Source organism: Dysgonomonas hofstadii (genome assembly GCF_014196915.1).
Lineage (GTDB): Bacteria > Bacteroidota > Bacteroidia > Bacteroidales > Dysgonomonadaceae > Dysgonomonas > Dysgonomonas hofstadii.
This window is the reverse complement of sequence record NZ_JACIEP010000023.1, coordinates 1-50,927: the sequence shown is the minus strand read 5'-3', so window position 1 is coordinate 50,927 and position 50,927 is coordinate 1. Positions and strand designations below refer to the sequence as shown.

Here is a 50,927-nt window from a genome sequence, read left to right as displayed (position 1 = left end):
TAACTATTCCAAGAAATTATGGCTTAGAAAAACCTAATATTAAACCTTGAAAATTTTGCCCTACTGTCAGATCTAGTCTAAACTTTTACACCTTAACTATACTATTTGATTAATAGCGATTTCTATTATATCCACCATTTCCGCCCCGGTTGTTATATCCGCCGCTGCTTCTTTCGGTTTTTGGGCGTGCTATGCTTACGCCAATAGTCTTTCCTTCAAAATTGGTGTCGTGTAATCCCGATATGGCATTTTGCCCTTCGGTATCATTTGGCATTTCTACAAAACCGAATCCGCGAGACCTTCCGCTTTCCCTGTCTGTGATAATCTTTGCAGATTCAACTTCACCATACGCTGCAAATAATTCCTGTAAACTCTCGCTTGTTGTGCTAAAGTTTAGATTTGATACATAAATGTTCATTCTTTTTCTTAAATTAATTATTATTGATTACTGGCCGTCCTTATTGGCAAGAGTAATCCTTACGGCATTCATGCCTTTTTGACCACGTTCCAATTCGAATGTCACCATATTTCCTTCTGTAATGGAAGCCGGAGCACTGCTCACATGGAAAAAATATTTATCCGTACTTCCTGTATGTTTAATAAAACCATATCCCTTATCGGGGTTAAAGTATTCTACACGCCCATTCAATATAGGATCTTCCAGATCTTCTTTTTTCGGTGTAGAAACAGCTATATTTTCGATCTTGATTTTTCGTTTATTAGTGAGGTCGGGAGGAGTACTGGTTATAACTCCGTTTTCATCTACATAAGCAATCATATCCTCAAAAGAATCGGCTGGATTATTTTTTCTTTCTTCCCGTTTTTGCTGTTTTTCTTTTCTTTTTTGTTGTTTGTTTTTTTCTATTTCTCTCTTGTTAAATGAGTTTGATTTAGCCATACTTATTCTTAAAATATCTTTGTTTTTTTATAATGAATACTTATTATTTTTATCACAGCAATTCTCTAGAAACTATATCTTCGATTTATGCAATTCTATATATTTCTCCACACGGGCATCTATCTCTTCCTGTGATAAATGAGCCGGAAGTTCAATTGTAGTCCTGTCACTAATTACGACATGGATAACATCTCCGGCACGCTCCTTTGCATTTTTCAGCACTGACTCGGCTTGTTGTGTTGCCGAAGTTCTTTCAGAACGGGTTATTTCACCTTCTTTCTTATTTGCTGAAGAATTCTGTTTTGCTACCATATATTGTAGTTTTAGTGAATGTTTATTATTGACTCGATACTGTAAGACACTTTCCTGTAAGTTTCTGAATATCCTTGAGCAAGCCTTGTTCATCCTGAGCACAGAATATCAAGGCCATTCCTGTATTCCCGGATATATCTTCTTATTGTTTCTTCTACCAGACTATAGTTCATGAGACAGCCCTATTGTTAATAATGTCCTTTTTTCCGCCAGGGTAAATTCTTCTTTCAGCCTGTATACAACTTCTTTTACGCTGCTTATTTTCTGTGCCAGATGTGCATTTACTCCGGCAAAAGCATACCCTTTTCTCATATCACCTTTTGCAGCATTAAATAATGCTTTCATAATACAATAGGGGCTCTTCGTAAAGTCGCAGGTTTTTATACAATGTACAGGACAGTTTTTAGGAACTTCTAATCCATCGGCAACACGTTTGAGAAATTCTCCTTTAATGGCACGCCCGGGCATCCCTACGGGACTGTTGATTATCATTAAGTCGTCTTCTTTAGCAGTAAGATAGACCTGCTTGAAGGCTTCTGAAGCATCGCATTCGTCTGTAGTAACAAATATTGTTCCCATCTGTACAGCTGATGCCCCCATTTCGATAAAACGGTATATATCCCCTCCTGAAGATATCCCACCTGCGGCAATAACTGATATCGTTTTTATTCCTTTATATAATGAAACTGTTTCTATGACCTCGGGAATTATCTGTTCCAGAGAATACAGGTTATCATCGATTTGCTCTTTTTTGAATCCTAAATGCCCTCCTGCTTTCGGGCCTTCTACAACGATCGCATCAGGAAGGTAACCGTAATTATTATGCCATTTCTCGCAAATTATTTTTGAGGCCCGGGCGGAAGAAACGATCGGAACTAACTTGGTTTTACTATCCACAGTCCGATAAGATGGCAGGTCCAACGGTAGTCCTGCTCCGGCAAATATGACATCCGCTTTTTCTTCGATGGCTGTACGCGCCATATCTGCAAAATTGGATAAAGCCACCATTATATTGACTCCTATTATGCCGGTTGTTTTTTCTCTGGCTAAACGCAACTCTTCTTTTAGCCCCCAAATGCTGCTCTTAATAAAATCTCCGTGGCCTTTATGGATAAGTCCCAAACCGGCACACGATATAACTCCTATCCCTCCTTCATTGGCTACCGCTGATGCTAAACCGGACAAAGATACGCCTACACCCATTCCACCTTGGATAACCGGAAGTTTAACTTCCATATTCCCTATAAAAAATGATTTCATCTTATTTACAAAAATGTGTTACGACAAAAGCATTACACATTCTCGTAACTGATTAATACCATAAACAAGAAAGTTAATTTTGTTGTCGATTTTGACGATGGGAAGATCCGCTAACCAGCGCGGAGCAAAACATTGAGAAGATAGATACAATAAAAACCAGATTGCTCAAGTTTTAAAGATACGAAAGAAAAACGACTTATTTATTGTTTTACAATATTTTATAATAAAGACATTATAATATTTCTTTATTTAATGTCTCATGATGCGTTCCGCAATGCTATCCCGTATACCCTTTTTAGCCGCAATCGTCCGAAAAGTATGTCTGGCTACGTGTATAATTCGTAGAAAAACGGTAATCAGCGAATTGAAGCAAGTATAACGTAAGTAATTTAGAATGAGTAGTTTTTCTCTTTTCTGCGTCATCAGGTAAAATGAATTTTGGCAGAATATAGCAGTATTTACGTTACCAATCCGTTACCACGATAGTTACCGGATTAAAACAGGTAACTCATAGCAGATCGCAGAAACATCATTCGGTTTGTTTGTTCTGATTCACAGTATTTTGCACAACAAAGAGCACTTGTAAAACAGGTAACTTTGCCTAAAGGCAAAGCCCACAAAATTATAAGTGTTATGAAACAAGAAAAATTCAAGGTTTTGCTTTACCTGAAAAAAAGCAGCCCCGATAAGTCGGGTAAAACTCCCATCATGGGAAGAATTACTATCGGTAGGTCTATGTCGCAGTTCAGCCTGAAACTTTCCTGTACTCCCGGGTTGTGGAATCCCCGCGAAAGCCGCCTGGATGGTAAAAGCCGTGAAGCAGTAGTCACCAATGCCAAAATAGAGGAACTATTGCTTGCTGTCCATTCGGCTTATGATACGCTCATAGAGCGTAACCGGCCTTTCGATGCCGAATCAGTCAAAAACCTCTTTCAGGGAAGTATGGGCGCACAAACAACCCTGCTCGTACTTCTCGACAAGTATATTGACGGACTGAGAGCCCGTATCGGAATAGATGTTGCCCCGACCACCTTAAGTGGTTACGTGTACACCCACCGTTCATTAGGCAAATTCATCAAAAAGAAATTTAAAACAAAGGATATTGCTTTCGGACAATTAAACGAACAGTTCATCCGGGAATATCAGGATTTTGTTCTGGTCGAACAGGGCTATTCAATGGATACAGTTCGCCACTATCTGGCTATCCTGAAAAAGATGTGTAAGATTGCTTTCAAAGAAGGTATTTCCGAGAAACTGCATTTTGTCCATTACAAACTACCCAAACAAAAAGAAGCCACTCCCAAAGCATTAAGCAGGGAAAGTTTTGAAAAAATCCGAGATTTGGAAATTGCCCCTAACCGTCATTCTTATCTGCTTACCCGTGACTTGTTTCTCTTCGCTTGCTATACCGGTACTTCTTATGCGGATATAGTCCACATAAGAGAAGAGAATCTGTTTACAGATGAAGATGATAACCTTTGGCTTAAATACCGCAGAAAGAAAACGGACTTTCAACCTGTCGTAGTTTTACGGTGCCTCGCAACGGAACCGAATCGTTTTTATAACAGGGTGTCTTACCACTCCACGGCGTAACCGAAAACGTAGGCTTTGCTATCTATGATGCGAATTACGGGATTGTCGTCGTTTAGCAATTCGTTACTTTCGACATGTTCCAGCCACAAACGGCTATGCGTACTTTTGCCTGTTCCACTCTTGCCTAAAAAGACAAAACCTTGTTCATCGTTTTTAATAACAGAAGCGTGTATCAGTAAAGTGTCGAGGTTGGAAGTTGCAAAGACGTAGAGCAGCATCAAACAGTTGTTGAGACAGAAAAAATGATGTCGCTCATCATTAGGCAGTTGAACCTGTGCTTCTTTAAAGCATGCATCTACATCCATCGTGCAAAACTCTTCACTCTCAGGATAGGCAATTCGGAAACGTAAATACCCTTTTAGGGATTTGAGAATACTGATTGAGGCTATATCGTCGTCAAACGCCCCAATATGTTTATAAGTATTGTGATCAAAAATATTGCCTGCTACCGAAAGGCTAAACAGATATTCGTCTCCATTCTCTACAAAAAATAGAGAATAGTTGGACAAGATTTCATCCCCAATGACTTTGTTGGGAAAAGATAGCCGGAAAGTGTGTCTGGCTATCTGATAAAATGAATTTTCGATATTCTGATATTTAAATTTGTTTATAAATCCCCATCTTTCCAATTACCTGTGCCCCCATAACACCAAATACAGTTCCAGCACCAACAAGCTCTAGCCAACCAAGTAAATTGCTCTTTTTTTCATAAAAATGTATAATAGCGAACGCGATTACTGGTGTTGGGCCAATTATACTTATTGATTCTTGTTTATGAAAAATGTCATCAAAAGAATGACCTTTTTTTGTACATAGATTACCTGCTGAATAGTATGTACTTCCAGGAAAGGATGCTCCTCCACAATTTCCTATGAAGGATTTTTTAAATTGATTTGGAATGCTTTCTGTGTGATATGTCACCAGTACTCTAACATAAAAAAGCAAACTTATTAAGTCAGCCCTGTAATAGTTGGGCGTCTTCTCTCCACAATCATATATCTCTCCAATGCTTGAACATATGTTGTCCATTTGTTCTTCGTTAATTTCTAAGTTTTTATGACTCTCCCTGTATGACTTAATATACTCCTCTGCCGTTAATCTGTGTTCTTTTTCTACCATGATATAATCGTTTTGTTATTATCCGATTTTTAATTTCTAATTTGCACATCAATATAATAGCTATAACCGGCTTTAAGACCTTCATTTAACCAATCCTCCATAAAATTGTATATCACACCAGCGCTTTCCTGATTGTAGAAGATAACCCAGATATGCAGGAGTTTATAAAAAAGAATCTGGCTCTAGTATATAATGTACTTTTGGCAAATGATGGCATGGAAGGAATAAAATTATTGGAAAGGGAGGAAGTAGACCTTATCATAAGCGATATTATGATGCCCAATATGGATGGGATAGAATTCTGTAATAAGGTAAAGAGTAGTTTTCTCTGGAATCATATTCCTTTGGTAATGTTGACGGCCAAGACCAATATTGCATCGAAGATTGAAGCGCTGGAGATAGGAGCTGATGCCTATGTAGAGAAATCATTTTCTATCTCATTCCTTTCGGTGCAGATAAGAAATCTACTCGAATCGAGACGAAACCTGTTGAAGAAATTTACGGAGACACCATTTGCCTCTTTGAAAAGCATTGCAGGAAACAGGGAAGACGAAGAGTTCCTTGCAAAGGTAAACGATATTATAGAAAAGAATATTGCCAATGTTGATTTCACTTTCGAGCATTTAGCCGAAGAGCTTCATGTCAGTAGTTCCGGTTTATTTGCCAAGATAAAAAACCTGTCGGGTATCACCTCGAATAAACTGTTGCTGATGGTAAGACTGAAAAGAGCGACAGAATTATTGAATGAAAATAAGTACCGGGTAAATGAGGTCTGCTATATGGTCGGATTTAATAATCCGTCGTATTTTGCCAAATGTTTCCAAAAAACAGTATGGAGTATTGCCGTCTGATTTTCTGGAAAGGCGCGATAAATCCTGATACTATTCTTTAGTCTTGGATAGCCTGTATTCTTTCGGCGACATGTCATATTGCTTCGAGAATTCCCTGTAGAAATAAGACTTGTTGGTAAATCCGGATTTGAACATGATCTCGGATACGGTCAGCTTTGTAGTTATCAAAAGCTGTGACGCGTAATTGAGCCGGATTGTTCTTACAAATTCGCTGGGGGTCTTATCTGCCATGTCCTTTAATTTCCGGTACAATGTTGCTTTACTCAACCCAAGAGCGTCGGCTATTGCATTGGGGTTTAATGATTCGTCGTCCATGTTTTTCTCAATGAATGACACTATCTCCTGCAACAATCGTTCATCATCCTGATGGATCGTAATCCCATCTTTTATAGTAATAGATGAAAGGCTCGAATTGAAAAAATCTTTCAGTACGGAACGTTTATTTATCAGGTTCTGCACGGTAGTCAACACATGACGTGGATGGAAAGGCTTTGTAATATACAGATCCGCTCCATGTTGATATGCATTGATATGGTCTTCCACCGAGCTTTTCGCCGATACATTTATAATTGGTATATGCGCCGTCTTCGGATCGGATTTGAGTTTATCTATAAGCCCCATTCCATCCATATTTGGCATCAGTACGTCACTTAATATTATATCGGGCATATTCTGTTCTATCATCGATACCGCCTCTTCCCCGTCTCCGGCCTCACTGATATTATAGTAGGGGCTTAGTATATCTTTAAGAAATTCCCGTATATTTTTTTCGTCTTCGACAATCAAAATCGAGATATCTTTCTTATCATAGATTTGCGGACTTATAGCTATCCGGTCATCATCTTGGCTGTCTATTGCTGAAATCAGCTGATTGGATTTCATCGGAGGAATATCTATTTCGAACATGACGTATTCTCCCAGTTTGCTTGATACACTGATTTCTCCACCGAGCATTTCGGTCAGGCTTTTTGTCAGACCTAGTCCGATGCCTGTACTTGTTGAATTTTGTAACTTGGATGTTTCCAGGATTTTGAAGCGGTTAAACACTTCGGACATCTGCCTGTCCGTCAGTCCCTTCCCTGAATTCCTGATACTTATATGCAGATTATTGTTTTGTGTAACACTGATATGTATAAAGCCATTTGCCGGCGTATATTTGAAAGCATTAGAAATAAGATTGAATATAATTTTTTCCAATGAATTACGGTCGGTAATAATAGTAGATATACTATCCGTCTCTACCCTGAATTCTATTTTGTTTTCCTGTGCTATTTCCGTATAGTTATCCGTGATATATTCTATCAAAAGTTTTATATCTATGCTTTCCGGATGCAGAGGTGTGTGTCCCGATTCTACTTTCCGGAACTCCATCAGTTCGTTGATCAGTTTTTGCATCCTGTCGGCATTGTTTTTAATTATTTGTATATACCGTTTGGTATATCCGTCAAGATCCGCTTTCTCGAGCAGGTGCTGTGCGGGTCCGTATATAAGAGTGAGCGGAGTAAAGAATTCGTGAGCGACATTGGTGAAGAAATTGAGTTTCGACTCATGCATTTTTTGCTGGTTCTGCTTTTCGATATGTTCGAGCAGTAATTGCCTGTTGAGCCTGATCCTGTTTCTTATCACTGAATATGCTATATACACGATAATAAGGGCCAGTATGGTGTATATGATAAAAGCAACTGTACTCAGCCACCACGGATATGCCACATCTATGCTTAAAGTATATATATTATCACCCCATACCCTGTCGCCGTTTGTCACTTTTACTTCCAGCCGATATTTTCCGGGAGGCAATTTTGTGAATACAATGTTAGGGTTGTTGCCATTGTTTATCCATTCATCCGAAAAGTTGAGCAAACGATAATCATATTCACAATTTTCGTTGTTGATGAAATCATGCGCAATAAATGAGAATGTTACGTATGCCTCGTCATATGCCAGTTTTAGTGTATTATCATTTATTCGTTCATTTATATTCTGCGCCGTGTTGAATATCCTGAGATTACTCAACCCAATAGATGGGTTAAAGTCTCTCAGATGTATCTTTTCCGGGTTGAAATAGTTGAATCCGTTCACCCCTCCGAAATAGAGTATCTTATCTTCATCCTTATAATAGGCTCCATCAGAGAATTCGTCGTTCTGAAGTCCGTCTTTCGATGAATAATTTGTAATACTATTGTCGAAAAGATTGATGCGGGAAATTCCCTGATTGGTGCTGATCCATATATTATCTGTCTCATCTTCAAGAATACCGTGTATTGTATTGTTGGCCAGTCCTTCCTTTTCTGTATATTCCCGTATTCCTGATAGATTGTTGCTCAATCCGAGGCGGTTAAGCCCATAGCTTGTGCCAATCCACAGACTTTCTGTATCCCTTGTCAGGGAAAGAACGTCATTGTTTGTCAGGGAAAGATTATTGTCTATATCTTCTATCCGTTCAAATGATTTATCCTCTATATTAAACCGGCTTATGCCTCCTCCACGCGTACCCAGCCATAACTGGTTTTTATTCACTCCCGAAGTTATTGAGTATATAACATTGTTATTAAGGGAATTATGTTTATCGGCAGATGTATATTGTTCTATATCCTGCACTTCATAGTGGTTTGCTCTTTTTGTCAATGCTATTTTTATCAGTCCGTAGCCGGATGTTCCTAGCCATAATAGCGAGTCATTACTTGTAAAATGGATGCTGTAAACTGCTCTAAAGACAGGATGTTTCGCCGGAATACTTAATCTGTACAATTGCTTATCTTTCGATAATATGTTGATACCTTCACCTTCAGTACCGATGAATATGTCTCCCGACTGGTTCTTTTTTATTGTATATACAGAATTTGATATTAATCCCGAACTGATATTTAAGAAGTCGGATAATTTCCCTGTTTCCTTTTCTAATATCTTGATCCCGTCCCCCTTCGTTCCCACTAATATTTCATTCCGGTTATACTGACAAAAGCTTCTTACCGGATGGTTCGTATAAACTGTTTTGAACGGAGAGTCATATTCGTATACTTTAAGTATGCCTTGCCCGTCTGTTCCTACCCAAAGTATATCCTGACTGCCTGAAAAAAGCGAGAATATGGATACTCTGGGAGAAATACTTTGTATTGGCTGATATACTTTCGTGTTCAGATTATAGGTTTCACAGCCTCCTTCGTAATAGCTTATCAATAAGTTATCCTTATAATACACAATCTGGGAGATAGTCTTGTCCTTGTCAAAGTCAATAGTACTTGGATAAAGGTTTCTGTCATCTATTATTTTCAGATATCCCCGATAGTTCAGTACCAGCATATTATTATGTAGCATGAATATATTGGATACAGGCTTTTCCTGCTCTAAATATCTGGGTTGGGATAATGTAATCTCTTTATCCTGATATAATAATTTAGACTGTTGCAGTCTTCCGTTTTCATATAAGAAATATATATTATCGTTTCCATCAATCGCAAAGGTTTTGACAGTACCGTCAGTTAGAGAATGGTTTACCGGGATAAATGTCTGCTGTCCGGCATCGAAACGGAATAATCCTTGCTGCTTTACATAGCATATTATATCCTTTTGAGAGGTTGTACTTATCAGAAAAGACTTCTCTTGCTTCGGTATCTGATGTTCTGTTCCTAGAAAATAATTCGTAAATCCCTGAGTTTGTTTATCCCATCTGTTCACACCGTAATCCGTCGCTATCCAGAGATGGTTTGTATCAGACTCCATAATTTGCCGGATTACATTATTGCTTATCGAGGATTTGTTATTCCGGTTGTAACGGTAGGTTTTAAAATCTCTCCCGTTATACGAGTTGAGGCCGTCCCATGTGCCTATCCATATTGTTTGTTCCGAATCTTCGAAAATACAGTTTACAGAATTATTGGACAGCCCGTCGGTGTTCGACAGTTGTTTGACTGTATTCTGGGAATAAGCAATCGCAGGTATTATAAAGAAACAGAATATAATACCGGAGATAATAGAATATATGGTTTTGAATGAATTCATATTACAAAGATATCAGCATATCGAATCGCAAATTTAAACGAAATATGTTGTATAGCATGTGTATACCCTTTTGAGAATATAGTATACCTCTTTCCAGATGCGGGGTTATAGATTTGTTGCGAATTCGGAATTGTAATGATACTAATTTTTAATCATGAAAAATATGGATATAGCAAAAAGATTTTCTCAAAACCCATTATTAAAACCTTCAGACCTGAAACCGGGAATCGAAGGTATGGAAATAACCTGCCTCCTGAATCCGGGTGTTTTCAGATTTGATGGCAAAATCTGGCTGCTGCTACGTGTGGCCGAGCGTCCCACTCAAAAAGAGGGAATCATCAGCTTCCCGGTATATAACAAAGATGGTAAAATAGAAGTTCTGTCTTTCGATGCTAAAGATCCTAAACTGGATGCATCCGATCCGCGCGTGATAGGATATGAAGGTAAGAATTACCTGACAACAATGTCATACCTCCGATTGGTTTCCAGTGAAGATGGGATTCACTTCAAAGAGGAAAGTGAATATCCTCCTATTTTCGGAGAGGGTAAGCTGGAATCGTTTGGCATTGAGGATTGCAGGGTGGCTACGACAGAAGACGGTTTTTTCCTGACCTTTACCGAAGTGTCGCCTGTCGCAGTCGGAGTAGGGCTTATACATACCCGGAACTGGAAGGACTATACACGTCATGGCATGATATTCCCTCCGCATAACAAAGATTGTGCATTGTTTGAAGACAAAATAAATGGAAAATATTTTGCATTGCATCGCCCTAGTAGCCCCGAATTAGGAGGGAATTACATCTGGGTAGCCGAATCGCCGGATCGTTTCCATTGGGGTAACCACAGATGTATTGCTACCACTCGTGACGGCATGTGGGATTGTGCCCGCATAGGAGCAGGAGCAGCTCCGGTAAGAACGGAGGCAGGATGGCTGGAGATATATCACGGCGCTGATTTCAATCACCGTTATTGCCTTGGTGCTCTCTTGTTGGACCTGAATGATCCGTCTAAAGTTCTGGCACGCAGTACAGGTCCTATTATGGAGCCAATCGCACCATACGAGCAAACCGGATTTTTCGGTAATGTGGTATTTACAAACGGGCATCTGGTAGACGGCGATACTATAAAAATGTATTATGGTGCGAGCGATGAGGTTATTTGCGGAGCCGAGTTCTCAATAGCAGAAATCCTGAATACATTAAAATAAACCATCGGTTAAAAATCTGAAATGAACAAACTGAAAAAAGAATACATGTTCTTTAAACAGCAAGAGCCGAATATGCGTACCTTGCTGATGACCAATATGCTCTATGCATTGGTTCTCCCTGTAGTGGAAATATTTGTGGGAGCCTATGTTATGCGCAATACCAGCGACCCCATATCGGTCGCGTTCTACCAACTGTTTATGTATATAGGAATTGTTGCGACCTCATTCCTGAATGGATACCTGCTTCGCTCTGTTAATGTAAAGACATTGTATGCGGGGGGGATTCTTGTAAGCGGATTATCTATGTTTGCAATGATGTCTGTCAAATCGCTTGGTTTTGTGGAACTGGGGGTAGCAGGCTTTGCAATGGGTGCCGCGTCAGGTTTTTTCTGGACAAACAGGTATCTGCTGACGCTGAATAATACAACGGATAGCAACCGGAACTATTTCTTCGGACTGGAATCATTCTTTTTCTCCATCGCTTCCATTAGCGTTCCGCTGGTGATAGGAGCTTTCCTGAGTCAGATAGATGGTAAAGAATTGTTTGGCATGGTAGTGAATATAAATCTGGCTTATCAGCTTGTAACCATCGGTGTCATCATATTGACGGTTATCGCGTGTATTGTACTGTGGAAAGGAAAATTTACCAATCCCGTACAGAAAGATTTTATATACTTCCGCTTTTGCCTTCTTTGGCGCAAGATGTTAGTCCTTTCGTCTTTGAAAGGCATGGTTCAGGGTTTTCTGGTTACAGCTCCGGCAATTCTGGTGCTCAAACTTGTCGGTGATGAGGGGGCGTTGGGGCTTATACAGGGAGTTAGCGGAGCATTAACAGCGATTCTTGTCTATGTTCTGGGACGTATAGCCCAACCTAAAGACAGGCTTAAAATATTTGTGGCGGGGTTAATTATATTCTTTGCAGGAACCTTATTCAATGGAATTTTGTTTACAGCGACAGGAGTGATTATTTTCGTATTATGTAAAGTGATTTTCCAGCCATTATTCGATTTGGCTTACTTCCCTATTATGATGCAAACTATAGATGCCGTTGTGAAAATAGAGAAACGCAACGAGTACACTTATATCCTCAGTCACGAATTCGGCTTATTTATCGGACGAGCAGCCGGATTGATCCTGTTTATTATACTGGCCTTCGGGGTTTCGGAAGATTTCGCTCTGAAGTACGCCCTTATTCTGGTGGGAGCTATCCAGCTGATAGCTTATCCTTTAGCAAAGAACATTATCAAACAAACTAATACTATTAATGAAAATGAGCAAAACTAAAACATCTTTAATCTGTTTGGTTTCCTTGCTATCAATGGCTTGTTCCGAAAAGAACATTTCATACGGGAGCAAAGTAGAGCAGGTCTCGATTGCACGGGTCGATTCTATGCCCGATATGCCCGGCTCTTATAAAATGCTGGATTGGGAAGCCAAGGCCAAGTCGTTTGATAGCTTTGTTTTCGACTGGAACAATAAGAGTGAAGTAGGCTCGATGATATGGCTCGATGATAGCCGCAGGAACATAGATCAGCCTACATTCGGATTATACACAGCCGTAAAAGATATCCGTCAGGGTAAAAATACCAATAACGGGGAATTCCATGAAAGCCTGAACTCATTGGCCGCGCTTTTAGGAGCGGGGCTGGTAGGGATAGACAAAACGAATCAGGATGGATATAACTATGTAAAAATGGTTCAGAATTATTTCAACAAAGATAACGGGTGGAATATAGTGATGAATAATACAACGCCCGAAGTAGGCATGCTTGGCGGCGGATATGGTCGCGACTGGTGGTACGATGTATTTCCGAATGCGCTTTACTATGCCGTATGTGATGTTTTCCCCAATGTAGACGGAGCAGAACAGATACAACGCTCTATTGCCGAACAGTTTGTAAAAGCAGATTCTGTTTTGGCAGGGAACTACGATTATTCATACTTCGACTATGCACGGATGCAGGGAATGGTGAACCATATACCATTGCAACAGGATGCGGCGGGCGGCCATGCTTATGTATTGCTTTGTGCCTATAATAAGTTTGGTGATCCCCGTTATCTGGCTCATGCCAAGAATGCGACAGAAGCATTACTCTCCCAGAAAGAAAGCCGTTTCTATGAAATACTGTTGCCTTTGGGAGTGTATGCAGCTGCATATCTGAATGCGACGGAGGGTACAAATTACGATGTACAAAAGTTACTCGATTGGACCTTCGACGGTTGTAAGAATCCCGACGGACGTAATGGCTGGGGAATTATTGTGGGCAAATGGGGCGATTATGAGGTGAACGGACTTCAGGGTAGTATTATCGACGGTGGAGGCTATGCCTTCCTGATGAATAGTATTAAACCTGCATGGCCTTTCGTGTCTATGGTAAAGTATGAACCGCAATATGCTAAGGCTATCGGCAAATGGATGCTCAACAATGCAAACGCATGCCGTCTGTTTTTCCCGATGGAAATTGATGATGAACATCAGTGGGACCCTGAGATGAAGAATATTACGAACGATAATATTTCATACGAAGGACTGCGCCGTGTAGATGATTACGGCAAGGCTTCACTCAAAGGAAAAACTCCGGTGGCTTTGGGCGATGGCCCTAAATGGGCGAAAGGAAATCCTCCGGCAAGCATGTTCAGCGTATATAGTTCCTCGCCTATGGGTATTTTCGGAGCTATAATAAAGGAGACAAATGTCAGGGGTATTCTTCAATTGAATTGTAATGCGACCGATTTCTACGCCGAACGTCACTATCCTGTTTATTTATATTACAATCCTCATAAAGAAAGTAAATCGGTAAAATATCCGGCAAAGGATATTGTAGACCTCTTCGATATTGTAAGTAAAGAATATGTCGCCAAAAATGTATCGTCTGACGGCGTGTTTGAAATTCCTGCCGGTGATGCGCGTATTATAGTAGAACTTCCTGCCGGGACAAAACTGGCTACAGATAATAATAAAGTAGTTGCAGATGGCAAATACACTATTGCATACAAATAATAAATCTCACAAACCAATAATAAATAAAACCATGTTAAAACGTTTATTTTTCACTTGTCTTTTACTTTTTGCCTTTGCGAATATATTTGCACAGGAAGTAAAAACAATCTCCGGTATGGTGACAGATTCATCTACAGGAGAAGCGTTGATCGGTGTTACAGTGGTAGAAACAGGAACTCCTAATGGTACTGTAACTGATATTGACGGTAAATTTACCCTGAATATTAAGGGTGATAAGATTACGGTTTCCTATGTCGGGTTCAATGCTCAGGAAATCACAGTATCCAAATCTACTGAAATGAATGTAAGGCTTATACCTAACACAGAACTGGATGAGGTAGTCGTTGTAGGCTATACCTCAATGAAGAAAAGGGAAGTGCTGGGTGCCGTAAGTAAGGTAAACTCGAAGGAGTTGACACAAGTTCCTGCTCCGGGAGTATCTGAGGCACTTCAGGGACGAGTTGCCGGTGTCCAGGTCACTTCCGCGACAGGGGCTCCGGGAGCCGGAGTTACCGTGCGTGTACGTGGTACAGGTTCTATAAACTCTTCGAATGATCCTCTATATATTATAGACGGGATTCCTTCCGAAAACGGATTGAACTCTATTGTTCCTTCCGATATTGAGAATATTTCGGTGCTGAAAGATGCATCTTCTGCTGCTATATATGGTTCCCGTGCAAACAATGGGGTTGTGTTGGTCACTACTAAAAAAGGGCAGAATGGCAAAGTGAAAGTTGCTTATAACGGTCAGTTCGGAGTACAGACTCACGGAAGCCTTCCAAAGATGGTAAATACGAACGAATATATAGATATTTATAATGTAGCGGCTAAAAATGATGGAAGAACATTGATAGAAGGCGGTCTGATTAAGGATTTCGCAAACATCAATCACTTGGATGAAATTTTCAGGACTGCGCTGCTGAATGTGCATGAATTGTCAGTCAGCGGAGGTAAAGATAAGTTTGACTATCTGGCATCGTTTTCTTATTACAATCAGGAAGGTATTATCAAGAATAGTGATTATGAAAAATTTTCGGGACGTGTAAACCTCAATTATAAAGCGACAAACTGGCTGAAACTAGGTCTGAATGTAAACGGAGGAAAGGCTAAGACTCATGTTGTGCCAAGTTCGGGAGATGGTTACGGTAGCAATGAAGGCGGTAGTGTTGTACGGTATGCATATATGCGTAATCCGGCAATTCCGACCTATGATGCAAACGGGAATTATGTGGATTTACCGAGCGAATATTTCGGACAGGCCGAATACAACAGCTTTTTCGGTGACGGTTACAATCCGGTAGGACTGGCGAACATGACCGACAGGGTAAGAGACGAAGATACTTTTCTGGGTAAATTCAATGTAGAAGCAAAACTGCCCTATAATATAGTTTGGAATTCCAATTTTGGGATCGACTATAAGAAAAGTGATTATAATATCAATAACAAAACATGGGGAACAAATGACAGGATAAATAATCCAAGTTCCCTGTTAGGGCAGAATAACGAAAGTCTGGGATGGACGCTAAACTCAGTCTTCAATACAGTTCAGACATTTAACGACGTGCATACATTGAATGCAATGGCAGGTACAGAAGCGATCCGCTACAATGGTACGGACAAAAATACATCTTCATCTGTAAATGGTGATACCTTCTATTCAAATGACTGGGCTTATTCTTTACTTTCATTCTTTGGTAAGGTCGATTATAATTATAACTATAAATACTATCTGTCGGCTTTAGTGCGTCAGGATGGATCTTCACGCTTTACAGAAGGAAACAGATGGGGTACATTTTACTCATTTTCTGCGGGATGGGATATCCATGAGGAAGATTTCATGAAATCAATTAAAGCGATTAATCTGTTGAAACTGCGTGCCGGATGGGGAGCTGTAGGTAATCAGAATATAGCTTTATATGCATATACAGACAAATATACACCATATTCAAACTACCCTTTCGGTGGAAATCCATCTGTTGGATATATTCAGAGCCAGTTGGGTAATGATAAGTTGAAATGGGAGACCAGTAAACAGTTTAACCTTGGATTGGATATGGCCTTCGGAAAGGGGGAATACGGCTTTAGCGTAGATTATTATAATAAGAAATCGAGCGACATGCTTGTGCGCGCACCATTACCTCCGTCTATTGGTAACGCTTCCCCTTATTGGGTGAATGCCGGAAAGGTGTTGAATGAAGGTGTTGATGTAGAACTGTTTGTTCGCAAGCAATACAAGGATATGGGCTTTTCCGCCTCACTGAACTGGGGCTACCTGCACAATGAAGTACTGGAACTGGATGCGCCTATACAGGCAGGACGTGTGGATAATGGCGTTTTTGCAAAATATATAGAAAAAGGATATTCTATCGGTTCATTTTATCTTTATCAGATGGATGGAATATTCCAGAATGAAGAGGAAATCGTGAAATCAGCATATCAGGGAGCAAATGTAAAACCGGGGGATGTCAAATATAAAGACCTGAACAACGACGGTGTAATTGACGAAAAAGACAGGGGGCATGTAGGCTCTTCTATCCCAAAACAGACACTCGGACTTAATCTTCAGGGTAATTATAAGAACTGGGACTTGTCGATATTCTTTCAGGGCGCATTCGGTCACGATATATATCACCAGATGACTACTGAAACAGAAGGATTTTTCAGAGGTTTCTCCGTATCGAAAGATATGTATGATAATTACTGGAGAGGAGAAGGAACTTCTAACGAATATCCGAGACCGTCATGGAGTGCTAAATCGAATAATGCGATAGCATCTACACGTTTTCTGGAAGACGCTTCATACCTGAGACTAAAGAACATTCAACTGGGATATACTTTCCCTATCAAATCAAGATACATCAGCAGCCTGAGGGCGTTCGGTAGCGCTACCAACCTGTTCACCTTTACCGGATACAAGGGACTCGACCCTGAAATGACAGTAAGTTCCAATTCGACAGGAGAAGGTGATATGGCCAATGGTATAGACTGGGGGACTTATCCTGTTTCTAAATCCTTTACATTCGGAGTAAACATAACCTTTTAAAAAATTACCTGATATGAAAAAAATAATAACAATACTAACTATATTAGGGACATTCTCCTTCAGTTCGTGTAACGATTTTCTGAATGAAGAACTGGACGGTGAATATACATCCAACAATATATACAATACCGAAGAGGAGGCAAATCTGGCATTGACCGGAGTATATAACAGCTTGAGTTTTACCACTTCTTCAAATATGATCTGGGTCTTCGGAGATGTAGCATCCGACGATGCCGTGAAAGGTGGAAGTGCTTCCGACCAGGCTGAGATAGGTATGATAGACGAGTTTAATATCAAATCGGACAACGGGATTTTGCTTTCATACTGGAAATTTGCTTATGAAGGCATTAATCGTGCCAACAATGTAATACATGCTAATTATGGCGCAGGTGTTGATGATGGTGTCAAGCAGCAGATGATTGCTCAGGCTAAATTTATCAGGGCATATTATTACTTTAATCTGGTGAATATCTGGGGTAAAGTACCTTTGAGAATAGAGCCGGTAAGTACTTCTAATGTAAATATGGGATTGAGCGAAGTTTCTCCGATATACCGGCAGATAGAACAAGACCTGAATGATGCTGCCGGAGTATTACCTCCGTCTTATACGCAAACAGCAGATAAAGGCCGGATAACCAAAGGCGCTGCTTACGGTTTGCTGGCTAAAGCCCAGTTATATCAGAAGAAATGGGATGATTGTATAACAACTATTACAACCAAGTTAGAACCGCTGAGCCTTTATGGACTTGAAACTAATTATGAAGACTTGTTCAAATTAGGAGCTGAAGATAGCAGGGAGGCTATATTTGCAATCCTGCACGAAAGCAATCAAAATCCCGGGTTGGGTAATTCTCTGAACCAGTGGTTTGCACCGCTTGTAGAAGGAGGGTATTACTTCAATGCACCAACAAATAATTATGTTCTGAGTTTCAGTGAACAAACAACTACAGGACAGACCGATCCCCGCCTCGATGCTTCAATCGGACGTTCAGGTAAAGAATGGTTGAACGACGATGTATTTGACCTTACATGGAGCATTACCGGCTATCTGGTGAAAAAGCATAATCAACCATTGGCAGAAGTGCCTGCCGGAACAAAGGGCGATGGTGGACTGCCGTATATTTACCTGCGTTATGCCGATATCTTGCTGATGAAAGCAGAAGCATATACAGAAACAAACGATCTGGATAAGGCTGCCGCAGCTCTTAAGCTGGTAAGGGACAGAGCCGGACTTGCCTATGCAAAACCTGTGAATCAGGAGCAAATGCGTTCGGTTATCTATCTGGAACGTCGTCGCGAGCTTGGTTTTGAATTCCATCGTTTCTTCGATCTGATGCGTTGGGGAAAAGACGTGGCAACTCAGGCTTTAGGTTCTGATTTCAAATGGCAGGAGCCTCGCTATTATTTCCCTATACCGCAGAATGAATTGGATTCAAACAATGGTATTTAATCAACTAAAAACAATGACTATGAAAAAGAATAAGATATTTAGTACATTACTGATATTTGCTCTGGTACTTTCATCTACACTATTTATCGGCTGTAGCAATGATGATAAGGAAGAATTTGTACCCGGGGACACTGCAGTACTCAAGAATGAACTTGCAGCAGGATATGATTCTATAGCAAAAGCTACTTCAGCAGAATATAAACAAGAAACTATAGACAGGTTTAAGACAAAACTGGATATTATCCAGGAAGTTGTCGACAACGGGAATATATCTGCTCAGGAAGTTGTAAATATGAGAATACACCTGCAAGAAGCATTAGAACGTTTTCTTAATGATAAGATGATAGGTATTCCGGAAGAAAATCTGTTAGCCGGTTGGAGCTTTGATGAAGGAACAGGAACTTCACTTGTCGGTGACGGGGTAAAAGCCCTGACAGCGACTTTGAAACCGGGACCTTCTGAAATCTTCTCAACATCTGTACTACCGGAATTTGTGGATGACGGAGTAAATAAAGCCCTTTATTTCAAGAGTGGAGCACATCTCGAAGTGCAAAATTACAATCCTTCTGATTTCCTCGGCAAGAAACTGAGTATTGCCGTATGGTTGAAACCAGAAGTAATAAAGGGTGGCAACTATATAGTTTCTCTGAATTACTGGAACAACTGGAAATTCCAGATACAGGAACAAGGTAAAGCATTCTTCACAATCAAATCGCAGGCAGGTTTTACCGATGCGGATAACGAAGCAGACCTTTCTGTATCTATAGGTAGCTGGAAGCATATTGTAGTTGTACTTGACCTCGAAAGTTCAAAATTGTCATTCTACATAAACGGGTTACTGACAAAAGAGTGGACCAGCACCGGCAAGCCGAATCTCGTAGGCAGCCAGTCTGCACCGTATGTATCTCCATTGGGTACTCAACTGCCGTTGATGATTGGAGCGGCAACAACTTATGCCGAAGCAAAAGCCTCATGGGACTGGTCAGGTTGGGATACACCTACATCATGGGATCACTTCCAGGGTATGATGGATGAAATTAAATTCTATAATACGGCATTATTGAGCGGACAGGTTCAGTGGCTTTACAATCAGGAAGTAGAGAAACTGAAACAATAATAAAGGCTAACTTTTACTGGTCTCAGTATAGATGTCCCGTCCTGAAATAGGTTGACAGGATTTATAGTAAATATTTATAAGAACCGGTAGATTTACGTCTATCGGTTTTTTGATGCATAAAGTTAGGCGTTTTCATCTTTAAAGCCAAATGCGGTCTCTTATTGTTATAAATATGAAAAAACACACAAGAAAAGACATATACGCAAATAGTAACACTTCCATATGTAATAATTTTAAAATTAGCAAGTTTACTTATATTTAGGAAGTTCGTAAAATTTGAATCTAAGCAAATCTTAGACAGACTTCAGTTATTAAGTTGTTACTGGCAAATAAGTGATATCCGAAACACATATTCTTGTCAGTCAAAAAGAAGAAAAATTACGATTCAATATATTTTCAGCAATTAATTCTTTATAGGAAGAATCAGTTGTAGGTTTGTATTTGCGTGAATATTTACTTTTTAGTTCCACAACTGTAGGCAATGATGCTTAGTACTCGGGCAAACAAACTAGATTACTGCAATCATAGCTTAGCTTCACTGTATTCGCTTAGGGCTCTCGGTTATATACTTTTTTCTTTGTTTTATAGGATAAGTGTATTGATTTTACCCCTTAATTATTTATAATAAGAAAGTTAGTAATCTTAATTTAAGGTCTAGGATTCAGTTGGTTCAGTAATTCAGTTGGTGAATATCCAAAGTATTTCTTAAATGCGTATGAAAAGTGCGACAGGTTTTCAAAGCCTGTTTCGTAACAGACATCAATGGGACGTTTCTGTTTTTCTGTGAACTGGTAATGTGCCAGTTCCAGCCGTTTTTGGGTGAGCCAGCGTTGTGGGGTTGTATTGAACACTTTACTGAAATCTCTTTTGAAAGTAGTCAGGCTTCTCCCAGTCAGGTATCCAAATTTTTCAAGAGGAAGGTTAAACATAAAGTTCTTTTCCATGTAGTCGACCAGATCGACTTTTCCTGGTTCTTCAAAATTAGCCAGTATATTGTCTATACTTTTGTCGATTGCCCTTAGAATACTAATAGCTTCTGTAATTTTTAGTGACGCTATATTCTCAGGCAATTCTTTCACGTCAAAATACGGGATCAGCGAAGACAGACAACTTTCCAGTAAGGGATGATTGTTGAAAAGATAGATTTTAGGTGATTTTAATGTTTGGGCAGTTACATCCAGACCAGCATAAAAATTTCTTAATCTCCTTGTGGAAAGGTGCATTACGACTGTTTTATGCGGTTGCCCATTTTTAGGATAATTGATGATGGTGGACAATTGGTTTCTTGGGATCAGGAAAATATCATTCTCCTTAAAAATATAAGTGGCATCTGCCTGAACGATTTTTGTTTCACCCGAAATGAACCAGATTAGCATATGGTGCTCAAAGATGATGTCCGACTTGAAAAACTTATCCTCGTAACAGGAAAGCTTGATATCATCTGTTATGTATCTTGCCTCGTATTGCATGGTATGTATTTTTGTTTCTTTCTTTTACGGAAAATAGTATTGTAAAAATAAAAAAATCATTTAATCTGCTTTGTTTAAAAGTCCAATTTAACTTTTAAAGAACGGTGATATAAATGATGTCCACTACCGTTCTTTTGAAATGGATCTCCTCTAAAATACTCATAGTGATTGTCTGCCATAGATGAAAAAAATAACCCCTGTAATAAAGGCTGCCTTACTTGAGGCATAGACGGAAGCCATTGGAGGCGAAATTGTGGCCGAAGTGGAGGATAGGAATATCACCGAAGCACCTTCGTTCTGGATAGCTATGAACCTGCCTAAGGTAAAATAAGCTCCGTTGAAATTCACATCCTTGATTTCATCAAATACCTGCTGAGAGATTGATTCTATCGGCGCTGATTTTGTTATTTCTGTATTTATCAGCAGGAGATCCATTTTTCTAAATTGCGCTAAAATGTCTGAGGTCAGTTTCTCTATATCGCCTAGGTGGGATTGGTCAGCCATCATTCCGGTGATATTCAATTCTAATGCCACCTTTTCAATAGCATCCTTTCTCCTGCCGATTATGACCACGTTGGCTCAATTGTTATGCAATTTTTCGCTGTAGCATAGCCGACACGACTGTTACCACAAGTAATGACAGTGATTTTATCTTGAAATGTTTTCATTTTTTATCTTGGAATTAAATAATTGAAAAAGATATGCTGCAGGCTTCTTCGCTCCATTTCCACAAACGTTTGGCTTCAGCCTCATCCAGCGAATAGCGTTTAACCCCCGCAGACATCCCGCTATCGGATGCTAATAGTGCTACCTCTGCATCCTCACAGTATACGCCACCAATATTATTGAGCAAAGGCGTAGTAGCGCACCATACGGTTGTGGCTGCTCCCTGCGGTATGGTTTTGAGTGATGCTAATACATCGGGACGCATGTTGCCCTCTTCATCGACAAATCCCATTTTTATAAATAATTCTAATGGAGCTTCCCTTCCCAGTTCCGTTCCAGCAATGGAACCAGGATGCAGGCTGTATGCCCGTACATTGAAGGCTTTGGCTCGATAGTCCAATTCTAGAGCAAATAAATTACTGGCTGTTTTGGATTGACCATATGCCTGTAATGTTTCGTATTCACGGTGTTGAAAGTTAGGATCATCAAAATCGAAGGTTCCGAACTGGTGGCCGTGAGAAGATACATTGATGACCCTGGCACCATTCGCTTGTTTAAGTCTGGGCCACAGCCTCGCCGTCAATTGAAATTGTGCCAAATAGTTAGTCGCCAGCTGTGATTCGATACCACGGCTATCATGGCGAAGTGGTACCCACATAATGCCCGCATTGTTGATCAGAAGATGAAGAGGCCTGCCAGAATCCAGAAATTTTTGAGCAAATGCATCAATAGAAGCAGGAACCATCAAATCCATCGATTCTATTTCGACATGAGCAATTCCTTCCAGGTTACGTTTTGCTTTTTCTACATCTCTTGCAGGTACAATAACGGTTGCTCCTGCCTGTCCCAATGTTTTGGTGGTCTCAAGGCCGATACCAGTGTTGCCACCGGTTACGATGACGATTCTCCCCGTCAGGTCAATACCTTTGATTACGTCTGCTGCTGTCGATTTTGCATTGAAGCCTGAACCTGTCGGATGTTGCAGAGCTCCTTGATAATTGTGCTGTTCCATCTTTTTTAATTTTATTTGTTATTGATGAAACAAAAGTAGATAGGACATCAGGATCAGGCTTTGTTCAAACGTCTGAAGTTACTTTGTTTAAAAGGCCAATCAAGGTAAAAAACACAAGAATAGACAAATAAGCGAATCGCAACACTTCAATAGTTAACAGGTTTCAACTAGTAAATTTGATTAGATTTAGCAAGTTTGTAAAATTTGAATCTAAGCAAATCGTAGACAGACTTCAGTTACTAAGTTGTCAATTTTATATTTATTGTAACTCTTCTTTAGTATCTTCTCCTGATACATAAAGCACTTGTTTTTTCGGAACTGTCCATAATTTATGTGTAATAGCTAAGACTTAATCTGACAGTTGTGTGTTTTCTATGATTGTCAGATTTCCTTTTTATGGTTCATATCAAGAGTATCTTGACACATAACAAGTGTAGTTGTAGATAATAGGGATGTTCTCATTAAATAAAGAGCTACGCAAGAAAATCTTCTCTTCATATTCCTCTTCATTCATTGTTTTGGATATCTTTTCCAGTTTTTTGCTGTAAAGAACGCCTGATTCATTTAAAATATCTTTTGTAATAGAATCCAAATAATATGTATTTGTCTTTTGCCGACCGGAGTGAGAAAAATATTGTTGCAGTAAAATACTTTTAAGAAGAGCCGTGCTCTCATTATTTAAGAATAAGATCATTAATTCTTTGTCTATTTCGGCATAATCTGTCGCTGTATATAGGGCATTAAATGATTTAATAGATTTTTTAGATGTGAGTTCTATTTCATAACCTCTTTTTTCAATCAGATCCCAGAAAGGTTCACGAGACATATGAAAGAAGGGTAAAGTGAAGTTCATTATATGAGCTGTTCTTACATATGCTTGCCAGTTACTTTTAAAATATGCCATCAGCTCGGCTATAATGTAGATTCTTTCGGAATTTATGTAACCTGCATTATAGCAATCAATGACACTCAATAAAAGAATCGGTTTATGAGGCGCTTCTCCCAGATTGGGTGCCCTTTTTAGTTTCTTAAAACAAGCTATATAATAGCTAATATCTTTCATAAACTTATCTATTCTAAATTATAGAATTCGCTTTGAGTCTGTTTCTTGGGATAAAGAATAATTCATATAGTATTTTATTCCAGAACATTTCCCATAGCGTTGAAATAGTTACAAGATGCCCATAACTTCTTATTTCCAATAACATAAAAACGTTTTTTAGCCCTTGTCAAAGCAACATTCAGCATATTGGGCTTTTGAGATGCCCAGTTCCTTGCCCCTGGAGATGCCGGGTTACTTCCTAATAAGAGAAAAACAATATCTGCTTCTTTTCCTTGAAATTTGTGTATTGTACCGCAGGAGATATTGTTCTGTTTCTTGAATTCATTAGAACAATAATCAGCAACGGATTTAAAAGGAGAAATGACATAAATATTACCGAAATAACCCATCTGTTGCAATTCATAAATTTTCATTTGAAGAAACTTAACTTCTTCTAAAATGACATGCTTATTATATGGGGTAGAATCGCATTCTACATGAAACCATTTAGATGCGCCGAGAAATTCGTCAGTTGAGTTCTCATTGATCGCTTTTACCATTTGGTTGCTATAAGCAATCTCATTGGCTATTGAAAACATCGGATTATCACAACGCCTATGCGTACGCAAAGGGAAACCTGTCCAAATCTTTTCTTCTGAGTCTCCTACTTGCATATATGTTCCGGAGAGAGAAGCTCTATCGGCTAACTGTTGTACTGATACTTTGCATGGTGACCAGTCTAATTCGACGTTCTGTTCTTTGCGCAGTTTTGTTACTAATCTTTCAGGCATTGAAACTACCGGTTCTACCTGTAGAGGATCACCAACAATTACACATCGTTTGGATCGATGTATTAATCCTGCTGCTGACTGAGGAGTCGCTTGTCCTGCTTCATCAATAAGCAGCCATCCTATCTGATTTTTATCAATACTTGGAAACAATCTGCTTGCAGATGCTAATGTGGTAGAAACGACAGGAACACATAAAAAGAAAGTATCCCAAAGGTTTTGGGCTACCTCTCTATTTACGTTAGACCAACCTGAAAGCATCTCGAAAAATGCCAATAGATTATTTCTAATTCTTTTTGCGTTCACGAGTATAGCATCCTGATGTAATTGGAGTGCAGCAATAAAGATATCGCTTCTTAGTTTCGCTATTTTGGGAGAATGATATGGACTTAGCAGATGTATTTCTTTTAAATCTTTCTGTAGAAAAGCAATATCAAGTATATTCTTTGTTTCTATTCCATATTTTTCACATAATATATTCTGTAGTTTCTGGTAACCTGAAAAGAATACATTTAGTTCAGATAAATTGTTCTTTAGTTTCTTTTGCTTACTTTCTGATTCATTAATCTCATTCTTATAATTAGCAAGCTTCGTCCTGCTATCATCCAGTAAAGAAGTTATCTTCCTCGACTTATTAATAAGTTCCTCTGCCTCAGAATTCCATCGTTTGTAGGCTGAAGTAGAGAAAAGTTTCTGGAAAAAGAAAAATGTCGGTTTTCGTTGCAACTGTAAACTTAGTAAAGTCTGAATTTTATCTGAATCATTCTTTCTTGTATTTTCTTCTTTGATTAGATACGCTCTTTCATCTGAAAGTTTAATCAACTTACTCTTGATTTCAGCAAGTTCATTTATGAATTGGGCCTCTTTTTGTTTATTTTCTATATACTTTGGAAGTTGTTGATGAAATATTTCTGCTTGTTTTTTAAAGTTCTCAAATTCATGCAATAGACTTTTAAATAGTCTATCTTGTTCTCTGAAATCTTTGCGATACACTTCTGTTTTATCCTCCTCTTTATAAATGCTGTGTAACAGTTCGTTAAAGCCTATCTGTCCTGTTTTTTCTTCTGACTGCCAAAAGGCCTTCTTGAAAGTAGACCTATTCTTCATATTCCCTAAGGCTGCTGCCAATGTACCCCAACTATCCTCTTCGATTAATAACTGTGAGCAGGATGAAAAATAATCAGCATCTGGAAATATTTCTGAATCAATCTTTTTCTTGAGGGGCAGTTCTTTACTTATATTTTCCACCGCAGCATTATTATTACTGGCCACAACTATCCCGAAATTGTTTTTCAACGAAGGCTTTAAACTATAAGTATATTGATCATAACCTGATTCTTTCTCAATTTTTATGTATTTACTTTCAAATAGTTTATCACATCCAAGATCTGATATGACTTTGGCTCTCTCTACTATAACTTCAGCAATTACATCTAACAATAATGTTGTTTTACCTGTGCCCGGAGGCCCATTAACACCTTGTAGACCCTCTTTTACTCTGAGATTGGAAAAGATTGTATTTACCGCTCCAGCTTGAGCAGAGTACAGGCCATATTCAATTTTAGAAGGCCATCTTCCAGAGGTCATGGATCGGGGATCAAAGCTTTGAAGTAATAATTCCTTATTTTGTATTAAATCTTTTCTTTCTATAGTTGATGGAACTAATGTTAAATACGATTGAAGAGCAATACCTAAGTCATTCTTCTTTTCTGTAGCTGATAAGTAGTTTAGATCATTTAAATAAAAACTGTTTAGAAAGCTCGTATTAGGCTCACTATCTTTAGGTACAGTTTCTATCAAGAGATAGATATTTATATCCTGATCCCACCATTTATTAATATCTTTTAGATAGCTAATTTCCTTATCCAAATGTTCCCATAGAACTCGGTCTCCTTGAAATACTTGCTTACCATCAAAATCAAAGACCTGAAAATTGTAGCGATCGAGAAAATCATCTTTCGACTTTGATAAATCTCCGGCCACTATCGAAAGATTTTTATTCTGTTCTAAAATTCTTATTCCGAATGTGTAGCTAGCTACGACATAGCTATCCTCCTGTGGATAACCCTTTTCATCTAAAATCAACGCAGATAAACAGCTAAAGCCGGTTACCGATTGCTCCCAGTCATTTTGTTCTTTGATATCTAACAAATTATTGAGATGCTCTACAATCACCTCCTTTTGAATCTTTCCAAAAATAATTGTATAACGATATTTGTAATTTGCATTTGATGGTTTGTTGTTTCCAAGCCATGGTAGAGGTTCCCCCTCTTCAATAAGATATGCGTCTTTGTTAAAGTCAGGCAAATCGAAGATCTCAACGTTTCTCCAGAATTCCAGTATTTTTTGTTGCTTCAAGTTTTATTCAGTTTAGGTTATTCAGGTACTTGTGTTTTTTTGTTAATACAAATCACTCTCTTCATCCAGAGGAAAAATTTGTCAATCCAGGACCTTGAGGATTCTATCTTCAAAGATATCATTTTCCGGGTAATAGTGGTGAATATTTAGCACTAGGAAATTGAAACTTTTTTCTAGATATTCACTATTATTAAGAATCATTTTGTAATTATCTCAATTATCATAAGCATATATTGCATTATGTTGATCATATACTAGAAGTCCTGAGTTGTCTATAGTGCCAATCAATAACTGATGTATAGCATTAGTTTCAATATAAGATCTAAATTCAGATAAGAAAGAGACAAGCTCTTCTTTAGTTTCAAATAAAGGAGACTGGTAACGCCCTAAGTCATTACCTAACCGGGACAATTATTGCATAAAGAATAAAAGTATGGGGATTTAGCTCATCTACTAGCTTTAAAAACAAATCCACTTGCTTCAATCAACAGCAATCTTAAGTCGATTATCTTCGGCTTCAAATATCTTTCCATCTTGAAATAGATATTCTATATCTTGTAATAAATCCGCTTGTGAGAATTTTATTATAAAATTTCTATTTGGCCATCATTCTTATACCAATACCTCGCATTTCTCTTATCTCCTTTTATGGAAAGGAGGCCTTCTTCAACAGCTTTTCTCAGATCTAAACTTGCAGTAGGTTCTGATATATCATAATAAGCCAAATAGTCTTTTCGCGAGAATGGCTCTTTTATCGTTCCTCTTAGCAATTCAACCCGACCCGATTTAGGATTATACAATTCATAATAATATTCAATACATCCATCCAATAAAGTATCAATCACAGATAAAAAGAATTCATATCGCGGTGGGTCCTTATGGAGAGAAGTTTGAGCAAAGAGGTAAGCGAAAACATCTACCTTCTTCTGCTCTTTTAAATAATTATTATATGCTAGGCATAATATAATCCGATATTCCTTATAAAAGCGATTGATTAGCCACCCTTCTATGAAATAATCAGAAGTTAGATTATTACACTCGTTACAGAAGTCGGCAATAGAATAGAGAAAAAATTGAGGTGAAAAATCGGTTCTTTCAATAATCCGATCCAATTTCCAGGTAGGTATCTCCTCAAAATATTCGTTACTGTTATATGTTTCCGCATATATGTTAATATCCAGTTCCCTATTTGTTAAATGAGTAACATGAAACTCAATTACAGGAAGAATAGATTCGACATCCTCTTTCCGTATTGAATGCTCTGGTCCCAGTGAGTCAGAAATAACTTTGTCAGGATAAATTATATTTTTCCCTTTAAGAATTCTTTGGATGTTTCTGACAATACAAGCCTGATCAAAGTCAATATGCTTGTTTACTCTTCTGATCTCCTTTAGTCGGCCAATCTTTTCAGAAATTGAGACAACCGATGAAATCATCTTATCAGTAATCTTATATTCTAGTATCATAAAATAACTGTTATACGTTTGATTGTACTATCAAATATATAATGTTTTATGATAATAAATTGATTTTCTAAGTATATATACTATAATTGATAGTATATTCCAAATTGATAGATATATGATTTGTATATATTATACTATAAATAATACTATATTATTTATTATTGAATTTCGGATGATATAATATATACTATAAATTATAGTATATTTATGTTTTCCTCATTCTATTCATTTCTGATTCTATCTTCTGATTTGTAACATTCGCATAAAGCATTGTCGTTCTGATGTTCGTATGTCCGAGAATCTTACTTACAGACTCCAAGGAAACACCTTTATTAAGCGCCAGTGTAGCAAATGTGTGTCTGCTAACATGGAAGCTGATACTCTTCTGAATACCGCAGATATTAGCTATCTCTTTGAGATATTCATTAGTTTTCTGGTTACTGGACATAGAAAACAGAGGTTTGTCGCCAGAATATTTATGATAATCGGGGTGATACTTTTCCAGTATTTGCAAAGGAACATCCAGTAGCGGTATTTGTGATATATTATCGGTTTTCTGCCTGATAAAAATGAGCCAGTATTTTTTATTACGGCATTGGATATCAGAAACTGTCAAATTACAAACATCCCTATAGGATATACCTGTCCAACAACAAAATACAAAAACATCCCTAACCCTGTTTAATCGCTCTGTCATAAAGGTTTTGTCAGTAATCAGGTTTACCTCGTCTTCTGTCAGATAAACCGGATATTTCTTTTCAATATGGAACCGGAAAAGTTTAAATGGATTGATCTTTAATAATCCGATCTTCTCTGCAAAATTTAGAATAGCTGCAAATCGTTTCATGTACTTCATTGATGTATTATTGCTACAGTGATATTGTTCTCTCAGGTAATTGTAAAAATGCTCTAGAAATATCAGATCAATATCCTGAATCATTATACCTTTTTTCTTATATTTCTTAAACATAAACTCGGTGATACGGTTATGGGTAAGCTTGTAACAGTTTGCTGTGACATCCGATATGCTTCTGCCGTTTTTAGAACGGAATATTTTGACTTGCTCTTTAAACTGATAGCTAAGGAGCATTTCATCACCGTTTCCTAAATATGCCTGCTTGAGCATGGAAGGAGATATAACCTGATGTTTGGATGACAAATCGAAGTAAAGAACTTTTATTTTACTTCTTATTTCCTCTAGAAGTTCATTAATATACAGAAAAGGATCTTCTATCGCTTTATTTTCCTTCTGAGACCAGGCGGTACGATCAATTTCTAGCTTACTGCTAAACTGAATTTGTTTTCCGTTGATTGTTATCCGGATCATAATCGTTGCTAGTCCATTGTCCTTCAGTTGATTTTTTCTAATGAAGAACAATACCCGAAACGTTTCTCGCATGTTTAATTATTGGCTTTATATAGTTTATGTAAAATCGTACCTGAGAAAGTACCTTATATTAGGAATGATTTAACGCTTATTCTAAAGACGTTTTATTGAAATACGATGAATATAATACTCTCGGAATCTAAAGTGTAAAATTAAATATTTAGATCTGTATCTCAGGAATATGTCTAATTTATGTCTAACATTTCTTGCGTTGATTTTCACCGTATTGAGTTAATATTTTAGTTAAATTGGAATTTCTGTAAAGTTTACATTTATAACTTGCTAATAATTAGATAGTTAATTTTGAAGAATTATAGAAGGTTCTAGTTCCAGGCAGTACCAGAGCCTTTAGTACCATTTATTTTACAACTAATTAATTGATAATTAGTCTATTAATTCAAATAAAAAAGAGCAATTTTTACTGAAAATCAATATGTTAAATAGTTGTTAAATAATCAAGAATGAACCTTAATGTGGAAAATAGTGAAATATGATGAACCTTAGATATGGAAAATATAAAACTCGTGTATAAAATTATACTCTTTATAGATTTTGTAAATAAGATTGAAGGGTAATGATTCAAGTTTGCCTGGAACTACAACGAACCACAATATAAAAACATCACTGATTGTTAGCGTATTATAAAAATGAGAACTGAGTCACCCTGATATGGATACACAAGTACAACAAATAGAGTAATAGTTTGGCTAAACCTTCCGATATATCAAAATAAATTATAAATACCTGATAGATGACCTTAAATGTAAAGAAAAAATATATGTATGATTAACTTTAGATTCAGTGTAAAGTTTTTCATCAAAAGAACGAAGTTGAACTCCAAAGGTTCAACTCCTATCAACGTGCAGCTAAAGCTGGACCGTCAATCTCTTTCATTCGCATCCGGAATAAATATAGATCCGGTTCTCTGGAACTCACAGGCACAGAAGGCCATCGGGTATACAAAACTAGCCCGTGACATTAATCGTTCATTAATGTCTATTCATGTTGATTTAGAGAATTTGTATTACAAATTGGCAGCCAAGGAAGATATTGTTACTATAACAAGGATAAGGAATATTTTTTTAGGTAAAGACAGTCTGGGCGAAGAATATTTTCTCATGGATTTATTCGATAAGCTGATTGGTCAGAAGCAGTCATTAGTGAAAAGCAAGGTAATTGAAGCAGCTTCAGCAGACAGCTATATCTGTACCAGAAGAAAAATAATTGATTTTCTGAAATCAACCTATCATTCAAAAGATATTAACCTAAAGAAGATCAATCATGAGTTCGTAACGGGTTTCGAAGTGTATCTTTTAAGTGAAGGAAATTGCTCTCACAATACAATGATAAGGCATATGCGCCGCTTGAAGCAAGTAACCACTAGTGCTTACCGGAATCGTTATATAGACAGGGACCCTTTTGTCGATACCGTGTTGAGCGTAAAGAAGCCGGAAAAACAAGTCTTGACAGAGAAAGAATTACAGCGAATTATAATACAGGAATTTGATAATTTATCCTTGAACAGGGTTCGGGATATGTTCTTATTCTGCTGCTTCACGGGGTTATCTTATATTGATTTAAAGCACTTAAAACATTCAGATATAACAGATAACATCATTATGATGAATCGTAGTAAGACAAACAATCCATGCTTTATACCTTTACTGCCAATTCCTCTGGTTCTGATAAAGAAATACAAAAGTAAGACAGAATATATTTTCCCTGTTCCGACTAATAAACAGATGAACGATCGTTTAAAACCCATCGGAAAAACTTGCAGTATTCGGAAAATATTAACGATGCACATGGCCAGAAGAACTTTTGCCACGCTTATGATAACCAAAGGAATGCCCATCGAAAGTATTGCTAAGATCCTTGGACATTCCGACTTGAAAACGACCCAGATATATGCCAAGATACTTGATCAGAAAATATTGGATGAGATAGATCTGGTGAAGGATAAGCTAGAATACCTCATCGAGGATTTCATGAAGTCTAATACAACACCCAAAGATAAGCCGGGCAAGAAATAATTTACATATCTCTTACCCAAACTCAATACTATCTCCATTTAGGCAAATATAGTTCCTTTAAAATATTCTGTATTACTGATTCTTTATAGAGAACCTTCCCTCCAAAATAGATATAGGGTAATATCCCTTTCTTGCGATAATCATTTAATGTACGTCGATGAATCTTTAAAAGTTTTGATAATTCTTCGTCCGTAATATAGTGTTCTCCGTTAAACAACAGCTTTTGCATATCTAACAAATCTTCGACCTGAAGGGTTATACGCTCTATGGTATTAAAGAAATAGGAAACTCTGGCATCTGATTCTGTTATCTTTTTCATTGTTGAAAATTTATTAGTTAGCTACTTCATTGTTATCCAAAAAATCTTGGATGTCACTCTTCAGATAAAGAATCTTACCTTCGATCTGAGAGAATCCCAATTTCCCGTTTTCCCGATAAATCTGCAATGTTTTTGGGGTAACACACAGGATGGAGCAGACCTCTCTTGTATCAAGCCATTTAGTGTTTCTACTTGGATTATACTTGTTGTATAAAATATCAACAAACCGTTCAAACTTGGCGAGACGTTCCAACATTTTATTAAAAATGTCCTTTTCAATCATGATAAATTCTTTTTCCATACTGTTTAATTTAAATTATTTAATAAAAATAAGGAATTAAGATATTATTGACTGGCTACTTTCTTCGATATCTACTGTACATATCTGTTTCTATTCCGGCTCTGACTTCTTCAATTGTTTTTCGTCTGCCTTTTGCGATCCATTCTATCAATTCATCTTCGAAGAAGAAAAGCTTTTTACCACGCTTATAGCTCGGTAATAATCCCTTTCTGACTAAAGCATAAACTGTAGATTTGGCCTTCCGGATAATGCAACAAGCCTCGTCAATTCCAATAGGAATCCTTTCTTTTGGAGAATCTGATCTTTTCCGGTCTTCGATCATCGACTTGATTTCTGATACCGACTTGATTAGATACGCCACCGCCTCAGGCAATTTTTCAAAAGTAATTTCTGTGCATATCATAATGGAATTTTCTTAAATTAGCGATTAAACAATAGTAATATAACACTCATAATTGGTGTTACGAATGCAAGATGAGAATATTAAAGGGAAGAAATTTAACTTGACGGTTTTTGTCGCAGTTTGTCGTAATTTGTCGTAGCTGAAATGTCTGTTTTGGCCTGAAAACGGTTGACAATAAAAAGTGTAAACCTATAGACGGACAAAAAAAGAGACTTTTTCTCATCTCTCTTAAATAATTATTTCGGAAATAAAATGACTTACAAGAAACCCGATGGAGGATTGGCTTTTTGGATTAAACCAATTGAAAATATTGATTTATTTCAAGTGCAAAAGAAAACTAATCTTAAATCTATAAATTTCTATACTCCCGACAGATTTAGTTTTGGAGAACCAATATTAGGAGTTAGACCAGGTTACGCTTCTTTGTCTGAAGCAGATTTAGAAAAAGGAATAAAAGCTCTAAGTAGAGTATTGTAAAAATACTTTTGGAATAATTATATATCACTTTCGTATTGTTCCTTTGCCAATCTTAATTTCCAAGCCATAAAGTCAACTAATGATTGTGGAGATAAGATCTTTATAGTATCGGCATATCCAAAGAACTCCCTTTGTAGCTCCTGATTGATAACCACATTAATTTCGAATGTTTTGGAACCGTCCTCGTGCTCTTCAACTATTTTCTGGCTTTTATGAAAAGGTTTAGTCTGTACATAAGGTGCATTTTCTTTATTTACCCAGAAACGGACAGACTGAGCTTTCATCCCTACATTCTTAGTAACACCAACCAAATCATCAAAGAAAGTCTGAGGATCGAATAAATTATTTTCTATAAATCTTTCTTTCTCAGCGATCTCTACACTATGTATTCTATCTAATGCCAGATTGATTAGATTTCCCTTTCGTCGGCCAAATACAAACCATCTGTTGCGATATTCTTTTAGTAAATAAGGATAGAATAAGAATGTATTTGCCGAGCGGGCTTTGAATGAACGATATTTCAAATTTAGTGCTTGCTTGTTGACAATAGCATGATAAATAATATCAAGATAATCCAACCCTTTCAGGCTTTTGTTTTTCTCAAAGTCTATAACAGGTATAGTTTTCTGTTTTGCCGAAGTTACATGATCTTCCAAGCGGCTGACGATATCGCCCATACCTGAAAAGTAAGAGAACCCTTTGAATTGACGCAAAACCTCAACAGCTTCAGACATTGTTTTCAAGTCTTGTTCTGACAATGGCGTATTAGTTATGCTGTAATCCTCATCTTCATATTTGTAGTATTTATTATCATAAACAATAATAGGTGCATTATAACCTAGTTTCTCGCTGCGCATCATCTGAATATCCATTTGCACAGTGCGTTTGCTGATACCTTTGTCTATTCCTTCATATTCATAGAGAGCGTCAGAACAAGCATCTATAAGGTCTTCAAGTGTCCACTGTCTATATTTATTACGTAGACAAGTATCTATTGTTTTATAGCGGATTAGGGCGTTACGGTTTACTGGCATAGTATTATTCTCAATCTGTTTTTATTTCTTTAAAAAGACCTTCTAAGATATCTTTGTTTTTAGAATACTTATAATAATCTTTATCTCTCAAAATAGAGCCTAATAACAGTTCATGATATTCTTTTTCCGATTTATCTTCTTTTTTAATACATAGCAAATGATTCAAGAGGACCTCATAATATTTACCTATAAAGTAGTTTTTATAACTTTCTTTTCCTCTATTTGTATAAATAACCATTTCAAAATCAGGAAAATTGAAATCATTATACTGATAGTACTTTAATCCATTGAATTTAGGATATTTCTTTATATTTTCATAAGCTCCTTTAGTATTCATCGGTTTTGCAATATTTATTAACCCCCAAATCTGTTTACCACAAAACTCCATACAACGTAAAAACAGAATACCCTTCTCTGTATCATTCTGTAAATTATATTCATGCAAACGAAAATCAATTTTAGACATATTAAATGGCTTTACTTTATTCCCATATGAGGCAAACAACATGCTGTAATATCTATCAATCATTTCATATCTGGGAATAGTAATATTTAATAGACTATCTACTATCTGCTCATTCGTTACTGGTTCTTTGGCATGGAGATTATAATTGACAGAGCAAACAATGTAGATGTTTTTCAGAGTCTGTTCATCAGGCAAAGTTAAATAAGCTTTATCAATAATTTTTGTTTTCGGAATTATGGTTTGGATAATGAAATCTGTAGTAGCCATTAAATCCTCTGAGCTATTCTCTTTTAGATTTTTCACATAGTCATCCGTAGGGTTATTCACAAACATAAAATTTTTGTATGTTTTACCTAGTTCTATAAGTTTCGATTGTTTATTTTGAGCATGCAGACCAAATGTAATCAGGAAGAAGATAAAAAAAGAAGTTGTTTTTTTCATAAGATTTAGATTTATGGGTATTTATTCTCAAAAATAATAAAAATGTTTTTCATTACGCAAAAATACTGCGTATGCTGTATTTTACTTTGTACCATTAAAGTAAATAACAATGAAAACAACTATACAACAAAAACTAACTGAGATAGAAAAAGCCTGCGGAATAAAAATACTTTATTCCTGTGAGTCAGGTAGCCGAGCATGGGGATTTCCTTCACCTGATAGTGATTATGATGTGAGGTTTATATACACTCGACAGCTTGAAGATTACCTGACAATACAGTCAAAGAAAGATCATCTGTCTTTTCCTATAAACAATGAATTGGATATATATGGGTGGGATATATCAAAAGTATTGCAGCTGATAACCAAGTCGAATACTACTCCATTCGAATGGCTACAATCACCTGTAATATATAAAGAAGATACCACATTCAAAGATGAAGTGTGGACACTTTGTAAAAGCTATTTTTGCCCTCGCAGCAACATACATCATTATCTGGGTATAGCACGAGGAGCGATGGAGACTATGAATGGGAAAGATATAAAAATAAAGAAACTGTTTTATGTACTTCGACCAACTCTTGCAGCTTTGTGGTGTGCAGAAAAGAATACAATATCTCCAATGAATATATTTCTTTTAATGGATTTATTGACAGATGATTTGCGTAAAAAGGTTTTATCTTTGATAGAGTTGAAATCAACAGCAAATGAAAGTTATTTGATAGAAATAGATCAAGATATAAAAACATGGATAGATCGGACATTCGACTATTGTATGGAAGCTTCTCAACAACTAACAAAGAAAGACTTTGACCGAAAGATAGCTGATGAGTTTTTTAGAAAAACGATATTAAAATGACTATACAAGAAATAAAAGATAAAGGGCTGCTTCTTTTTGAATGTGTGAGTGGCAGCAAAGCATACGGATTAGAGACCCCACAGTCGGATACTGATCTGAAAGGGGTATTTTATCTGCCCAAAGAGCAGTTTTATGGCTTGGAATATATACCTCAGATAAGTAATGAAACCAATGATGAGGTGTATTATGAACTGGGGCGATTTGTCGAGTTACTTTGTAAAAACAATCCGAATCTATTGGAACTATTGGCTTCTCCAAATGAATGTATATTATATAAACATCCATTGATGGACAAGCTTCATATAGATATGTTCTTATCCAAGCTATGTAAAGATACTTTTGCGGGCTATGCCCTGACTCAGATACGAAAGGCAAGAGGATATAAAAAGAAGGTTGTGAATCCGATGGAGAAAGAACCTAAAACAGTATTGTACTTTTGCTATATAATGGATAATTATCAATCTGTTCCTGTAAAAGAATGGCTCGACAAGCAAGGTTATATGCAGGAATTGTGCGGATTGAGTTCAATCTCTCATGCCAAAGGTATGTACGCTCTATTCTATGATTCTGAAAACAAATATGGTTATCATGGTATAGCCGTAAAAGATACAGCCAATGAGGTGTCACTATCATCCATACCTAAAGGACAACAGGCTCTTGCCTATCTATATTGGAATATGGAAGCTTATTCGCTCTATTGTAAAGAGTATAAGGAATATTGGGATTGGGTGGAAGAGCGCAACGACAATCGCTATCAGACAAACTTGAATCATGGAAAGAATTACGATTCTAAAAATATGATGCACACTATACGACTGTTGCAGGTGGCAGAGGAAATATTGCGGGATGGAAAGTTGAATGTCAAAAGACTTAACAGGGAACAACTACTTGATATAAAATCGGGTAATATGGATTATGATGATTTATTGGCTATGGCTGATAGGTTGATGGAGAATATAGAATCGTATTGTTTAACTTCTACTTTACCTGATACACCTGATAAACAAGTGGCGGAAAAGGTATTGGTTGAAATGAGAGAAGAATTGTATAAGTAAAAAGTTGAGATTATGAATGATTATGTTATAGTAAACTATGACGATTTAACTTCTATGGAAGTTATTGAATTCCTTGGCAATGAGATTAATGAAGCTGGCGATAAACACGATATTGAAAAGTTAAAAGGAATAATACATTACGCAGAAAATCTCGATATCAAAGATTTTTCTTCGGAAGAAAAAAGCATTTTTTATTACTTTTTATCAAATGCTTGGGCTAATCAAATGAATCAGGAAATTGCACCAGAGGATATACCCTTTGTATGTAACAAACAAGAAAAACAAATTTTTTATTTGAGACTGTCTATTAAATATTTTGGACATGGTAATTCCTCTTTTCAGAAAGCTCAAGTTTATGTTAATTTAGGAAATAGCTATGATCATATTGGACGCTTTGTTGATGCTCATATCATGTGGAATAAAGCACTCGAAGTCTATCCTGATTTTGGAATGGCAATATGTAACATAGGGCATGGTATTTTAAGATATGCACGATATATTGATGATAAAACTCAAATTATATATTTTCAAAAAGCATATAACCTCCTCAAGTCATGTTTAAGATATAATGATATAAGCATTACCATAAAGAGCCAAATAAAAGATTTAGTTAATAATCTCGAAGAGTTTATTGGAGAACAAAATTTATCTCTAAGTTTTAATTGGGATAACTATAATATTGGCACAACAAAAAAAGAAATAGAGTATCGAGAATGGAGTTTGGATAATAGATTGTTTTTAAATTCATTAAATGACATTACAATAAATAAGATAGCCGCAGAAGATGATCTCTTTTTGCCTTCAATAACTTATAAAAAAGAAAATTATCCTAATTACGTTTATCAGAATATATTTAATCAGATCAAGCAGGAATATGTTTCAGCTAGATGCTTTTTATATGAAGCTGTTTTTTGTCAGGAAAAACACTTTTCTGATAAGAATAATTATTTAATGGATACATTTGATTATTCTATATATTCTTATAGCATGGAAAAAGCAAAAGCTGCATATAGAATTTGTTACTCCATTTTTGATAAAATAGCATATCTCCTACGAGAATATTTCAGAATTGATGTAAAGCCCCACGAAATCAATTTCAGCAAAATATGGTATAAAGACAGAAAAAACAAACAATTAAGAGAAGAATTTAACGATGGTCAGAATTGGGCTATAAAAGGGCTCTATTGGGTAAGTAAAGATCTCTATTTCAAAGATCAGAATTTTATAGTTGATCCTGATTCTGAAAATATAGCAGACATAAGAAATTTTATAGAACACAAGTCATTTAAAATAATTGACTATGATTTTGGGGGAGAAATGAAGAAAATAGATAACGATCTAACTCTAGAGATATCAAGGGAAGAGTTTGAAGAGAAAGCATTAAAACTTTTGTCTCTAGTGCGTGCTTCTATTATTTACTTATGTAAGGGTGTACTTATTGAGGAAGAAAAAAACAAATTAAGTGGTTTTATTGCTTCTCAAGAATATCCAGAAATTGATGAAGAATATAAAATATGAAAAAACCAAATACACATTGTCCTTGTTGTGGAATATTTGATCATGAAGAAGAAATTGGTGGAACATTCCTGATTTGTCCTATTTGTGGATGGGAAGACGATGCTATTCAACTTCATAATCCTGACTATGAAATAGGAGCGAATACTTTATCACTAAATCAGGCAAGAGATATGTTTAAGAAAAATCAAACATGCGTAGATAGTCATATAATTTTCATGTCGAAACCATCTGAATTCGAAGTGAGAAAATCATTTATAACGCACATATCTAAGATAAATGGAGTAAAACATTTATTTGACGAGTTATCTGAAAAGCTCCGATTTCCAAACTACTTTGGTCGTAATTGGGATGCTGTAAATGATTGTTTAAATGATTTTATGTGGATTGAAGAGAAAGATATAGTCATCGTGCACGATTCTTCTATTAATCTGAGTGAAAAGGATTTTGATATTTATGTAGATATACTTCATGACACTATTTTATCTTGGTTATCAGACACCGTGCATACCTTGATAGTGGTCTTTCAAACAGATTATAAAGAGATAATTGAACATTTTATTAAAAAATAAATGTGTGCGCAAAAATACTGCGCATCCTCTATTTTACTTTGCATCATAAATCAAAGAACAACCAATTATGATTTTAAAAATTAAGAGCGAAAATGACCGACTATTAGATATCCTATATAAAAATCCGGATACAGACAATGGGTTGTATTTTAAACCATTGAAGAACGGGCAGATTGTAGGGAATGCAGTCAACAAGAATTATTACGAAGTTGTATTTCAAGACACCAAGTATAGTTATATGCCCGAAGAGTCTAATCAGATAGATTATCAGAGCTATTGTACACCATTGGCCGTGTTACATATCTGTAATGAACTATTTGGACATATATTAAAAAGCAAGGACGAATTTGCATCAAAAGATATTCAGTGGCTTGGTATTACTCAAGGTGAAGCTGATATAGAACCTTGTGTCATTGAAATACCATCGTTCTATATTGATTCTAACTGGTACAGAAACGGTAGATTCCTGCCAACCAAATATTTTGAGGGGGTAAAAGTCACACAACAGTCAGGTCGTATTTTTAACCTTACGATTTCGGCTAAAAGTACATTCGAAGCATTTAATTTATTGGCTTTAGTCTCACTGTTTACACATGTGACTAACGATTATGGAATGTTTACTTATATCGACGATGGCCTTGCTCAAAAGTACGGACGTATATTGACAAACATAGATAATGTGCCTTATTTCGTTTTCTACCTGTTTATAATGAAAGCAGTAAAATCGGAACGACAGTTTAATGAGTTAAAACCCGTCTTTGAAGATTATCTGGCAAAATACGGATTAGAAGCCAATCTAGTATTACAAGGAACATATCTGCAACGAATTCATTTTATAACTAATCTATTAGAACGAGATATCCCAATTCTTGATATTGGTTGTGGCGAATTTACATACTATAAAAAGATGATGAATAAAGAGTTTTCATCTATCTATTATGCAGTAGATCATGATGAGAAGTTTGAGCGATTGGCTGAAACTATCTCTCGCCGATATGATGAAGACAATCTTTTATTTTTTAATTCATTAGAGGAATTCGATTCTAACGATTGTATAAATATTCTACTAACTGAGGTTATTGAACATAATCCTGTAGGTATAGCAAAAGAATTGATACAGGAAGCTTTGTCATACAATTTCAATAAATTGATTATAACAACACCGAATGCAGAGTTTAATCAGTTCTACAATATGGAGACAGAGTTTCGTCATGATGACCACCATTTTGAGCCAACTCGACAAGAGTTTCTTAATCTGATTGCAGAATGTACCGAAAGTAAAGATATAAATATTGAATTTTTCCAATTGGGAGATAATTTAAATGGTATTCAACCCACGCAAGGTTGTGTGATAACAAGAAACAACAAATAACTTTTATATATGCCATATCCAATAGATAAGAAATTAGTAATAGCTGTAGCCTCAAGTGCTTTATTTGATTTATCTGAATCTCACCAAATATTCAAAGAGAAAGGTGTAGAAGAGTATAAAAAATATCAAGAACAAAATATAGATAGAACCTTTGAAAAAGGGGTCGCATTCCCTTTTATAAAGAGACTGCTAAATTTGAATAATATATTTTCAGAGGAGCAACCTGTAGAGGTCATATTACTTTCGAGAAATAGTCCTGAGACAGGTCTTCGAGCTTTTAGGTCCATAAAGAAATATGATCTAAATATTACTAGGGCAGCTTTTTTCTCAGGCTCATCTCCTTATGAATATTTACCTGCATTTAATACATCCTTGTTTTTATCTGCTGATGAAAATGACGTAAGAGCCGCATGTGAGAATGGTTATGCAGCAGGGAGAGTATTGGATGCAAGAATGGAAGATGATGAAAGTGATGAATTAAGAATTGCTTTTGATTTTGATGGAGTCATAGCTAATGATGATGCTGAAAAAGTTTATCAATCTAAAGGGATGGAAGCGTTCCACTTATCTGAACAAAATAATGCAACTATACCTCTTAAACCAGGCTTATTGGCGAATCTTTTTGCAAGAATAGCTATTTTTCAAAAAATGGAGTCTAAGAAGATGATGGAAGATAGAAATTATAAAAGAATATTAAAGACTTCTATAGTAACAGCAAGAAATGCACCTGCTCATGAGCGCTTAATCAATACCTTAAAGAACTGGGGCGTAGACGTAAATGAAGCTTTCTTTTTGGGAGGTATTGATAAGGCTAGAGTATTAGATGTAATGCATCCCCATATATTCTTCGATGATCAATTAGGGCATTTATCTCATTTGAAAAATATTCCTGCAGTACACATTCCATTCGGAATTACAAATACACAAAAAATAAAATAAATGGAAGACCTAAAAAGACTAAAGAATAGAATAGATTGGTTTTGTGAGAATAAAATAAATGCCTTTTCTCCAACCATATCCCCTGCGCCTAAATCGCCGGAGCGAAAGGAAATTGAGAGTATCGACAAGGCTATCCGTTATTTTTATGATAATGGAATAAAAGAGGTCGTTGTCGAGAAAAAATATATGGGATCGTATTGCGACATTTACTTAAACAAAAATTTGGAAGATACTTATTTTGTAAGTCGCAATGGGCACAAAATAGACCATATCGATTTGGATGCTGCAAAAGAAGCTTGTCGTGAATTACATGCTCGTTTCGATTGGACTAACTTACAATTAATAATAATTCAATCTGAATTGATGCCTTGGAGTTCTATGGGTAAAGGATTAATAGAAAATGAATTTGGTGGATATTTAAACGTGCATCAAAATCACTTTGAACACCTCGCAAATTCCAGTTTGTATAAAAAGATTGAAGCCGTAAGAGAATCAGATGCCTACAAGCAATTCATTGAAGATAAAAATATGCTGTCAACCAAGGATCTCAGAGCAAAGTATCCGCACCATATCATCCGTCAATATGAATCTCTATTTGAATTTAAGGTGTTGGATTTGACTGTTTACAAGCAAAGCATTGATGTCTACGAGACTCAGATCAATCATTTCGGGCAACAGGGAGATATTTATTTCAAACCTTTCAATATTTTAAAGAAAGTATTTGATGACGGTTCGGAGGAATTTGTAAATGACAACCTTAGTTATAAAGAAGTAAATGATGATGAATTTTTACATCTGTCGATAGATAATGATACAGAATTAGATCAATCAATAGAAACTGTTTATTCTTGGTTTGCTACATTAGAGAAGAATAGCGAAGAAGGAATTGTTATCAAACCCCGGCAAGCTTTTATCAAAGGAATGCCCCCAGCTTTCAAAGTGAGAAATAACCAATATTTGACTATGATATACGGTGTCAATTTCCATGATCAATATGGCTACTATATCTATAAACGTAATATTGGACGAAAACTGGAATGCTCTATCAATGACTGGATGCTGAACTGGGAATTATTGAAAGTCCCATACAAAGATATTAACAAAGAAAACTATTTCCTCAAGAATCTGGTTTTCGACCGTATTATGGGTGAAAAAGCAGAAGCTGGGTTGGATACAAGATTGTAAAAAAGAAGAATTAAAATGAAAAGAAAAAATCCACAACTATTAATATTAATTGGTGCTCCTGGTTCGGGAAAATCGACCTTTTCCAAATATTTTATCCGTACTGAAGAAAACTGGATGCGCCTATGCCGTGATGATTTTCGTACTATGCATTTCACATATTCAAATCTTCCTCCGTACGAAGAGGGGATGATAACAGAAATGTTGGATGTCTCAATAGAAGTTTTGTTACGCAAACGCTTCAACGTATTGCTCGATGCTACACATTGTAAGACTGAATATCTGAACCATTATATTGAAAAGTTCAATCATTTAGCGGATATTTCATTCAAAATATTTGAAGCAGAAGCCAAAACAATTGCCGAACGATGCGAAAAACGAAATAAAGAAACCGGTAAATATATCCCGACTAATGTTCAGAAACGTTATATGAAAGAGTTGGAAGAATTGAAAAAGGTATTTGATTTTTCGACTCGACCTTTGCAGGACAATCGTGTATTGACCATTAAGCAAGACATATCACTCCCAAAAGCGATTATTTGTGATTTAGACGGAACATTAGCTTTAATGAATCATCGCAACCCATTTGATGCAAGCTCATGTGATGAGGATGAATTAAATATTCCTGTTGCCAATACATTGAAAGTTTTTGCCAAAGAAGAATATGAGATACTGCTTGTATCAGGAAGGGAAGATCGTTTTCGTGAACCAACTCTTCGATTTTTGGAAAGATATGACATTCCTTATCACCAGCTTTGGATGCGTCAATCTAAAGATTTCCGAAAGGACTCTGTTATCAAAAGTGAAATTTATGAGGCTGAAATTAAGAATAAGTACTTTATTGAATTCGTTTTGGATGATAGGGATCAAGTGGTTGATCTTTGGCGGAAAGAATTGAGACTACCATGTTTTCAGGTGAATTATGGAAGTTTTTAAAAATACAGAAAGGCTGATCTTTGATAAAAAAGTAAAATAGAATAATAAACTTGAGTTTCTTTTATCAGGGATTAGCTTTTACCTTTTCAAGTAGGGGCTGTTATTCAACTCGATCTTAAATTTAGCCTCATCGAAAGTTAACTTTTTCCTTATAGTTTTTATTTCGAAATCTTTCAAGAAATATATTCTCCGGATCCTTATAGTTCAGATACTAATATTTTTGTAAGCTTTTCCCTTTAGGAATTGCTTTAAGAATATTCTTTCGCACGGACCTGATAGCCGGGCATAATTCCCCTTCCATCATCTCAAGAGTAGTCTTCAATTCCTGCGTTAATTCAGGAATAATACGGCAGAGCTCGTAAGCTATTTTCATACAGAGTGACTGCACACCCGGTAATTCTTTAACTGAGAGCATTCGCTCCAGACAGAAATCCAGAAAATCAACCCTCGGAGGATCTGCCAAAGGCTGTTTATAAAGCAGATTGAGAACAACCCTCCGTTTACCTCCATGCTCACATGTCATCACTTCGTCAATAAGTTCATCTTGCTTTTCATATAACCATTTATTAGCTTCCAAAGAAAAATGTGTGAAAATCCAAGCCGCATGATATCCTATTTTTTCATCTTCTCCAATAACTAAATCATACAATTCTTGCTTTCGCTTATCACTTTGCTGAGTTAAACGAAGTATTTCATGGATATCATCCATACCAATCCGCTCCGATAATTTAGCTTTGAAATTCATTGCTATTCTCATTTCTTAATATAATCCTGAAATTTCTTCCCTTCTAAGGCAAGTAACTCCTTGCTTACTTTTAACTTACTATCCCAAAAAGAAATATCAAAGTTAATCCCTTTCGCTTTCTTAATCTTTTTCCAATTACCTACACCATGACCATTATACAGTATAATTGATTGAAATATACCATAGTTATTAAAAGCTTTCGGATGATGCTCTAAGTCTAGAACATTTGTCCTATCCTTGTAGCTGATAATATACTCATCATAAGCAGGCAGGAAGTGAAGTATATTTGTATCCGAAGAAGCACATTCTTTATAGTCTTTGTGGATATATAATTCGGTAGAACCGAAGTGATCTTTTATCAATTCATTGTCGATGAGACTAAAAGCGTGTCTGCAATCTTTGATCGTCAACCCCGACCACCAGACAAAATCCTGTAAACTTGCAGGAGAATGGCTCTGCATATATCTTTGAGCTAGCTTTGCCAGTGCTTCATCCTTATGTATATCTTTGCTTTGGGGAGCTCTTTCGTCCAGTAGTGCATATGTTTGTTTTTTCTCTTTCAATACACCGCTGCATATAATGCCATCCGCTTCTGCCAACATTGTAAAGAGGTATATATGTCTCTCGGTAGCCCCTAATCCTTCTTGCTCGAATATTTTTGTAATCTCGTCCTTGGTCTGATGGTTATTGTCCCTAAGTGTCCTTTCTAACAGGTTATAACATTTTGTAAGTTCGTGTTCATCAACCTTCAAATCTTTTACATATTTCCATGCGCCTTTAATTCGCTCTCCTGTCAATTTCAGAAGCCACCTGATATCTTCCGCAGAAACAAAATGCCAGGTTGGGCGCATGATATGGGTTCGAAGAAAATCTCCCCGGTTGAAAGCTTCTTCAATACCTTGTTCTATACATTGTTTCGATCTGATGGCAATAGCCCATTTTGCCATAGTGAAATCCTGAGCTTGCATAGCTCCCATCCATGACACCACTTCTTTTGGAGTATCAAATGTCTGTTCTGATAGTTGTTGACTCTTTAGCCGTATGTTTTTTATAGTAATGTTCATATGTGGGATGTTTACTTTAAATTTATCTTATTACCTGATTTTCAGTTTTGTTGTTACCCCTATCAATTATTCTGGTTTATCAGATTCACAATAACTTTTACCATAATATCTTTTTCCTCTGTACGGCTTTCCGCAATCATTAAAGTAAGAGCAACGAGCGTATTGTTTTCAATAAGTCTTGTACTATCACTTTTGTACAGAATACCATTTTTCTCCAAGAACCAAAGGAATAGGAATGCTGCAATTCGCTTATTTCCATCACTAAATGAATGATTTTTAGTTACTAAGTATAGTAACATCGCTGCTTTTTCTTCTATACTGGGATATAATTCTTCTCCTCCAAATGTTTGATAAATGGTACTGATTGAGCTTTTGAAAGACTGATCTTTCTCATTTCCGAACAAACCACCACTTCCAAACTTATCTCTCAATACATAGATAGCTTCCATCGCATTATCATAATTCGCTCTGAAAGGTTCATCGACCGTCGTTTTTTCAATCTCAAGTTTTTGATAATCGTATCTATCTAAGGTGTCTAAAGCATAGGTATAGTCTGATATGACACGCAGTAGTCCTACTCTTTCATTCTCTGATAAAGTATTGCCACTTTCCACTTTTCCTTTATTATTCATGGCTATTCTGATTTAAAAGGTATTCTTCTTTTATTTTTCTGATTACTTCAATAGGGATTCTTCGCTCTGAATCAACGACCTGTAACCCATCGTCCATATAGAACTGAATAGGATAATTACCTACAACTTTCTCTAAGTCTAGCTCTACACCTAGTAGGCTCGCCTCTTCTTCAGTAGAAAAATATTCTCCTGATTGATATCCAATTTCCAATTTCTCAAAATCGAAAATATGCTTCTCCGTTTTAAAAGGCTTGATTGTCACAATATTCTCCAATTTATTGGGGTGTAAAATAAATATCTCATTGCCCTTTCTTTCCCACTTTAGAAGGTAGAAAGCGAGTACAAGAAATAAAAGAGAACCTATAATAACAGAAATTAGTGCTAAATAGTCTTTGGATGTGAAAAAGTCTATCAAAAAAAGAGAGCTTGTACAGCCAACTATGGAAATTGAAGACAGAATCATTACTACTATATATAATATATTTAAAGGATTATGAGTTCTCTTTGGCATAATTTCCAATTTAATCATATCACCTTTCTTTTCAAGAGTGTATGGATATAGAATGTTTGTACTCATAATCTTTTATTTTAAGCTTATTTTATTAGCTGATTCTCGTTTCTTCGAACTAACCAAATCCGCATATATCTGTGTTGTAGAGACATTTTTATGTGTAAGCATTTTACTGACAGTATAAATATCCGTTCCTAAAGCTATCTGCAAGGTAGCAAAAGTATGCCGAAAGCAATGGAATGTAATGTGTTTTGTTATCCCCGCGCTGGCAACCCATGCTTTTAAAGGTTGCTGAGTCATGCTTCGTTGTAGACCTTTAAAGACTTTTCCTTTTCCTCGTTTACCACATAAATCCAAAGCCTCATCACTAATCGGCAAGGTTGTTTCTGTTTCAGTCTTTTCAGTTCGCAATCGCATGCAATAGCCTCCATCCGAAGCTGGCTCTATTTCTTTCCAATCGAGTTTCAATATATCACTGATTCGCAATCCGGTCATGCAGGAGAACAAAGAAGCAGTTTTTAATATCGGGTAATCATCGCATGGGGTGTTGGCTAGCAGCTTGACTTCATCTAGAGTAAGATATTCTTTCTTTACGTCAGTTGTTTCTATTGAATCAAGAAAGTCATTCAGATTCTCTCTAAAAAACTTCTCTTTATAGGCTACCTTCAATAATCCTCTGAAAGTAGAGAAATATCCGGACGCTGAATTCTGCGATATCCGATAGTTCTTATTTTTCAACTGCCTTGCATCCTGTAGATAATCCCTAAACCGATTGCATAGATCTACTGTTACTTCTCCGAAAGTGCATTTGCCTTTGACGAAGTTAGAAAAATGTTGATACACTTTCATCCATTTCTGATCTTTCTTTTCCGCTTTGGTTTTAAAGTAGATGAGAAAATCCGCCTTCGCTTTATTCTTGTCTAAAAATCCGAATTCTTCATTAATAATGGATTGTACCCTTATGCTTCTGATAGCTTCAGCTTTCATCAACATTTCGTTATTGAATTCTTTCTCGAATTCATTTTTAGGCTTTGCATAAATGTAAATACCCAAATACTCACGCCGTGTCATCTTCATGGAGTGGGGATCACGAATTGCAGGGTAGTAGTCTAAATAGAGGCTTATCCTTCCTCTTGTTGCATCTCGTTGTCTGAGATGAACTCTCGTCAGTGTTGCCATATTATTGTGTTATTTGAGGGTTAAACAATTTATCGAGTTCAGGCTTCGATACCTTAATGTATCGCCCATCCTTCACTTTGGGTATATTATGATACTTTATATAATGGTATAGCGCATCCCGAGTCAGGCTGTATTGCTCCATAGCTTCTTCTACTGAATAATATTCAGGCTCCTTGGGTTTTTCATATCCCTTTGCTACATCGAAATCTTGTTTGGAGTATAAAACCATTCGCCCATCCTTCTTCTTGGGTATTTGATTCTCTGAGACAAAGCTGTATATTGCATTGAGAGTCAGCCCATATTTTCTCATGATATCTGCAACTGTATACCATTCTCTAATATCCTGATTATCGTTGATGCCTTTCTTTTCAAAATATTTATCAATGTGCTTCTTGCTAAAATAGGATTTTCCGCGAATCAGAGTTTTAGGTATATCATTCTCTCTGGCTACTTTGAACAACCACGATTCTTTAATATTGAACTTTTCTTTGATCTCAGCTACTGTATAGAATTCAGTGAGCGGTTTTGCTTCGACACTCGGCCTGGCCTTTGACTCGTATTTTTCGGCATTATCAAACATCGCATCAATATCTGAACGACGAATAAAGGTTTTGCCATCCATCCGGATCCCTTTTAATTGTCGGCGATGTAGATAGCGATAAACAGTGGTCCTCTCAATACTTAATAGAAAAGCTGTTTCTACCACAGACAGAAACTCTTTATCCTGAATTTCTTCGAAACGTTCACTGATCCGTTCTATCTCCTGCATAACAGCATAGTTGAGACCTACGACCTTTCTCTTCTTCTTATCTTCTTTATAAGCTCTCGAGTTACATTGATGAGAACAATATCGGGTAGTCGTTCTCTGTGCCACGAATCTTTTTCCGCAGTGCTCACATTTTTTTATAATCTCTAATTTATTGCTCATAATTCTATCCTTTAACTTCGCTAAAATTTGTTGCCTGATGTTGCACTTTGTATCACAGCGTTGCTATATGTTGCAAATATGCATAATCTGTGTTATCAATCCAAACGAGAGTGCAATTTTTCCGATGATCGGTACAAAAATGACATAAATATCATCAAAACAACCATAATTATTGATGAGCAAAGATAGAATAGAGAAAAAGAAAAGCCACCATAAAACGGTGACTTTGTGATGATTGATAATTATTTTCGATTAATATTGATCACTTATTATTTGCCGATACAAAACTTCCCGAATATATTACCTAATATCTCATCAGTAGAAATTTGCCCCGTTATTTCACCTAAATAATGCATACATTCACGGATATCCTGAGCCAGGAAATCACCCGATATCTGCAAATCCAAACCGTCCGACACACGCCGTATTGCTATTAATGCCTTTTCCAATGCTTCATAGTGTCGCATATTCGTAACAATCACATCCTGATCGCTCACATGAGGCAGATTTGCCAACCCGATCAACATCTGTTCCAGATCATCTGTTCCCTGATCATATTTGGCAGAGATAAATATACGCTCTGTCACCTCATCTTCCAGCAGCCTTTCTTTTTCGGCCCTTCTTTCTGCCGAAATAGTATCGACTTTATTAAACACAAGAACAAGTTGCTTACCCTCAGCCACAGGAAGAATTTTCTGTGCCACCTCCTCTATATGCTCATCCGCTGTGCCTGCGTCCACGATCCAGAGGACAATGCTGGCCTGCTCTATTTTCCTGAAAGTGCGTTCTATGCCGATGCTCTCTATCTCGTCTGTTGTATCCCGGATTCCCGCTGTATCAATCAACCTGAAAATCAGGCCTTGTATATTTATAGTATCTTCTATCACATCACGGGTAGTACCATGTATATCGGAAACAATCGCCTTATCTTCATGCAACAACAGATTCAGCAGTGTAGATTTCCCTGCATTGGTTTCACCTATAATAGCAACTGGTATACCATTCTTTATCGCATTTCCCACATTGAACGAATCGGCTAACTTGCTGATATGATATTCAATATTATCAGCAGTATCTTTCAGCCTTTCTCTATTGACAAATTCGACATCTTCTTCCGAGAAATCAAGCTCCAGTTCTATCAATGAAGTAAAGTTCAACAATTCGGTGCGCAACTCCATCAGTTTATCACTAAAGCCACCACGCATTTGATTCATCGCCAAACGATGAGTTGCGGCAGAAGTCGAAGCAATGAGGTCAGCAACCGATTCAGCCTGCGACAAGTCCATTTTTCCATTCAGAAAGGCCCGTTGAGTAAATTCTCCCGGCTGAGCAAGCATCGCTCCCTTAGATAGAAGTAACCTCAATATATTCTGTTGAATATATAACGATCCATGACAGGATATTTCCACGGTATCTTCCCCTGTAAATGAATGAGGAGCCCTGAATATACTGACCAACACCTCATCCAAAGCAAAACCACCATCCATTACCGATCCGAAATGTATTGTATTAGCCCTCTGTTCCGAAAGCTTTTTACCGTTCGAAGATTCGAATAGCGAATCGACCAAACCAATACAACCTTCACCCGATAGCCGGACGACAGCAATACCGCCTATACCGGCAGGTGTAGAGATCGCTGCTATTATATTATTATTGTGCATATACCTAAATTAATAAGATATCAAAGTTACTGCTTAATCGGGTATAAACCAAAACATAATACTCCAATACAGTTCATAACAAACACAAAAAAGTACACTTTCGCAAATACGGATTCATATTTTTAACAAAAATGTAACGAATGTAATAAATTCACGAATTCTCTTTTTTCACCCTAAACTGTCACATCAATATATTCTCCGTTTTCCCTTGCGCTATTCACTACTTTTTCGGGGAATCCCTTTTTTTGTAGCCTTTCTTTAAACC

The 50,927-nt window shown here is 36.8% G+C and carries 42 protein-coding genes and 2 pseudogenes; 18 read left to right on the top strand and 26 right to left on the bottom strand.

Translation table 11 applies throughout. The features are described from left to right. Nucleotides 1-109: 109 nt before the first annotated feature. The 4 genes from GGR21_RS19675 to GGR21_RS19660 all read right to left on the bottom strand — a co-directional run bounded on the left by GGR21_RS19675 (nt 110) and on the right by GGR21_RS19660 (nt 2,470). Entirely contained in the window at nt 110-418 is a 309-nt protein-coding gene (locus GGR21_RS19675; protein WP_183308956.1) for an RNA recognition motif domain-containing protein, read from the bottom strand. 27 nt (nt 419-445) lie between these two features. Further along, the gene (locus GGR21_RS19670; RefSeq protein WP_183308955.1) at nt 446-898 is read right to left on the bottom strand and encodes a cold-shock protein; all 453 of its coding nucleotides are present in this window, start codon (nt 896-898) and stop codon (nt 446-448) included. A gap of 72 nt (nt 899-970) precedes the next feature. Next, entirely contained in the window at nt 971-1,210 is a 240-nt protein-coding gene (locus GGR21_RS19665; RefSeq protein ID WP_006801039.1) for a hypothetical protein, read from the bottom strand. Between the two features lie 162 nt (nt 1,211-1,372). Then, nucleotides 1,373-2,470, bottom strand: coding sequence for an NAD(P)H-dependent flavin oxidoreductase (locus GGR21_RS19660; RefSeq protein ID WP_183308954.1), 1,098 nt, complete (start codon nt 2,468-2,470; stop codon nt 1,373-1,375). 633 nt (nt 2,471-3,103) lie between these two features. On the opposite strand from GGR21_RS19660, the pseudogene GGR21_RS19655 reads away from it, so the two are divergent. Next, a pseudogene (locus tag GGR21_RS19655) lies at nt 3,104-3,982 on the top strand (phage integrase SAM-like domain-containing protein); the annotation flags it as partial. Between the two features lie 62 nt (nt 3,983-4,044). Here the strand turns inward: GGR21_RS19655 and GGR21_RS19650 are convergent. Next, nucleotides 4,045-4,572 (bottom strand): hypothetical protein, encoded by a 528-nt coding sequence (locus tag GGR21_RS19650; RefSeq protein WP_183308953.1) that lies wholly within the window; start codon nt 4,570-4,572, stop codon nt 4,045-4,047. Nucleotides 4,573-4,660: 88 nt separating this feature from the next. Next, nucleotides 4,661-5,182: a VapA/VapB family virulence-associated protein gene (locus tag GGR21_RS19645; RefSeq protein ID WP_183308952.1), complete on the bottom strand. Its 522-nt coding sequence runs from the start codon at nt 5,180-5,182 to the stop codon at nt 4,661-4,663. A gap of 152 nt (nt 5,183-5,334) precedes the next feature. On the opposite strand from GGR21_RS19645, the gene GGR21_RS19640 reads away from it, so the two are divergent. Continuing rightward, nucleotides 5,335-6,033, top strand: coding sequence for a response regulator transcription factor (locus GGR21_RS19640; protein WP_246348132.1), 699 nt, complete (start codon nt 5,335-5,337; stop codon nt 6,031-6,033). A 30-nt stretch (nt 6,034-6,063) separates the two neighbouring features. Here the strand turns inward: GGR21_RS19640 and GGR21_RS19635 are convergent, their stop codons facing one another. Next, entirely contained in the window at nt 6,064-10,032 is a 3,969-nt protein-coding gene (locus tag GGR21_RS19635) for a hybrid sensor histidine kinase/response regulator transcription factor (protein ID WP_221233048.1), read from the bottom strand. Between the two features lie 163 nt (nt 10,033-10,195). Here GGR21_RS19635 and GGR21_RS19630 point away from each other — a divergent pair, with 163 nt between their 5' ends. The 6 genes from GGR21_RS19630 to GGR21_RS19605 are packed head-to-tail and all read left to right on the top strand — an operon-like array spanning nt 10,196 to nt 19,850. Further along, a complete protein-coding gene (locus GGR21_RS19630; RefSeq protein ID WP_183308951.1) occupies nt 10,196-11,239 on the top strand; it encodes a glycoside hydrolase family 130 protein in 1,044 nt (347 codons plus the stop codon). 21 nt (nt 11,240-11,260) lie between these two features. After that, complete coding sequence (locus tag GGR21_RS19625; RefSeq protein WP_183308950.1) at nt 11,261-12,523, top strand: MFS transporter; 1,263 nt, start codon at nt 11,261-11,263, stop codon at nt 12,521-12,523. Nucleotides 12,524-12,557: 34 nt separating this feature from the next. Then, nucleotides 12,558-14,240, top strand: coding sequence for a hypothetical protein (locus tag GGR21_RS19620; protein ID WP_394353499.1), 1,683 nt, complete (start codon nt 12,558-12,560; stop codon nt 14,238-14,240). Nucleotides 14,241-14,271: 31 nt separating this feature from the next. Beyond that, nucleotides 14,272-17,283, top strand: coding sequence for a SusC/RagA family TonB-linked outer membrane protein (locus GGR21_RS19615; RefSeq protein ID WP_183308948.1), 3,012 nt, complete (start codon nt 14,272-14,274; stop codon nt 17,281-17,283). Nucleotides 17,284-17,296: 13 nt separating this feature from the next. Continuing rightward, nucleotides 17,297-18,733 carry a RagB/SusD family nutrient uptake outer membrane protein gene (locus GGR21_RS19610; RefSeq protein ID WP_183308947.1) on the top strand — a complete coding sequence of 479 codons (1,437 nt, stop codon included), beginning with the start codon at nt 17,297-17,299 and terminating at the stop codon, nt 18,731-18,733. A 19-nt stretch (nt 18,734-18,752) separates the two neighbouring features. Further along, the gene (locus GGR21_RS19605) at nt 18,753-19,850 is read left to right on the top strand and encodes a LamG domain-containing protein (RefSeq protein ID WP_183308946.1); all 1,098 of its coding nucleotides are present in this window, start codon (nt 18,753-18,755) and stop codon (nt 19,848-19,850) included. Nucleotides 19,851-20,497: 647 nt separating this feature from the next. Here GGR21_RS19605 and GGR21_RS19600 read toward each other — a convergent pair. The 7 genes from GGR21_RS19600 to GGR21_RS19570 form a co-directional block, all read right to left on the bottom strand. After that, nucleotides 20,498-21,319, bottom strand: a complete 822-nt coding sequence (locus GGR21_RS19600; protein ID WP_183308945.1) for a helix-turn-helix domain-containing protein — start codon at nt 21,317-21,319, stop codon at nt 20,498-20,500. 159 nt (nt 21,320-21,478) lie between these two features. Further along, entirely contained in the window at nt 21,479-21,892 is a 414-nt protein-coding gene (locus GGR21_RS19595; RefSeq protein ID WP_317169913.1) for an SDR family NAD(P)-dependent oxidoreductase, read from the bottom strand. A 109-nt stretch (nt 21,893-22,001) separates the two neighbouring features. Beyond that, nucleotides 22,002-22,997 (bottom strand): SDR family NAD(P)-dependent oxidoreductase, encoded by a 996-nt coding sequence (locus GGR21_RS19590; RefSeq protein ID WP_183308944.1) that lies wholly within the window; start codon nt 22,995-22,997, stop codon nt 22,002-22,004. Nucleotides 22,998-23,403: 406 nt separating this feature from the next. Beyond that, nucleotides 23,404-24,060, bottom strand: a complete 657-nt coding sequence (locus GGR21_RS19585; protein WP_183308943.1) for a hypothetical protein — start codon at nt 24,058-24,060, stop codon at nt 23,404-23,406. A 74-nt stretch (nt 24,061-24,134) separates the two neighbouring features. Further along, on the bottom strand, nt 24,135-27,185 hold the full coding sequence (locus GGR21_RS19580; protein WP_183308942.1) for a DEAD/DEAH box helicase: 3,051 nt from the start codon (nt 27,183-27,185) through the stop codon (nt 24,135-24,137). Nucleotides 27,186-27,769: 584 nt separating this feature from the next. Beyond that, on the bottom strand, nt 27,770-28,651 hold the full coding sequence (locus GGR21_RS19575) for a Fic family protein (RefSeq protein ID WP_183308941.1): 882 nt from the start codon (nt 28,649-28,651) through the stop codon (nt 27,770-27,772). A 205-nt stretch (nt 28,652-28,856) separates the two neighbouring features. Continuing rightward, nucleotides 28,857-30,050, bottom strand: a complete 1,194-nt coding sequence (locus GGR21_RS19570; protein ID WP_183308940.1) for a site-specific integrase — start codon at nt 30,048-30,050, stop codon at nt 28,857-28,859. 770 nt (nt 30,051-30,820) lie between these two features. Here GGR21_RS19570 and GGR21_RS19565 point away from each other — a divergent pair. Continuing rightward, on the top strand, nt 30,821-32,071 hold the full coding sequence (locus tag GGR21_RS19565) for a site-specific integrase (protein WP_183308939.1): 1,251 nt from the start codon (nt 30,821-30,823) through the stop codon (nt 32,069-32,071). A gap of 28 nt (nt 32,072-32,099) precedes the next feature. Here the strand turns inward: GGR21_RS19565 and GGR21_RS19560 are convergent, their stop codons facing one another. The 3 genes from GGR21_RS19560 to GGR21_RS19550 are packed head-to-tail and all read right to left on the bottom strand — an operon-like array spanning nt 32,100 to nt 33,094. Next, complete coding sequence (locus tag GGR21_RS19560) at nt 32,100-32,390, bottom strand: helix-turn-helix domain-containing protein (protein ID WP_183308938.1); 291 nt, start codon at nt 32,388-32,390, stop codon at nt 32,100-32,102. Between the two features lie 13 nt (nt 32,391-32,403). Then, the gene (locus GGR21_RS19555; RefSeq protein ID WP_183308937.1) at nt 32,404-32,691 is read right to left on the bottom strand and encodes a helix-turn-helix domain-containing protein; all 288 of its coding nucleotides are present in this window, start codon (nt 32,689-32,691) and stop codon (nt 32,404-32,406) included. A 55-nt stretch (nt 32,692-32,746) separates the two neighbouring features. Next, a complete protein-coding gene (locus GGR21_RS19550) occupies nt 32,747-33,094 on the bottom strand; it encodes a helix-turn-helix domain-containing protein (RefSeq protein ID WP_183308936.1) in 348 nt (115 codons plus the stop codon). Nucleotides 33,095-33,346: 252 nt separating this feature from the next. Here GGR21_RS19550 and GGR21_RS19545 point away from each other — a divergent pair, with 252 nt between their 5' ends. Beyond that, on the top strand, nt 33,347-33,571 hold the full coding sequence (locus GGR21_RS19545; protein ID WP_183308935.1) for a hypothetical protein: 225 nt from the start codon (nt 33,347-33,349) through the stop codon (nt 33,569-33,571). Between the two features lie 17 nt (nt 33,572-33,588). Here the strand turns inward: GGR21_RS19545 and GGR21_RS19540 are convergent, their stop codons facing one another. Then, complete coding sequence (locus tag GGR21_RS19540) at nt 33,589-34,605, bottom strand: helix-turn-helix transcriptional regulator (RefSeq protein WP_183308934.1); 1,017 nt, start codon at nt 34,603-34,605, stop codon at nt 33,589-33,591. A gap of 10 nt (nt 34,606-34,615) precedes the next feature. Then, nucleotides 34,616-35,512, bottom strand: coding sequence for a hypothetical protein (locus GGR21_RS19535; protein ID WP_183308933.1), 897 nt, complete (start codon nt 35,510-35,512; stop codon nt 34,616-34,618). A 109-nt stretch (nt 35,513-35,621) separates the two neighbouring features. Between GGR21_RS19535 and GGR21_RS19530 the strand changes: the two genes are divergently transcribed. From GGR21_RS19530 to GGR21_RS19495, 8 genes are all read left to right on the top strand, one after another. Next, nucleotides 35,622-36,371, top strand: coding sequence for a nucleotidyltransferase domain-containing protein (locus GGR21_RS19530; protein WP_183308932.1), 750 nt, complete (start codon nt 35,622-35,624; stop codon nt 36,369-36,371). After that, on the top strand, nt 36,368-37,426 hold the full coding sequence (locus GGR21_RS19525; protein ID WP_183308931.1) for a nucleotidyltransferase domain-containing protein: 1,059 nt from the start codon (nt 36,368-36,370) through the stop codon (nt 37,424-37,426). The genes GGR21_RS19530 and GGR21_RS19525 overlap by 4 nt, the downstream gene beginning before the upstream one ends. A gap of 12 nt (nt 37,427-37,438) precedes the next feature. After that, nucleotides 37,439-38,944, top strand: a complete 1,506-nt coding sequence (locus tag GGR21_RS19520) for an LA2681 family HEPN domain-containing protein (protein WP_183308930.1) — start codon at nt 37,439-37,441, stop codon at nt 38,942-38,944. Then, nucleotides 38,941-39,513 carry a CPCC family cysteine-rich protein gene (locus GGR21_RS19515; protein WP_183308929.1) on the top strand — a complete coding sequence of 191 codons (573 nt, stop codon included), beginning with the start codon at nt 38,941-38,943 and terminating at the stop codon, nt 39,511-39,513. The genes GGR21_RS19520 and GGR21_RS19515 overlap by 4 nt, the downstream gene beginning before the upstream one ends. Nucleotides 39,514-39,580: 67 nt before the next feature. Beyond that, nucleotides 39,581-40,885, top strand: a complete 1,305-nt coding sequence (locus GGR21_RS19510; RefSeq protein WP_183308928.1) for a methyltransferase domain-containing protein — start codon at nt 39,581-39,583, stop codon at nt 40,883-40,885. A gap of 9 nt (nt 40,886-40,894) precedes the next feature. After that, on the top strand, nt 40,895-41,824 hold the full coding sequence (locus GGR21_RS19505; RefSeq protein ID WP_183308927.1) for a 5'-nucleotidase: 930 nt from the start codon (nt 40,895-40,897) through the stop codon (nt 41,822-41,824). Beyond that, nucleotides 41,825-43,009, top strand: a complete 1,185-nt coding sequence (locus GGR21_RS19500) for a DNA ligase-like domain-containing protein (RefSeq protein WP_183308926.1) — start codon at nt 41,825-41,827, stop codon at nt 43,007-43,009. A 15-nt stretch (nt 43,010-43,024) separates the two neighbouring features. After that, nucleotides 43,025-43,942, top strand: coding sequence for a phosphatase domain-containing protein (locus GGR21_RS19495; protein WP_183308925.1), 918 nt, complete (start codon nt 43,025-43,027; stop codon nt 43,940-43,942). Between the two features lie 211 nt (nt 43,943-44,153). On the opposite strand, the gene GGR21_RS19490 is transcribed toward GGR21_RS19495, so the two are convergent. The 7 genes and pseudogenes from GGR21_RS19490 to mnmE form a co-directional block, all read right to left on the bottom strand. Next, nucleotides 44,154-44,687 (bottom strand): hypothetical protein, encoded by a 534-nt coding sequence (locus GGR21_RS19490; RefSeq protein ID WP_183308957.1) that lies wholly within the window; start codon nt 44,685-44,687, stop codon nt 44,154-44,156. Between the two features lie 8 nt (nt 44,688-44,695). Further along, on the bottom strand, nt 44,696-45,751 hold the full coding sequence (locus GGR21_RS19485) for a winged helix DNA-binding domain-containing protein (RefSeq protein ID WP_183308924.1): 1,056 nt from the start codon (nt 45,749-45,751) through the stop codon (nt 44,696-44,698). Nucleotides 45,752-45,813: 62 nt separating this feature from the next. After that, nucleotides 45,814-46,335: pseudogene (locus GGR21_RS19480) on the bottom strand (type II toxin-antitoxin system death-on-curing family toxin); the annotation flags it as partial. Nucleotides 46,336-46,375: 40 nt separating this feature from the next. Next, entirely contained in the window at nt 46,376-46,960 is a 585-nt protein-coding gene (locus GGR21_RS19475) for a hypothetical protein (protein ID WP_183308923.1), read from the bottom strand. A 6-nt stretch (nt 46,961-46,966) separates the two neighbouring features. Then, on the bottom strand, nt 46,967-48,073 hold the full coding sequence (locus GGR21_RS19470) for a site-specific integrase (RefSeq protein ID WP_183308922.1): 1,107 nt from the start codon (nt 48,071-48,073) through the stop codon (nt 46,967-46,969). Between the two features lies 1 nt (nt 48,074). Beyond that, nucleotides 48,075-49,001: a helix-turn-helix domain-containing protein gene (locus GGR21_RS19465; RefSeq protein WP_183308921.1), complete on the bottom strand. Its 927-nt coding sequence runs from the start codon at nt 48,999-49,001 to the stop codon at nt 48,075-48,077. A 269-nt stretch (nt 49,002-49,270) separates the two neighbouring features. Then, on the bottom strand, nt 49,271-50,662 hold the full coding sequence (mnmE, locus tag GGR21_RS19460; RefSeq protein ID WP_183308920.1) for a tRNA uridine-5-carboxymethylaminomethyl(34) synthesis GTPase MnmE: 1,392 nt from the start codon (nt 50,660-50,662) through the stop codon (nt 49,271-49,273). Between the last annotated feature and the right edge of the window lie 265 nt (nt 50,663-50,927).

What these genes read in the sequence shown, in the direction of transcription:
- GGR21_RS19470 (WP_183308922.1), bottom strand. Translation starts at nt 48,073, where the DNA reads ATGGCAACACTGACGAGAGTTCATCTCAGACAACGAGATGCAACAAGA.
- GGR21_RS19520 (WP_183308930.1), top strand. Translation starts at nt 37,439, where the DNA reads ATGAATGATTATGTTATAGTAAACTATGACGATTTAACTTCTATGGAA.
- GGR21_RS19485 (WP_183308924.1), bottom strand. Translation starts at nt 45,751, where the DNA reads ATGAACATTACTATAAAAAACATACGGCTAAAGAGTCAACAACTATCA.
- mnmE (WP_183308920.1), bottom strand. Translation starts at nt 50,662, where the DNA reads ATGCACAATAATAATATAATAGCAGCGATCTCTACACCTGCCGGTATA.
- GGR21_RS19505 (WP_183308927.1), top strand. Translation starts at nt 40,895, where the DNA reads ATGCCATATCCAATAGATAAGAAATTAGTAATAGCTGTAGCCTCAAGT.
- GGR21_RS19645 (WP_183308952.1), bottom strand. Translation starts at nt 5,182, where the DNA reads ATGGTAGAAAAAGAACACAGATTAACGGCAGAGGAGTATATTAAGTCA.
- GGR21_RS19670 (WP_183308955.1), bottom strand. Translation starts at nt 898, where the DNA reads ATGGCTAAATCAAACTCATTTAACAAGAGAGAAATAGAAAAAAACAAA.
- GGR21_RS19675 (WP_183308956.1), bottom strand. Translation starts at nt 418, where the DNA reads ATGAACATTTATGTATCAAATCTAAACTTTAGCACAACAAGCGAGAGT.
- GGR21_RS19510 (WP_183308928.1), top strand. Translation starts at nt 39,581, where the DNA reads ATGATTTTAAAAATTAAGAGCGAAAATGACCGACTATTAGATATCCTA.
- GGR21_RS19610 (WP_183308947.1), top strand. Translation starts at nt 17,297, where the DNA reads ATGAAAAAAATAATAACAATACTAACTATATTAGGGACATTCTCCTTC.
- GGR21_RS19570 (WP_183308940.1), bottom strand. Translation starts at nt 30,050, where the DNA reads ATGCGAGAAACGTTTCGGGTATTGTTCTTCATTAGAAAAAATCAACTG.
- GGR21_RS19565 (WP_183308939.1), top strand. Translation starts at nt 30,821, where the DNA reads ATGATTAACTTTAGATTCAGTGTAAAGTTTTTCATCAAAAGAACGAAG.
- GGR21_RS19660 (WP_183308954.1), bottom strand. Translation starts at nt 2,470, where the DNA reads ATGAAATCATTTTTTATAGGGAATATGGAAGTTAAACTTCCGGTTATC.
- GGR21_RS19545 (WP_183308935.1), top strand. Translation starts at nt 33,347, where the DNA reads ATGACTTACAAGAAACCCGATGGAGGATTGGCTTTTTGGATTAAACCA.
- GGR21_RS19630 (WP_183308951.1), top strand. Translation starts at nt 10,196, where the DNA reads ATGGATATAGCAAAAAGATTTTCTCAAAACCCATTATTAAAACCTTCA.
- GGR21_RS19535 (WP_183308933.1), bottom strand. Translation starts at nt 35,512, where the DNA reads ATGAAAAAAACAACTTCTTTTTTTATCTTCTTCCTGATTACATTTGGT.
- GGR21_RS19550 (WP_183308936.1), bottom strand. Translation starts at nt 33,094, where the DNA reads ATGATATGCACAGAAATTACTTTTGAAAAATTGCCTGAGGCGGTGGCG.
- GGR21_RS19620 (WP_394353499.1), top strand. Translation starts at nt 12,558, where the DNA reads ATGGCTTGTTCCGAAAAGAACATTTCATACGGGAGCAAAGTAGAGCAG.
- GGR21_RS19465 (WP_183308921.1), bottom strand. Translation starts at nt 49,001, where the DNA reads ATGAGCAATAAATTAGAGATTATAAAAAAATGTGAGCACTGCGGAAAA.
- GGR21_RS19575 (WP_183308941.1), bottom strand. Translation starts at nt 28,651, where the DNA reads ATGATACTAGAATATAAGATTACTGATAAGATGATTTCATCGGTTGTC.
- GGR21_RS19635 (WP_221233048.1), bottom strand. Translation starts at nt 10,032, where the DNA reads ATGAATTCATTCAAAACCATATATTCTATTATCTCCGGTATTATATTC.
- GGR21_RS19590 (WP_183308944.1), bottom strand. Translation starts at nt 22,997, where the DNA reads ATGGAACAGCACAATTATCAAGGAGCTCTGCAACATCCGACAGGTTCA.
- GGR21_RS19495 (WP_183308925.1), top strand. Translation starts at nt 43,025, where the DNA reads ATGAAAAGAAAAAATCCACAACTATTAATATTAATTGGTGCTCCTGGT.
- GGR21_RS19530 (WP_183308932.1), top strand. Translation starts at nt 35,622, where the DNA reads ATGAAAACAACTATACAACAAAAACTAACTGAGATAGAAAAAGCCTGC.
- GGR21_RS19615 (WP_183308948.1), top strand. Translation starts at nt 14,272, where the DNA reads ATGTTAAAACGTTTATTTTTCACTTGTCTTTTACTTTTTGCCTTTGCG.
- GGR21_RS19515 (WP_183308929.1), top strand. Translation starts at nt 38,941, where the DNA reads ATGAAAAAACCAAATACACATTGTCCTTGTTGTGGAATATTTGATCAT.
- GGR21_RS19500 (WP_183308926.1), top strand. Translation starts at nt 41,825, where the DNA reads ATGGAAGACCTAAAAAGACTAAAGAATAGAATAGATTGGTTTTGTGAG.
- GGR21_RS19665 (WP_006801039.1), bottom strand. Translation starts at nt 1,210, where the DNA reads ATGGTAGCAAAACAGAATTCTTCAGCAAATAAGAAAGAAGGTGAAATA.
- GGR21_RS19525 (WP_183308931.1), top strand. Translation starts at nt 36,368, where the DNA reads ATGACTATACAAGAAATAAAAGATAAAGGGCTGCTTCTTTTTGAATGT.
- GGR21_RS19585 (WP_183308943.1), bottom strand. Translation starts at nt 24,060, where the DNA reads ATGAAAGATATTAGCTATTATATAGCTTGTTTTAAGAAACTAAAAAGG.
- GGR21_RS19640 (WP_246348132.1), top strand. Translation starts at nt 5,335, where the DNA reads ATGCAGGAGTTTATAAAAAAGAATCTGGCTCTAGTATATAATGTACTT.
- GGR21_RS19625 (WP_183308950.1), top strand. Translation starts at nt 11,261, where the DNA reads ATGAACAAACTGAAAAAAGAATACATGTTCTTTAAACAGCAAGAGCCG.
- GGR21_RS19475 (WP_183308923.1), bottom strand. Translation starts at nt 46,960, where the DNA reads ATGAGTACAAACATTCTATATCCATACACTCTTGAAAAGAAAGGTGAT.
- GGR21_RS19560 (WP_183308938.1), bottom strand. Translation starts at nt 32,390, where the DNA reads ATGAAAAAGATAACAGAATCAGATGCCAGAGTTTCCTATTTCTTTAAT.
- GGR21_RS19540 (WP_183308934.1), bottom strand. Translation starts at nt 34,605, where the DNA reads ATGCCAGTAAACCGTAACGCCCTAATCCGCTATAAAACAATAGATACT.
- GGR21_RS19600 (WP_183308945.1), bottom strand. Translation starts at nt 21,319, where the DNA reads ATGCAATACGAGGCAAGATACATAACAGATGATATCAAGCTTTCCTGT.
- GGR21_RS19555 (WP_183308937.1), bottom strand. Translation starts at nt 32,691, where the DNA reads ATGGAAAAAGAATTTATCATGATTGAAAAGGACATTTTTAATAAAATG.
- GGR21_RS19490 (WP_183308957.1), bottom strand. Translation starts at nt 44,687, where the DNA reads ATGAATTTCAAAGCTAAATTATCGGAGCGGATTGGTATGGATGATATC.
- GGR21_RS19605 (WP_183308946.1), top strand. Translation starts at nt 18,753, where the DNA reads ATGAAAAAGAATAAGATATTTAGTACATTACTGATATTTGCTCTGGTA.